Origin of the sequence: Haloarcula taiwanensis (assembly GCA_002844335.1) — an archaeon.
GTDB lineage: Archaea > Halobacteriota > Halobacteria > Halobacteriales > Haloarculaceae > Haloarcula > Haloarcula taiwanensis.
On the sequence record CP019154.1, the window covers coordinates 2,266,908 to 2,324,578 of the forward strand.

The window sequence follows — 57,671 nt, forward strand, 5'->3', positions numbered from 1 at the left end:
GGTGAGGCTGCGATGAGCGGTGTCACCGTGGACGGCGAACGGGTATCGAGCGCCGGCACAGACTTCGAGTCACGAGTCGCTGCGGTGACGCGTGATAGGCTCCACAGCCGCGGCCATCGAACGTCCGTCTGTGTCACCTGGACACCGTATCCCGGTGCGCCAGTCAGAGGCGAGTACCGCGTCGGCGACCGGCCGCCGGATACTGTCGACGTTCGGGCGGCGACAGTGACCGTCCCGAGCGGGATGGAGAGCGTCTCGGAGCCAGCCCGCGAAGCGGCGGATACAGGCGGCTACGATGGCGTGTCGACGGTCGTGGCTCGAAGCGTCGTCGACGGACTGTTCCCGCCGGCGCAGTCACGCTACGCCCTCCGTGGCGACTACCCGTCGGCCGTGCTGATGGCCGCGCGATACGAGCGGATGGCTGGTCTGACGGGGACGAGCGTTGCCGTTGAGCGACAGTCGACGGTCGAAATGAACCGCGACCTGACCCCGGCGCTTGCCACGCGGCTTCGAACCGATATGCGGTCGCGGTACGACTCACCGGCAGACGCCGCCCGCGCCGTTCGGGTGAGCCGTGTCCGCGTAACTGTCAGGACGTGGTCGCCGTGAGAGACGACAGCCGCGGCCGAGTGCCGTTCGCGTTGCTCGGCGTTCTCCTGCTGGTGAGCAGCCTCACGCTGGCCCCGACGTTCGTCACCGAGCCAGCCCCGAGCGAGACGGGGGTCGAACGGGCGCTGAATCAGGCCATAGCGGAGACCCAGGTCGCCGTGCGGGACGGCGTTTCGACGGCTGGCCAACAGGCGGCCGCGAGCCCGGTTGTCACACCCGCTGACACACCTGCTGGTCGGGTTCTGAACGATTCGACTGCGTTCCGGGACTCGCTCAGAATCCGTGCCTATCTCCGGGTTGCGGACCGACTAGAGCGTGTCTCCGGCCGAAGCGGTGACGTGACCGTGACTGCCAGTCTGCCGGCGGTTGCTAACGCGAGCGGTCTCCGAGCGGCGAAACACCGCATCTCGGTCGAACGCGCCGGGCCGAACAAGACCGCGATGCGGGCGACGGTTGAGAATATCGTTCTGACAGTTCGGCGCAACGGAGCGGTGGTCTCGACGCGGCGCGTTTCGCCGACCGTCGTCGTCCCGACGCAGGCGCTCATGCTCCACGATCAGGTGTCGACCTACCAGACGCGTCTGAACAACGGTCTAGGCAGGCCGGGGCTGAGCCAGCGAATGACAGCCCGGCTGTACCCGATAGCATGGGCAAGAGGGTATGCCCAGTACGGCGGCGCTGGCATCGAAAACGTCGTGGCAAACCGGCACGTCTCGCTGGCGACGAACGGCGCACTGCTCGGCGTCCAGCGGTCGACCTTCGGCCGGAGCGACCCTGCCGGTCGCCGTGCCATAGCAGAGGCGACAGCGATGACGGGAATCGAAGACATCGTTCGGGGTAGCAAGGGAACGGCCCACTCAAGTGCGGTGCTCGACCAAGCCCAGTACAAGCCGGTCAGCGAGACACCACTGCATCCGAAGTCCACGACAGGACCGAGCCCGACCGAATCGATGACTGTCGGCGTCAACGAGACAGCAGACACCACGTTCCGGGCTGTCACTGACCCGTCGACGCTCAACGAGACGCTTGAGGACGCATACACCGTCGAGGTGGCGCTGGAAACCGACAAGCATCGACTGGGCGGAGGCCCGCCGGAGATGCCGCCGTCGCCGGGCACCGGGTGGACACTGGTCGCCGACCGGACGACCACCGCTACGGAGGCAGTCGGGAAGGCTAGCGGTCGCGTCGCAACGCCGGACAGCTGGCATACCTTGGAGACGTTCAGTCGAACTGTCGAGCGCCAGTACACCCGGACAGCTGTCTGGCAGAACGGGTCAGTACGTCGGCGCACAACAAGGTCAAGCACCGTGCGCTATCGCGTGACTGCCGCCGTCGTCGGCCGCCATCACGGCCGTTCACGGGCACCGAACCGCTCGATTCGGACCGCACACGACGCCAGCGCAAGTCCGTTGAACGGGTCGAACTTCGCCGACGTGGAGCCGAAGGCGATAGGCTCGCTCGTCAACCACGCCGGGGGCCGGGACGGAGTGGCCGAACGAGTCGTCGACGATAGCCTGAGCCGGACGGAGGCGACAGTGGCGGCCGACCGACCGCCAGAACTGCACGACTGGGTGTATCGGGACCTGATGGAGCTCCGGGCGTCAGTCCGCAACACGACCGTTACCGTCGAGCGCGGACGCGTCGGGACCTTCGAGACGAGTCCCCCGGAGGAACTCCGGGAGCGGGTCGAGAAACGTCGTGCCACTCTGGCGGCCGTGCCGGAAACCTACGACAGCGCGGCACAGAAGGCACGCGTCGCGGCCCGGCTGACATATCTGAATGCGGTGTCGGCAGAGTTGGACAGGCAGGCCTCGGCGCGGAACGGTCACCGGAAGCGAGTAAATACACAGCTATCGAAACGCACCGAAGGATCGCTGCGTGCCCTCCGAAAAGGATTAACTGCGAGTGAGACGCCCGTTCCGCGGTCACGGCCAGTGCCGGTCGGGCCGGCCGGTCCCGTCAGAACACGGGTCGATACGCAGACACCGTATCTGACGCTGACCGAACTAGACGAGAGTCGGTATCGCGCGCTGGATGGGGGCGAACATCCGCTGGTGGCGCGGAACGCAAACGTGTTCACAGTCCCATACGGTGACGCCGCCGATGCCGTCGTTGGTGGTGCGTTCGAGGGCGGTGACAGGGTACGCCTCGCAATGGCGGCGAACACACTCGCGGCCGCGAACGAGACCCTCAAATCGGAGTCGAACGCGACGCTCGCTTCAGAGCGTGACGCACTCCAGCGGGAGGTCGGGGCGGCCAACACGGAAATGACGACGGCACTCTGGCTGGCGGTCTCCCAACACACTGAGGCTGAACAGGACGAGAGCAAGGCCATCGTCGCTGACGCGATGGAGCAGTGGGACACATCGGCGGTCCGAGCGCTGGCTCTGACCAACGGCTCCGCACAGGAACGGGTCGCCCGTGTCGCCAGTGCGCGACTGACCCTCACACGGGTCGAACGCGACCGCCTCCGCCTGCAGCTGCTCTCGGTCGATGCACCGGCAACTAAACCGACGCTGGGGTCGACAAACGGGACGGCCTCGGCGGTGCGCTCCGTTGCGAAAACCGAACTGAGTAGCGCTCTGGCGAACGCTGGCGAGCGGAAGGTCCAGCAGTTCGCACAGAAGCGGCTCGGGACGGACAGGCTTCCGGCGGGTCTCCCGCTGGCACCGCCAGTTGTCCCTTGGTACGCGACAGCGAACATCTGGTGGGTAACTGTCGAGGGCGAGTACGCACGGTTCGCCGTCTCCGCGAGCCACGGCCGGCCAAGCGCGCCCGGCGCGCGAACGACCTACGCACGCGACGGGCACAACGTCACGCTCGACGTGGACGACGACGGAACAGGCGAGCGATTGGGTACCGCCGACCGTGTCTCGTTCCGAGCCGAGACGGGCGTTGTCGTCGTCGTGCCACCCAAACCGCGCGGAGTCGGTGACAAGGACGGCAACGCCGTGGAGGAATCCAGCGGGTGGCCGGACGCAGGCTCCTAACCACAGGCCGCATAACCGAAGTAAAATACCCCGGGGCCATACCGATTCCCATGCTTCGAGGCGAGTTTCCGGAGGCGGGCGAGCAGTCCCCCGAGGAGTTACTGGCGGCCTACGGCACCGTGCTGGCCGAGACAGTCGAGACAGTCGGGGTCGAGGAGATTGTCGCCGAGACCAGTCTCGATCAGGCGACGGTGACAGCGTTCGCCGACGGCGATATCGCCGACCGGACGCTCGGTGAGGCGGTCACCGTACTGGCGACCGGGCCGGACCGGCCGGACGCCGACGCGCTGCAAGCCGAGGCCCAGGATATCCTCCTGATGGGGATGACGACAGCCGTAATGGACGTGGAATCGCTGGCCTCCGGCATCGACGACGAACTGGAGCCAAAGGAAATCCAGCAGAAAATCGAAGGCCGCTACCCGGTGACACTGGCGGAGTACGCACTCCTGCACAGTCACATCGAGGGGGAACAGCGGTGACGAAGCGCGTTGCCGTTCTGGGCTGTGGCTACGTCGGCCTCGAACTCGGTCGACAACTGCGCGACGACTACGAGGTCGTGGGCGTTCGCCGGTCCGATAGCGGCATCTCGGCTATCGAAGACGCCGGTTTCGAGGCGGTCCGGGCCGACGTAACTGACGCCGAGTCGCTGTCTGCGGTGCCGGACGCCGACTGGCTTGTCTTCGCCGCAAGCTCCGGCGGGCGGGGAGCCGAGGCGGCCCGCGAGGTATACGTCGAGGGGCTCCGGACAGCTATCGACCACTTCTGGTCGCGGGCCGACCCGCCCGAGCGACTGGTGTACACCTCCAGTACCGGTGTCTACGGCGACCACGACGGCGCGTGGGTCGACGAGGACACACCACTGGACCCACAGACCGAGAAGACCGAAGTACTGGCCGAGGCGGAGCGGGTCGCTCGTGAGCGCCCAGTAGAACACGATGGCCACGGAACCGTCGCCCGCTTCGCCGGCCTGTACGGTCCAGACCGCTACCGACTGGAGCGGTATCTGGAGGGACCAGTGACGGCGGGCTACCTGAACATGATCCACCGGGCCGACGCGGCCGGTGCAGTGCGCCACCTGCTGACAGAGGGGCACCGCGAGGAAGTTGTACTGGTCGTCGACGACGAACCCGTCAAGAAGTGGGCTTTTGCCGACTGGCTGGCCGAGCAGTGCGACGTCCCGTTCCCGCCGAAACAGACGACCGAGGAACGACTGGCTGACGAGAGCCTCTCGGAGACCGCAAAGCGTCGTATTCAGACGAGCAAGCGGTGCTCGAACGAACGGCTACGGGAACTGGGCTACGACCTAAAGTACCCGACGTTCCGGGAGGGATACCGCGACGCTATCCGAGGATACCGGCAATATTAGCTGTATCAGGGGCGAACTTTATTACTGATAGGCTGGCGAAAGTCGTGGTATGACACGCGTTGCCGCCGGCGGACTCCAGATTGACGCCGCCGCGGCGTTCGCTAGCGAGAACCCTTTGTTGATCGCTGGTGTCGCTGTGGTCCTTCTCGCCCTCCTCGGTACCGGTATCTGGGTACACCGGTATCTCAACCGAACGCCCGGCGAACGACTGCGTCGAACGTTGACCCACTACGACCGGATTACGGTGTTGATGCACCCGAATCCCGATCCAGACGCGATGGCCTCTGCTCTGGCTGTCAACCAACTCATCGCCGGCACCGAGACATCGGCGTCGCTACAGTACCCGGGGGAGATACGCCGTCCGGAGAACCGGGCCTTCCAGACGGTGTTGGATCTGGACTTCGACCACATCGAGACTGTCAACGACATCAACGGGGAGGCAGTCGTCCTCGTCGACCACAACACGGCACGCGGCTTCCCCGGGGCCGAGGAGGTCGAGCCGGTTGCCGTCATCGACCATCATCCCGGCAACGGGAGTGGCAACGAGTTCACCGACATCCGGTCCGACTACGGGGCCTGTGCGACCATTTTCGCGAGCTACTTCAATCAGTTAGAGTTCGAGTTCAGCGACACGGGGGAGAGTATCGATATCGACGCGGCACCGGCAGAAACCATCCCCTGTGCGCTGGCAACGGGGCTGATGTACGGCATCCAGTCAGATACCCGGTCGCTGACAAACGGGTGTGAGTCCGAGGACTTCGCGGCCGCTGCGTTCCTCTACGATGGGATGGACAGCGATTTGCTCAACCGTATCGCAAACCCCCAAGTCGACGCGGAAGTGCTCGACGTGAAATCCCGGGCCATCGGGAAACGAGAGGTGCGCGCGCCGTACGCGTTCAGCGACGTTGGCGAGGTGTCGAACACGGATGCGATTCCACAGGCAGCCGACGAGCTGGAGACGTTAGAGGGTGTCTCTGCAGTCGTCGTCGTCGGCGAGAAGGAAGGGACCATGCGCATCGCCGGGCGCTCGCGGGACGACCGCGTCCACATCGGCCGGGCGATAGAGGCCGTCGTCGACAATATCCCGATGGCCGAGGGGGGCGGCCACGCGCGGATGGGCGGCGGGAAAGTCCCGATCAAGCACATGGCCGGTCTCGGACCCAGCGATGGAGTCTCCCGTGAAGACTTCCGCGAACGAGTGTTCGACGCTATGAGTGGCGACCTGTAACGGGCGACAGAAACATACCCGCCGGTTCCAGTGAATCTCTGTCCTTTTGTCACTGCCCGACCAACGACTGGTATGGCTACACGGGAGGCGACCTGGGCGTACCGGGACGACCACGACGAGTTCGCGCGTACTTTTTATCGGCGGTTCGGCGACGGCGTCGTCTCCAGCATCGGCATCGGCACGTATCTGGGCGACGCGACCGACGAGCGGGATGCGAGCTACCACGACGCTATCGTCACGGCGCTCGAATCCGGCATCAATGTCGTCGACACGGCGATAAACTACCGCCACCAGCGCTCCGAGCGTGTCGTCGGCGACGCCGTCGCGGACGCCGACGTGGACCGTGAGGCCGTCGCCGTCGCAACCAAGGGCGGCTTCGTCCCCTTCGACGGGGCTCGGCCGGACGACCCCGGCGCGTTCGTCCGGTCGGAGTACCTCGACACCGGCATCGTCGACCGCGACGACCTCGTTGCCGGCCAGCACTGCATTGCGCCTGACTACATCGACGACCAGGTCGACCGGTCGCTGGCGAATCTTGGACTGGATACAATCGATCTCTACTACGTTCACAATCCGGAGACACAACTAAAAGCGACATCCCGAAAGGCAGTGTACGACCAGCTAGAAGCAACCTTCGAGCAACTGGAGGAACGAGCGGCGGCCGGCGATATCAGACACTACGGCGTCGCGACGTGGGGGGGGTTCCGCGTACCCACCGACCACGACAGCTATCTCTCGCTCCCTGAGGTCGTCGAGCGTGCACGCGCGGCGGCAGAGACAATCGGCAACGCGGCGACGCACCTCCGCGCGATTCAGTTGCCCTTTAACGTCGCGATGGCCGACGCGTTCACCGTTGAGTCCCACAACGGCGCGGAAGGGCTGCAGTCGGCGCTGTGGTTCGCTCACGAGGCCGGGCTGGACGTGTTCACCAGCGCATCCATCATGCAGGGCAAGCTGGCCGCGGAGCTCCCGGACGACGTCGCGGCGAAACTCGCAGGCGAAACAAGCGCACAGCGCGCTGTCAACTTCGCACGCAGCGCGCCGGGCGTGACCTGCTCGCTGGTCGGCACGGGATCGGTCGAACACGCCCGGGAGAACGTCGATGCCGGTCGGTACGAGCCGCTCGGTGCTGACGCGTTCGACGCGGTCTTCGAGTAGCTAACTGAGCTCTTTCCACTTGCTATCACACTCGGGACAGACCCGCACCTTCCCGACTTCGTCCGGGTCGTTCTCTGTCGCAAGCGGCTCGTCACAACTGGTACAGGAGAGTCGCCCGTAGTTGTCCTTCTCGACATCGCCGGCCCGGAGGGCCTTCCTCACTGAGTCCATACCTGCCAGTGTGCTACCCGCGTGTAAAAACCCCGTGGCGGCGTTCCGGAACGTTGTTCAGGTGTTCCGGTCTATCACCGGTCGTGTCCCGTCGCCGCATCTTCGGCTCGCTGCTGGGGATGGTGTTCTGCATCAACCTCGCGAGAGTCGTCTTCGCACCACTCATCGAACCGATTCGAGCGACGACGGGCGCTTCTGATGCGACACTGGGACTGCTCGCAACGATGGTCTGGGCCGGGAGTGCCCTCCCACGGCTCCCCACCGGCGTCCTGCTGACTCGGATATCGCGGGCGAAGGTCATCTTCGGTTCCGGTGTCGTGTTGACCATCGGAACGACGTTCACCGCCCTCGCGTTTGACCCGACGCTGTTGCTCGTCGGGGCGTTCACCATGGGGATTGCGAGCGGCGTCTACCTGACCGCGGCAAACACGCTGGTCAGTGAGCTGTTTCCGGAGCGGCCCGGCCGCGCGCTCGGGCAACACGGCGTCGCCGCCCAGCTCGCCGCTGTCGGAGCGCCGGCGCTGATATCGTTTGTTCTCATCGTCGGGACGTGGCGGACCGCGCTACAAGGGATTGCCGTCGCCGCGGGGCTGGTGACCGTCGCTTTCACTATCATCGCAAGACGCTCCCGACTCCCTGACGCTGGGAGCGAAGACCGCGACCTCCTTGGCGCGGCGCGTGCTCAGTGGCATATCATCGTCACCAGCGTCGCGACCATCGGCGTCGCGGGGCTGGTCTGGAACGGGCTGTTCAACTTCTACGTCACCTACGCCACGAGCGTCGGTCTCACGCCCGGTCGGGGACGGACGCTCCTGTTGCTCGCGTTCGGAGCGGGGGTGCCGGCCTTCTACGTCAGCGGTCGGCTGGCCGACCGGCTCCCGTCGATTCCGTACCTCCTGACGATGCTTGCGGCCTTTACCGGCTGTGTGCTGGTGCTCCCATCGCTGACCGGGTTCTGGTCGCTGGCCGCGTTCAGCGTCGTCGTCGGCTACGTCATCCACAGCATCTTCCCGGCGGTGGACGCGTACCTGCTCGGCTCGCTCCCGGACCGCCACCGCGCGAGCGCCTACGCCACCTACGGCGCGGGGATGATGCTGCTACAGGCGCCCGGAAGCGCGCTCGTCGGCCGACTGCTTGATGCCGGCGTCACGTTTCCGACGCTGCTTCGGGGCATGGGCATCGCGTTGCTCGTCGTCCTCGTGGCAATGGTGTCGCTGCACCGCAACGGCCGACTGCCGAGCGCCGCCCGAGCCTAAAGGCTGAAGCCGCTCGGTACCGCGTCACCTGTATGGACCTGCAACCGGACGAGCTGGCTGGCGTCGTCGACCTCTTTGGCTCGCTCACAAGAGCGGAGCTCGTCGACGCCTGCGGCGAACTCGCGTTCAAGCAGGGCGTCGACGCCGACCCGGACGCAGTAGCGGCAGCCATCGACGACGCCGTCGATTCGTACCACCTCGTCGCCGTCGACGACCACGCCGCCGGCACCGACGAGACGGTGCTGGTCGTCGGCCCGGTCGCGTTCCCAACCCTGCCCGACGGTGCGGCTGACCTCCCGCACATCATGGATGTGCCGGCCCGCGACCTCGCGCGTGACGCTGTTATCGAGGCTGTCAAGTCCCGCTTCCGAGAGGACGCGGTGATGGCCGTCAAGAACGACGACGGGGACCGCGTCGAGACGCTGCTGGACGTGAGCTACGACATCGAAGCCTGGGAGAACGTCGAGATGGACGGCCTCCGCGACCGCCTCGACGACGTGTGAAGCCAGCGCTCCGAAATCCCAAACGATTAAATCAGATGTTTCGAGCGAGTGAGCCACCCGAATTAAGACGGTCGGTCACCTACCGTATGCTATGCAGTTCGACCGGGTTGCGGCCCACGAGCCAGTCGTCGTGGACGATGAGCCACAGGAGGCCGCCGTCATCGCTCCGGTCGTCACGCGACCTGCGGGCGAGGCGATACTGTTCACGAAGCGCGCCGACCACCTGTCGGACCACCCCGGGCAGATGTCGTTCCCCGGCGGCGGCCGCGAACCCGAAGACGATGACCTGCTGCGGACTGCGCTTCGAGAGGCAAACGAGGAGATCGGGCTCGACCCGCTGGCGGTCAACGTCGTCGGTCGGCTGGACGACATCAGGACCATCACGCGCTACTCCGTGCGCCCGTTCGTCGGACGAATCCCAGACCGTGACTACCTGCCCTCGGACGAAGAAGTCGCGGAGATCGTCACGCTTCCGGTGTCGGAACTGACTGACTTAGACAACTACGAGTCAGAGCACCGCGACCACCCCCACTACGGGGAGATTCGCCTCCATTTCTTTTACGTCGACGGCTACACTGTCTGGGGCGCGACGGCGCGGATGCTCGTCCAGTTGCTCGAACTCGCGACCGACTGGCGGATGCCGCCCGAACCTGACCGATACATGGAGCCCGACGACGAGCTGCCGCCGAGCGTGCGCGACGAAGCTGAGTGAAGCAGGGCCGACTGTGCCGGGGCCGAGAGCGACAGGATTTTCCAGCCCCGTGACGTTGACCGCGTACTGGATGACCACGCTTACCGGTGCGACACTGGCGGCCGCCGGCATCGACGCGGTGGCGCTCAAGCCGACGGAAGTGGACGTGTCGCAGGCAACGGCCCTCGATGTTGAGACGCTTGCAATCGATTACGAGGGTGCGGCCCACGTCCCAGACGCCGAGGCCATCGAGCGACTGGCGTCGGCCGCTGACGTGCGCGTCACTACGCCAGTCCGGGCCGACGGCTTCGACCCACTGGGCGACGATAGCGGGTTCGACGCGCTGCCGGCGGATGCGGGCCGTGTTCTGGTCGCCGGCCACAGCGCGTATCTCTCCGAAGACGAGGGTGAACGAGCCGTCGCACCGCGGCTTCGGGCGGCCGTCGACGACGCCAGCGATCCATGGGTCGGCACGGAGGGCATTGAGCGCCTCGCGCTGGCAGTCGGCGGGACACAGTACGAACTCCTCTCGCGGACGACGGCCCGCGACGTTCGGACGCTCCGCACGGCGGGCTTCGACGGTTCGATTGCCGTTTACGCCCCCTTGGTGCTCTCGAACAGCGAGGACGCGATGCTGGACGCCGTCGGCGACTACGCGGCCCGGCGCGGCCCGGTCCGGAACGCACTGCCCGATGGCGCACCGACGGACAGCCGAGCGACGGGGCGGGCCAGAGATGTACTCAAACAGGCCATCCGCGATTACGCGCTCGTCGGCTCCGTCGAGACAGTCGCCGAGCGAACCGAGCGGCTCCGCGACATCGGTGTCGACACGATTGTCGGCTATCCGGCGCGTGGACTCGACCCCTTCCTCTCGTAGATGACCGTCGCCGTTGTCGGCGGCGGGGCCGTCGGTCTCTCGACCGCGCTGGCACTGTGTCGCCGCGGCGAATCGGTCACGGTGTTCGAACGCGACGCCCTCGGGAGCGGTGCGACCGGCCGCGCGGCGGGCCTGTGTTACGACGCCTTCGCCGACGGCGTGGACGCGGGCGTCGCTGCGGACGCGCTCGGTCGCTACCGCGATCTTGACCTGTTCGAGCCACAGCCCTACGTCTGGGTTGCACGCAACGAAGGCGACGCCACAGCTGTCCGCGAGCAGATAGCGGGGATGCAGCGCAACGGTGTCGCCGTCAAGGCGCTCACGCCGACGGCACTCGGCGACCGCTACCCCGCACTCGATACCAGCGGCATCGAGGTGGCCGGTCTCGCCCGCGACGCCGGCGTACTCGACCCGGACGAGGTGGTGGCGACGCTCGCTGAGCGGGCCGAGGAAAACGGCGCGACCATCGAGACGCACACGCCAGTCTCGCTCGGCTCGCCGACCAGCGTCGAAACAGCGGACCAAACCCGGGCGTTCGACGCGGTGGTCATCGCGGCTGGCCCGCGAACGAAATCGCTCGTCGCCACTGTCGGCGTCTCGCTCGCACTGAAAACCTATCGAGCACAGGCCCTCGTGACCGAGCCGGTCGATGCCACGCTACCGTCGTTTTACGACGCGACGCGGGAGTTCTACTGGCGGCCGAAAGCCGACGCACTACTAGTCGGTGACGGCGCACACGAGACCGACCCGACGGACTGGAACCCGGACGCGGACGCCGAGTTCGTCACTCGGACTCTCGACCGCGTCGAGCAAGCGTCGGCGCTCACGCCGGCCTGTGACAGAGCCTGGGCTGGCCTGTGTACGGCGACGCCCGACGGCGCGCCGTTGGCCGGACAGGTCGCCGACGGGCTCTGGGTGGCGACTGGCTGGCAGGGCCACGGGCTCATGCGGGCTCCGGCGCTTGGGAACTATCTCGCCGCAGACGTTCTCAATCGCCCGAACCCGCTTTCGGAACACCTGCCTGATCGCGTCGACCCGACACGGTTCGACGGCTCCGAAGAGTTCGCTGCGCTGGACGACCCGACGCGTGACTGGGGCGGCTGAATTCGCTGTGAGAATCTGTATGCAGATCGATCAGGCGTCGTCTTCGCTTTCGTCGGCCGAGTCGGTCACGTCTTCGACATCGGCGTCTGCATCTGCGTCGGCCCCTTCGTGGCTCTCGCTGTCGTCGGTTGCAACGCCGACATCCGTTGCCTCGTCCTCATCGTGGTCCGCCTCGGCCTTCGGAACACGGACGTGGAGCGTTCCGTTGCTCTTGAGCGTGGCTTGGGCCGCCTCCGGGTCGACAGCGGCGTCGCTCGGCAGGGTGACGCTTCCGTCGAGTGCGAGCCCGCGGCCGGGGTAGCGCATCTCGAAGCCCTCGTAGAAATCACGGAACCGGTCGATACGGACCTCCACGCGGTCATCGACGTACCGGACCTGAATGTCCGACGCGGTCGTTCCGGGCGCGTCGAAGACGACGAGATAGGCGTCTTCCGACTCCAGCAGGTCCGAGGCCAGCGGCTTGTTCTCCTGAACTCGACCGGCGGCCCGACCGATGTTCTCGAATATCGCGTCGCTGATAGAGGAGCCGATGTCCCGCATCATAGTTCCACTTCGTCAAGACAGTCCGTCCCGCCACAGTACGGGCAGGAGAACGCCGCGAGTTCGACATCGTCCGGCATATCGTACGTGTAGTGCATCTCGAACATGTCGAGTTCGCAGCTGTCGTCCGTGCAGACGACCTCCATAGTGGCTGGCATACTATTCCGTTGGTCCGTCGGGGACAAACCCCTTACGGACGGGGCCGGGGTTACCCCGTCCTGCCAGTCCCAACATTGATGCCGTCACCGGCGTACTCGGGCGTATGAGTGAACGCGTCCTCGGGGCGGATTTCAGCGGCGCAGCAGCCGCTGGCGACGCGCTCTGGGTCACCGAGGCGATATCGACGGACGACGGGCTCGAAATTCAACGGTGCTACCGCGGAACCGATGAGTGGGGTCGTGACCGTGAAGCGGCCCATGCAGGCCTCGTCGACCGCATTACCGACGACGATGTGAGCACGGTCGGGCTGGATTTCCCGTTCAGCCTGCCACAGGCGCTACTTGATGCGCAGTGTGGCGGGACCTGGACCGGTTTCGTGGACTGGCTCGCGAGCGGGAGCGGCCCGACCGACCCGGGGTCGCTCTCCGAGGCCTGCCGCCACACCGCCGAGATGGCGACCGGAAGCCGTGACCTGCGCCGGGAGACTGACTTCCGACGCGGTGCACTGTGTCCGTACACGAATCGGACCCGTAGCATGACCTTCTACGGCGTCCGGGACGTACTCGGGAAACTGCGAGCCGACGACGACACGGCCGTCGTGCCGATGCAGGGCTGGGACGCCGACACGCTCGTCGCCGAGGTGTACCCCGCTGCAACCTTTGGCTGGTTGGGCTGTTACCGTGAGGGATACAAGAACGTCGATGACCCCCGACAGCGCCGGGAAGCAAACGTTGCGGCGGTCGAAGCCTGTAGCGTCACCGTCGGCGACCACCGCGATACCTACCTCGGGAACCACGACGCGCTGGACTCGCTGGCCGCTGTCGTCTCCGCAAGCCGACTGGCTGACGGTGCCAGACCGCCCGCAGCAGGCCCACAGAGTGAAGGCTGTATCTACGTCTGACGACGCAGTGGCGTCGGTGTCCCAGATCGAAGCCCGGCATATATCAGTTTCCGGACCAACTAGCGTCTATGCCTGACGACCAGGGCGGCTTCGAGGGCGTCCGCGAGAACGTCGACGGCCACCCGATGGTCAACCTCGTCGGCTACGCCACGTCCTACTGGCTCCGGCTGTTCGTCGGTATTCTGGCGGCGTTCTGTACCCGGTTCGCCCGCCTCGTGCCGCCGATAATCGTAGCTGCAGCCATCGACCGCGTCGTCCTCACCAGCGGCGAACCGGGGCTGCTGACCGACGCTGGGCTGTTGCCGCCCGGCGAAATCACGGGCGAAGCCGCCCGGATCGCCTTCCTCCAGCGGCTCGTCGTCATCGCAGCCATCGCGTATCTCATCCGGTCAGCGGCGCGTTTCGGCTCCAGATACCTGCTCCAGTCCAGCGCCCAGAAGATACAGCGGGACCTCCGGAACGACACGTACGACCACCTCCAGCACCTCTCGCTGTCGTTCTTTGCGAACCACCAGACCGGCGGGATGATGTCGATACTCAACAGCGATATCAACCGCCTGGAGTCGTTTCTCAACACGGAGTTCCGCCAGCTAATCCGGGTGGTGGCGACCGTCGGCGGCATCGCCGTTATCCTCTACACATACTCCCCGAAGCTGGCGCTCATCGCGCTCGCGCCGGTCCCGATTATCGGCGTCGCCAGCGGCTTTTTTCTCACGTGGATCGAGCCGCGGTACCGCTCGATTCGCCAGACGGTCTCGCGACTCAACACCCGGCTAGAGAACAACCTTAGCGGCGCGCCGGTCATCAAAGCGTTCGACCGCTACGACTTCGAGCGCAAGCGGGTGACCGACCAGAGCCAGACGTACCACGACGAGAAAGTCGCAGCCCTTCGAATCCGCCGGGCCTTCTTCGCCGGCCTGCGACTGCTGACCGGCATCGTGTTCGTCCTGATTCTGTACGTCGCCGGGATGGACTTCATCACGAACCCACAGGGTGAGGCGGCGCTGTCAGCGGGGGCCTTTACCGCCTTCTTCCTCTACATCCGCCGGCTGTACTCGCCGATGCGCCGCGTGGGCAAGTCGGCAAACAAGTACCAACTCGCGAAGTCCAGCGCAGAGCGCGTGTTCGGCCTACTGGGGCAGGAACCCGAAGTCACCGACCCCGCGGACCCGTACGAACCCGATAGCATCGACGGGTCGGTCGAGTTCGACGACGTGACCTTCGGCTACGGCGACGAGCCGCCGGTCGTTCGTGACGTGTCGCTGGACGTGCCCGCCGGCGCGACCATCGGGCTGGCTGGTGCGACCGGAGCCGGCAAATCAACCTTGCTGAAACTGGTGCCGCGGTTCCACGACGTGGATGCTGGTGCGGTCCGGGTTGACGGCGTCGACGTGCGCGAGTACGGCCTCCAGAGCCTCAGGAGCGAAATCGCCGTCGTCGAACAGCAGCCGTACCTGTTCTCGGGGACGGTCGCCGAGAACATCGCTTACGGCGACCGCGAGGTGCTTGATGCCGAGCAGGCGGACAGCGAGGCGCGAGAGACTGGCTGGGAGACAGCCCGCGACCGCGTCCGCGACGCGGCGGAAGCCGCACAGGCCCACGAGTTCATCGAGGACCTGCCGGATGGGTACGACACGCAGATCGGCGAGCGCGGCATCAAGCTCTCCGGCGGCCAGCGCCAGCGCGTCGCCATCGCCCGTGCCCTGCTGAACGACCCCGAAATTATCATCTTCGACGAGGCGACCAGCGACGTAGACACGGAGACGGAGGACCGCATTCAGGAGAGTATCGAACAGCTGGTCGCGGACCGCACCGCCTTCGTCATCGCTCACCGCCTCTCGACGATTCAGGACGCGGACCGCATCGTTGTGATGGACGACGGCGAAATCGTCGAACGCGGTAGCCACACCGACCTGCTCGCGGCCGACGGCGATTACGCTGATCTCTGGCACGCCCAGGCCGACGACCGAACGGTCAGCGCCGACGACTGAGACTGCTGCTGTCCGACCACCGCCAAGTCCTCGATTGGGTCTACTCGAACTTACCGCGCCGCCGAAGACGTGATTCCACCGTTCAAGTCCACAGCACCCAGCGTGGCTCGCCAAGAGGACGCCAGTCGAGTGCATCTTAGTCGCGACTTCGCGTCTGCTACACTGGCGCGTGCCAACAACACCCCTGAAAGAGATACTTTCTCATATGCACTACAGAGATATTATCGCTCTTTTTAATACATATCAGTTATTAGGTCGGCGTAAGCGTGACATCACTCACTCTCGAACCGCTGACGTACGAGGACATCCCGTCGGAGCGCCGGCCGGGGGTCCTTCAGGCGCTAGTCCCTGTACTCGGTGTCGTCCTGTTCCTCGGCATCGGATCGGGATATCTGAAGCTGGCCCCACACGGGCCGCTGCTCTGGAGCATTGTACTGACTGGTGCAGTCGGCAAATACTGGCTTGGCTACTCGTGGGACGACCTCTACGAAGGGCTCGCGGACAGTCTGCTGATGGGACTGCAGGCGATTCTCATCCTGTTCATCATCTACGGCCTCATCGCGACGTGGGTGAGCGCGGGGACCATCCCCGGGCTGATGTACTACGGCCTCTCGATACTGACACCGGACGTGTTCCTGCCGGCGACAGCGCTGCTTGCGATGGTCGTCGCGTTTTCCATCGGGTCGTCGTGGACGACGGCCGGTACCCTCGGCGTGGCCTTCATCGGCATCGGCTCCGGTCTGGGTGTGCCGACCCCGATGACCGCTGGTGCCATCCTCTCGGGTGCCTACGCGGGCGACAAACAGTCTCCCCTCTCGGACACGACGAACCTCGCGGCCGCCGTGACGAACACCGACCTCTATGACCACATCCGGGCGATGCGCAACGGGACTGTGCTGGCGTTTGGCCTCTCAGTCCTGCTCTACGCTGTTCTGGGACTGCGTGCCGTCGGTGAAATCCCGACCGGGCGTGTCGCCGAGATACAGGGCGCACTCGCTGGGAGCTACGACCTCTCAGTGCTGGTACTCATCCCGCTCGTTGTCACCTTCGGGCTGGCGCTGTACGGAATCCCGGCACTCCCGACGCTCGTCGCCGGGGTCTTTGCCGGGGCTTTCACGACCATCTTCGTGCAGGGCCGGTCGTTCACTGCCGCCTGGACTGTCTTTCTCGATGGGACGGCCCCTGAGACGGGGACGGCACTCGTGAACGATCTGCTGGCCAGCGGTGGTATCTCGGGGTCGGCCTGGACGATTGCCGTCGTCGTCGCGGCCCTCAGTCTTGGCGGACTCCTCGAACGGACCGGTGTCCTCGCTGTGCTCGCACACCACCTCGCAACCGCTGTCCGCGGCCAGCGCAGCCTAGTCGTCGGGACCGGCATTTCGGCCATCTTTGTCAACGCCTTCTCGGCCCAGCAGTACATGAGCATCGTCGTGCCCGGGCTCACGCTCCGGAACCTCTACGACGAGTACGGCCTGACAAGCGACGATCTCTCGCAGGCTATCGAATCCGCCGGGACCCCGACCGGCGCACTCTTCCCGTGGCACGCCGGTGCCGTCTACATGTCTGCGGTCTTCGGGGTTGGAACGCTTGCCTACGCCCCGTACTACTTCTTCGCGTTCCTCTCGCCGTTGCTCCTGTTTGCGACAACGCTGTTCGGCGGACGGTACGACGGGTTCGAGCAGGCTGATTCGGTCGCGTCGTCCGCTGTCGCCGACGACTGAGTTCGTCTACCTCTGGGTGATTCTGTCACTGCATCATCCCCTCCGGCAATGCTGCTGGCCTACATCCGTTCGACAGTGAGGTCACGATCCTCACAGAACGTTTCGAGCCGCCGCCTGATCTTTCGAGCCTCCTCGGATTCACGGCCACCCGCATCGGCCGTCAATCCGTATCCGCCGCCGCCAGCGATGATCGTCACCTCGCAAGTCGTCTCATCTATTAGCTCCAGCACGGTCGTCGCCTGTACCTCAGTGAGTTCCATGCGATAGTGGTTCTCCGTAACCGCCACAACGAACCCGTTGCCGTCATACAGTTCGCGGTTCTCCTCATCAATGTCATGGAACGCCCTGGGCAGCGTGCTCGCGTCCGTGCCACGGACAGTAAATTCGACCCGTTCCATATGAGGCCATGGCGCGGGCTGGGAGAAAGTGATTTGCAACCGGGGGTAGCGATAGTACTGACTACGTTTTCTTGAGCCCGCACCTGGCCGTGTATGTCGCCACGGCTGACCAGACACGGTTTTGAGTGTCGAGCGTCAAGCGGCGGGTATGACTGACCCCGAGACGCTCGACGTGACCATCGTCGACGGCTACGTCGACGAGCCCGCACACTTCGGGGTGCCGCCGTACATCTCGACGTACCCGCGGTACGCCGCCGGCGCGCTGGTCGACGCCGGCGTCCCCCGCGAGCAGATAACGTATCACACTATCGACGAACTCCGGGAGGATAACGCAGTCTGGCGAGACGTGGAGGCCGCCGACCTCATGGTGTACGTCGGCGGCATGACCGTCCCCGGCAAGTACGTCGGCGGGACGCCGGCGGAACCCGACGAAGTGCGCGAACTCGCCTGGACGGCCGACGGCACCTCGCTGATGGGCGGCCCGGTCCGCTTCGGCGTCGGCGAGGCCAACGAGGGCGCGAGCGAGACGGCCCGCGACGACCTCGATTTCGACTTCCTGGCGATGGCCGACGTGGAGGCCGCGGTGTACGACCTCGTCGACTCCGGGCTGGAGGGGTTCAACGACCGCTACCGCTCGGTCGAGGAGGAGACCCGCTGGGCCCGGGCCGGCGCGTTCGTCGTCGAACAGCACCCGAACCACCCCGACTACCTCATCTGCGAGATGGAGACGTCCCGGGGCTGTCCGTACCGCTGTTCCTTCTGCACGGAGCCGATGTACGGCGACCCGGACTTCCGGCCGCCCGAGAGCGTCGTCGACGAGGTCGACGCCCTCTCGGACCGCGGCGTGAAGCACTTCCGACTCGGGCGGCAGGCCGACATCCTCGCCTACGGCGGCGACGGCGAGGCACCCAATCCCGACGCCCTGCGGCGGCTCTACGGCGGCATCCGCGAGGTCGCGCCGGACCTGGAGACGCTGCACCTCGACAACATGAACCCCATCACGGTCGTCAAGTGGCCGGAGAAAGCCCGCGAGGGCATCCGCATCATCGCCGAGCACAACACGCCCGGCGACACCGCCGCGTTCGGCCTAGAGTCGGCCGACCCGAACGTGATGAGCGACAACAACCTCAACGTCACCGCCGACCAGTGCTTCGAGGCGGTGAAAATCGTCAACGAGGTAGCCGGCTGGCGGCCGGGAGGGGACAGAGACACTGCTCCCAACTTCGGCGACGACGCCGCACGCCGGCTCCCGAAGCTCCTGCCGGGCATCAACCTCGTCCACGGGCTGAAAGGCGAGACGCGGGAGACCTTCGAGCACAACAAACGGTTCCTCCAGCGCGTCTACGACGAGGGGCTGATGCTCCGGCGGGTGAACATCCGCCAGGTGATGGCCTTCGAGGGGACCGACATGGCCGACACCGGCGCGGACATCGCGAAGGACCACAAGCAACTGTTCAAACAGTACAAGCGCGAGGTCCGAGAGACCATCGATAACCCGATGCTCCAGCGGGTCGCGCCGCCGGGGACCGTCCTGCCCGACGTACACCTAGAGTACCACCAGGACGGCAAGACCTTCGGCCGGCAACTGGGGACCTACCCGCTTCTCGTGGGCATCCCGGGCGAGCGCGAACTCGGCAGCGTCGTCGACATCGCGGTCACGGACCACGGCTACCGATCGGTCACCGGGGTCCCCTACCCGCTGGACCTCAACAGCGCGTCGATGGACGAACTCACCGCGATTCCCGGCATCGGCCGCAGCACCGCCGGCGACGTGGTGGTAAACAGACCCTACGAGTCGGTCGGAGACATCGACGTCGCGTCCATCGAGCGGTTCGCGACTACCCAGTCTGGGGAAGGCGCTGACTAACTGCCGTTCCCGTCCCGGGAGCGTAACGAACGGAAAGTACTTTTCATTCCGGGGATGACCAAGAGCGTATGACTGCGGTCGAGGTGAGCGTCGTTCTCCCCGCCTACAACGAGGAAGACACCATCGAGAGCACAGTCTCGACGACGGTCGGGACGCTCGCCTCGTTTCTCCCCGAAGACGCGTTCGAGGTCATCGTCGCGGAGGACGGGTGCTCGGACCGCACGCCGGAGATAGCGGCGCGGCTCGCAGACGAGGACAGCCGGGTCCGACACGTCCACAGCGACGAGCGGCTCGGCCGCGGGGGCGCGTTGGAGTACGCCTTCGAGCGGGCCGACGGCGACACGCTGGTGTATTTCGACACCGACCTGGCGACGGACATGGGGCACCTCCAAGAACTCGTCGACGCCGTCCGCGTCGACGGCTACGACGTGGCGACGGGGTCGCGCTGGATGCCCGAGAACCGCGCCGACAGACCTGCCAAGCGGGGGGTTCCGAGCTTCGGCTACAACACGCTCGTCCGGACGCTCCTCCGGTCGGACATCAGGGACCACCAGTGTGGCTTCAAGGCCTTCGACCGGGGGGCGCTGGAGACGCTGTTGCCCCTCGTCCAAGACGAACACTGGTTCTGGGACACGGAACTGCTCGTGAAGGCCCAGCGCAACGGCTACCAGGTGAAGGAGTTCCCCGTCGACTGGACGCCCAAGGGCGACTCGAAGGTCGACATCGTCCGGGACGTGTTCGGCATGGGCAGCCAGATTCTCCGGACGTTCTGGGAGCTGTCGGTCAGCCCCCGGATTACCCGTGAGGTGTCGCTGGGCGCGGGGACGCTGCTCGTCGTCGTCGCCCTCCTGTTGATGACGCAGTACCTCGACCCCGACCGCGTCCTCGCGGAGATGGCCGGGGCAGCGCCCGAAATCGTCGCGCTGAGCGCCGTCGTCTACGCCGTCTCGTGGCCGCTCCGGGGCATCCGCTACCGGGACATCCTCGTCTCGATGGGGTATCGGGAGCGGTGGCGCTTCCTGACGGGGGCGGTATTCATCAGCCAGACCGGGAACCTTGTGTTCCCGGCGCGAGCCGGTGACGCGGTCCGAGCGTATGTTATCAAAGCGCGTCGTTCGATTCCGTACCCGTCCGGGTTCGCGTCGCTGGCCGTCGAGCGGGTGTTTGATCTGCTGACGATAACGTTACTTGCTGGTGTCGTCATGATCGGGCTGGCTGTAACGGGGTCGGCCGAACAGTTGCTGACGGCGCTGACGGGCGATACAGTCGGCGGCGACGCAGCCAGCAGCGGACGGACTGCCGTGGCCGTAGCTGGTGGTGTTGGCCTTGTAGCAATCGGAGCCGTGGTGGCTATTGTCGCCAGTGCGCGGAGCGACCGCAACCTCGTTCGGGCCGTCATCGAGCGACTGAGCGGTGACTCCTATGCTGATTACGTTGCCGGCATTATCGAGGGGTTCGTCGGTGACGTACAGACGGTGGCCGCTGATGGGTCAGCGTTCACTCGTGTCGGCATCGGAAGTCTCCTGATCTGGACGTTCGACGTGATAACGGCTCTAATCGTTTTTGCGGCCTTCGGCTACAGCCTGACGCCGTCACTGGTTGCCGTTGGCTTCTTCGCGGTCAGCGTTGGGAACCTCGCCAAGGTTCTGCCGCTGACGCCCGGCGGGGTCGGTCTTTACGAGGGTGCGTTCACCGTCATCGTCGCGTCGCTAACACCGGTCGGCGTCGCCGCGGCCATCGGTGTCGCTATCGTCGACCACGCGGTCAAGAACATCGTCACCATCATCGGCGGCGTCGTGTCTATGGCCTGGCTCAACGTCTCGTTGACCACAGCCGTCGAGGAGTCCCAGTCGACGGACGCTATCGAACCGGAAACGAACGACTGATCGCAGTGCCGCCGCGTCCTGCAACAGCACCCCACTCGACTGGGATTGCGCTGGCAACACTCGGGCCGATACAACAACGCCCCACTGAGACTTCGCGTCCAGCTAGCAGTCCTCAGGCGGTTCCCTTCTTTATTAATATTACAAATAAGGGAACCTTTACTAACAATGTTAATCATAATAGTTAATGTTATATAAAGTGGAAAGCTACGCGATTTTGCTATGCTTCAACGTAGCATACAATCGAGCGAACTGGACGGGCAAACGCGACGCAGTTTCCTCAGAGCCTCGACTGGTGCCGTGGCATCGATGGCAGCACTCGGTACGAGTGGCTCTGTGCGAGGGGGCAAGCTCGGCGGTGATGACGGAGAGTACACGGCTCCAGCGGAGTTCCCGCTCGTTTCGACACGTGAGCAGTTCACTGACGACGGTAAACTGAAGGCCAAATATACAGAGACAGAGTACGAAACAGTCGGGGACTGGCAGTCTAACCGGACTAACGACGATACGGAACTCGTCATCTTCGTCCATGGCTGGAGCCTCGGGGAGACGGATGCCAGAGACGCCGCCTACACCTGTCAGATCGGGCTTGAAGCGAACGAGTACGACCAGTTCACCGTGGGGTTCACCTGGGATGCCGATATGGGCGACGGCATTGGCTGGAGCGAAGGGGTCGCCATCGCCGAACAGAACGGTCCGAAGCTCGCGCAGTGGGTTGTCGACCACAACGACAGCGGTGGGCTACCAGTCCGGATACTCGGCCATTCACTCGGTGCGAAAGTGGCTGTGGAAACGATGGCGTCGCTCCACGAGCGTGAACGCGAAGATGCAGTCGAGTCGGTAGCTCTACTGGGGGGCGCTATCGGTGACTCCGTCGTTGAGGTCGATGAGACATACGGCGAGTCCATCAAGTACGCCACCGCGTCTTTCGACAACTTCCACAAGGACGACGACGTGGTGCTGGGGACTGCATTCAGTGCTGCGGAGTGGACGGAAGCAGTCGGTGAAAAGGGTGTCCAGAGTCCCGAAGACGCTCCCGGGAATTACACCGATTACGATGTCACGGCGGCCGTTGCCGACCACAATTCCTATTACGAGCCCGGGGAGGGGTGTCTGCCCGCTGTCGTCGAAACATTTCAGTAGGCAGTGACAACGAAGGGGTGGCGCTACTTATTGTACGCAATTATAACCGGGTTGTGGGAACTGACCCCGAAAATACCCGACAGCTATTATATGAATGGTCATGCGACTGATGCACAAACGTGGGTTTCGTGACGTGTATCGGTGGTCTCGATGACAATACCGGAATGTTTTAATGACTTTCGTTCGAATACAGTGTTACCGACTGCCTCCGGGTTCTGTGATGTCTCCCACCCGGTGAGCACCCGCCTTCGCAACCAATGAGTGAACACACACGGACACGACAGCAACGTGAAGAACAGACGACGGAGTCGACGGAATCAGAGAGCACGGCGTGCCCGGAGTGCAGTGGCTCGCTCGTTATCGACGACGAACACGGCGAAACAGTCTGTGAGGATTGTGGCCTTGTCGTCGAGTCTGACGAGATCGACCGCGGCCCCGAGTGGCGCGCGTTCGACTCCAGCGAGAAAGACGAGAAGTCCCGCGTCGGCGCACCGACGACGAACATGATGCACGACAAGGGCCTCTCGACCAATATCGACTGGCGCGACAAGGACGCTTACGGTAACTCTCTGTCGGGTAAACAGCGCCAGAAGATGCAGCGCCTGCGCAAGTGGAACGAGCGCTTTAGAACGCGGGACTCCAAGGAACGCAACCTCAAGCAGGCCCTCGGTGAGATTGACCGGATGGCTTCGGCACTCGGACTCCCGGAAAACGTCCGCGAGACGGCCAGCGTCATCTACCGCCGCGCGCTGGACGAGGACCTCCTGCCCGGCCGCTCCATCGAAGGTGTCTCGACGGCGTCCGTCTACGCCGCCGCGCGCCAGGCCGGTGTCCCGCGCTCGCTCGACGAGATCACGGAGGTCTCCCGGGTCGAGAAAAGCGAAATCGCGCGGACCTACCGCTACGTCGTCCGCGAACTCTCGCTCGAAGTCCGTCCTGCCGACCCCGAGAGCTACGTCCCGCGCTTTGCCTCCTCGCTGGAACTGTCCGACGAGGCCGAACACCGCGCCCGTCAGCTCCTCCAGAACGCCAAGGAACAGGGCGTCCACTCCGGGAAGTCGCCGGTCGGCCTCGCCGCCGCCGCCGTCTACGCCGCCGCACTGCTGACCAACGAGAAGACGACGCAAGCCGCCGTCTCCGAGGTCGCCGACATCTCCGAGGTCACCATCCGCAACCGCTACCACGAGCTGCTGGAAGCCGAGCAGGACCTGCCCGTCGCGTAACCCGTTCAGGTGTCACAGGGGAGCGTCGGAGAGCGTTTTTTAGTATCGACCGCTCAGCGAGCAGACTCACCGACCGATAACCGCAAGACTAGAGTCGGCCCGCCCGCTGGGACCGGTATGGAGACGACACACCGGGTTCGAACCGGTGACGCCCGCACGCTCAACTGCCCCGACGACAGCGTCGAACTGGTGGTCACGTCCCCGCCCTATCCGATGATAGAGATGTGGGACGACATCTTCACAGAGTTAGACCCCGACATCGGGGCGGCGCTGGACCGCGGGGACGGCGACCGGGCGTTTATCCTGATGCACGACGTGCTCGATGCGGTGTGGGCTGAGATAGAGCGCGTGCTGGTCCCCGGCGGCATCGCCTGCATCAACGTCGGGGACGCGACGCGATCAATGGCGGACGGCTTTCGCTCCTATCCCAACCACGCGGAGATAACCGACCGACTGACCGACCACGGCCTGCGGGCGCTGCCCGATATTCTGTGGCGGAAACCAACCAACAGCGGCGCGAAGTTCATGGGTTCGGGGATGGTGCCGCCCAACGCCTATCCGACGCTCGAACACGAACACATCCTTGTGTTCCGCAACGGGGAGCGCCGCCGCCTCGAACCGGGCGCAGACCGCCGCTACGAGAGCGCCTACTTCTGGGAGGAGCGCAACGAGTGGTTCTCCGACCTCTGGGAACTGCCCGGCGAGACGCAGGACCTCGACGACGGGCTCCGGGACCGCTCGGGAGCCTTCCCGCTGACGGTGCCCTATCGGCTCATCTCGATGTTCTCGGTGTACGGCGACACCGTGCTCGACCCGTTTCTCGGCACCGGGACGACGACGCTGGCGGCGATGGTCGCCGGCCGCAATTCGGTGGGCGTGGACCGCGACCCGGACCTGCTGTCGACGCTGGAAGATCGGGTTGCCACCGCTCCGGAGCGCTCCCGAACCATCGCTCAGGAGCGCCTCGCCGACCACCGCTCGTGGGTAGAGCAACGGCGCGCCGACGGCAAGGAACCGGGCTACGAGGCCGAGCAGTACGACTTCGTCGTCAACACGAAACAGGAAAAACGGATCCAGTTCTACGCGGTTGACTCAGTCACAGCGACCGATGACGGCTTTCGGGCTGTCCACGAGCGGGTCGAGTAAGCACGCCTTTTTGTGTGACTCCGTCCAAGCCGACCCATGGACTTCGAGTCGTTCACCCTGCTCGCTGCCACCGACGACCTCGGGGTGGAGCCGGCCGCTCGCGCCGACGCCGACGGGCTGGAGTTACGGATGGATTTCGCCGACGAGCCGCTGGCACAGTTGGACGCCTACGACGGCGATCTCCCGATACTCGTCACGAACCGACCGACGTGGGAGGGTGGCGAGGCCGCTGATACCGCAGGCCGCCTCGATACACTCGAAGCTGCGCTCGAACACGACGCTGTGAGGGCCGTCGACCTCGAACTCGCAGCGCTGGAGGGAGCCGGCGACCACAACGCTGGCCGCGTCGCCGACGCTGCCCGCGACCGCGATGCGTCCGTGGTCGTCTCGACGCACAACTTCGAGTCCACACCTGCCCGTGAGGCGATTGTAAGTCGGCTCGAACGGGCCTGCGCTCAGGGCGACGTGGGGAAGATGGCCAGCACAGCCCAGTCGCCCGACGACGTGTTGGCGATGCTCGGGGCGACCCGAGCGCTGACCACCGCGGGCAAACAGGTCGCCACGATGTGCATGGGGTCGGCCGGTCGCCACTCCCGGGCCGTTGCCCCGCTGTACGGCTCCCGCATCGGCTATGCACCGGTTGATCCCGCTGACGCGACCGCGCCGGGTCAGTACGACCTCGCAACGCTCCGGACGCTGGTCAGACAGCTACAGAGCGACGGCTGATGGGGGAGCCGCCTGTACGGGGCTTTCGTCCGGACAGGGATCCTTCGGAAGATATAGGGGTATGCGAGATAGACTCGCTGAGTATGACTGGCAAAGGACGCAAGCGGCCGTTGCTGGCCGTGGTGCTTGCGTTCATCTTCCCCGGGTTGGGACATTTCTACCTCCGTAAGTGGGTGCGGGGACTGCTGTGGCTCGGGTTACTGTTCATGCTGTCGGTGGTGTTCGTCGTCACTGGCGCTATCGACCCTGTCACCCAGCTAAGCGTAGAGGCTATCTCGTCGTCGTATCAGTCCAGACCCACCGAAGTGACAATCGGCTCGGTTGTGATTACGACGCTCAACGTCGTCGACGCCTACTGGGTCGCGGTCAACGAAAATCAGGCCACGGAAGTCGAAGCCGGCACAACGTGCCCGAACTGCGGCAAGGAACTCGACGAAGACATCGACTTCTGTCACTGGTGTACGACGCAACTGGACCCGCTCGAGGCGGACCAGCAGTAGCCCGACGGCTGCGGTCAGCCCCGAATGGGGTCGGCTTACTTTTCGATGATGCTCTCTTCGATCCGTTCGCCGAAGTGCGTCGCCGTATCCTCGTGGTGAATGAGAATTTCGTCGCCGGGTTCGAGGTCCGTGACGGCGGTTCGGCCGTTCTGGGTGTGGACCTTTATTGTCTCGGCGTTCTGGAGCAGCGTCTCGATACGGTCACCGTCCTTGGTTTCGGCCTGCACGCGGAACATCGGGCGCTTCTCGATTTTCGCGCGGCCGACGATAGCCTCGCGGGTCCGACCGTTCGCGTCGACTATCTGGACCTCATCGCCGGACTGGAGTTCCGAGAGATATTTCGTCCCGCCGTCAGGCGTCCGGACGTAGGCGTGGACCGCGCCGGCGTTGACCCGGAACGGCCGGGAAGCGACGTACGGTGATTCTGCCGTCTCTGCGTGAACGAAGAAGAGTCCGCGAGCCATCGACCCGACGAGCATCCCCTCGTCGTGTTCCATCAGGCTGCCCGTGTCGATACAGACGCGGTCAGCGGAGCCGGTCTGCTCGATGGCGGTGACCTCGGCGTACTCTAGGTCGAGCGATTCCCGTCCCATCTCGTCGCGGACCTCCACCGTCTTGCGGATTTCGTCGACGTCGTCGGTATCTAGCAGGACGCCGTCGGCACCCAGTTCCAGCGTCTCGTAGGCCGTTCGGGCGTCTTCGGCGGTCCGGACGCCGGCGATGAGGTCCGTCTCCTCGCCGACGCGGGCGATGAGGTTTTCGAGTGGAATAATCTGCCAGTTCTCGCCGATGACAATGGTGAAGTCGGCTTCGGCGGCGACCGCCTCGGCGAAGGCCTCGTAGTCCTCGTCGAAGATGCGGACGTAGCCGCCGTCGGGAGCGGCTCCGTTCTGCCGGAGCGTCGAGAGGTCCGCGGACCCGGAGAAGTCGGACGGGAGGTCGACCGTGCCGTCGCCCTCTCCGTCTTTCCCGACGATGGTGGCGTCGGCCTTTGAGTCCGCTGCCTCGGCCTCCATTACGTGGACATCGCCGTTGGTGAACGCAGCGATGTTTATTTCGCCGAGTTCCGAGACGCGTTCGACATCGTCCTCGTCGACCAGTACCCAGTCGACGCCGGCCTCGATACCAGCGGTTATCCGGCGTTTCCGTGTCTCCCAGTCGCCGACCTCGCTGTCGGCTTTGAGCCAGACGCTTCGAGTCATACGCCCACGTCCGCAACGGCGAGGCTTGAACGTGGCGGAACCCGGGTGGGTCTGTCGAGTGGTGAACAGAGAAGAGAAATGGGTACGACAGGCGATTCGGGTGGGTTCCTGGAATTAGAACCAGAAGAAATACGACACTTGTTATTTATCTACATCCGATTATCGTAATTAATTGTTAGCCAGTAAACTTATCAATAAGCTTTACTAATAAAGTAACTACAAAATACGGTCCAGCTACAGATGGTTACTAACCACGTCTACACGATTGCCGGGGCGAAAGGGGGGGTCGGAAAGACGACGTCCAGCATCAACCTCGGTACACTGCTGGCGAGGGCCGGCTACTCGACCGTTGTCGTGGAGATGGACCTGGCGATGGCGAACCTCGTCGATTTTCTCGATGTCGGCATCGACACTGACAAGCACGCGACGTTTCACGACGTGCTCGCCGGCGACGCGTCGGTCACGGACGCGATGTACGAAACCGACGTGAACCTGTCAATCGTGCCGAGCGGGACCACACTTGAAGGGTACGCGGACACCGACCTCGACCGGCTGCCCGGTATCGTCGAAACCCTCAGGTGGCACCACGACATCGTCCTGTTGGACACCCCGGCGGGACTGAGCGAAGAGACGATTCAGCCGCTCAAACTCGCCGACGACGTGTTGCTCGTGTCGACACCGCGAGTGGCATCAATACGGAACGTCTCGAACACCAAAGAACTCGCAGAGCGGGTCGATGCGCCGGTTCGAGGCCTGATCCTCACGAAGTCTGGGACAGGCGCGTCGCCGGGTGCCGATGAAATCGCGACGTTTCTCAACGTCGAACTGCTCGGCCACGTGCCGGAAGACGACGCCGTCCCACATTCACAGGACAGTGGCACGCCCGTCGTCAGGAACGCGCCCAACAGCGGTGCCGCGATTGCCTACGAGCGGATATCCGAACAGCTCGTCGACACCGAGAAGGCGTCGACCGACACCACAAACGCAGGCGCTCTGAAGGAGTCCACTGACTCGGACGACCTAGAACCGAAGGCCCGGCCAACGGAGCAGCCACCACAGAGCCACAGCCTCGGGACAACCGACGGCGGCAAGACAGTCCCCCCATCGGACGCAATCAGGGACGACAGCTGTCTGATCGGTCCAGCGCCAGCCGAGCAGTACAGAGAGGACGAGCCAGCGGCAGACGACGGGGCCGAGCTGAGCGACCTCGATAACCCAGCCGCTTCGGAGACGGACACCGAAGACGGAGCCGAAACGACCCCGGTAATCGACGGGACTGAGCTGGTGGAGAGCGAACCAGCACCGATGGACGGGCCAGAACAGGATGCTGACGAGGTAGAGCGAGACGGCGGTGTGTCACGAGGTGCCGACACACCGGAAGAAGAACCCAGTGACTCGCCGTCGGACACGCCAAGCGAGCGCGACGCGGATGCCAGCGACGGAGACGGTCTCGGTTCGCGAATGCGGTCGCTGTTTGGCTTTTAGGCCTCGACGGCCAGTCCGGCCTCGCGGAGCGCCTCTTCGGTGGTGGCGTCGTCGTGAACGACAGCGGAGACGGCGCGAGCGATTTTCTCCGGTTCGTCGTGCTGGAAAATAGAGCGGCCCATCGAGACGCCGGCGGCCCCGGCATCCATCGTTCCCCGGACCATCCGGACGGTCTCCTCGTCGGTGCCCTTCGAGCCGCCGGCGATGACCACCGGCAGTGACGTGGACTCGACGACGTGCTGGAACGTCTCGGCAGAGCCGGTGTAGCCGGTCTTGACGATGTCCGCGCCCAGTTCCTCGGCCAGTCGGACGGCGTGGCCAACGGACTGGTTGTAGTCCTCGTTCTCGGCGTCGATGTCAGGGCCACGGGCGTAGGCCATCGCCAGTACCGGCAGGCCGTACTGGCTGGCTTCGGTCGTTAGTTCGGAGAGTTCCTCGATCTGTTCGGGTTCGTACTGGCTGCCGACGTTGATGTGGAACGAGACGGCGTCGGCCCCGGCGCGGATGGCGTCTTCCACCGTTCCCGTGGTCCGCTTGTCCTGCTCGTCCGGGCCGATAGTAGTAGAGCCGTTGAGATGGGTGATATAGCCCGCGTCGTTCTTGTTGGGGTGGACCCGTCCGGCGATGCCACGCTGGGTAAGGACGGCGTCTGCGCCGCCGCTGGTAACCGCGTCAATCGTCGATTCGATGTCTTTGAGGCCCTTTACCGCCCCCATCGTGATGCCGTGGTCCATCGGGATGATGACGTATGTGTCGTCTGTCCCGATGCGTTCGAGTCGTGCGCGTTTTCCTGCAGTCATGATATGAGACAGTGTGGCAAGTACGATTATGTGCGTTCCGGTTGCGGTTGTTCTGGTCCGCCCCGGAGCGCACCTTCTTTGAGTTCGCGAGCCTTCGCCTCGAGCCGGTCGGCTACCGCACCGACAGCATCGCCGTTTTCGTGGCCCTCGGCGACAATATCCACCAGCGCGGAGCCGACGATGACGCCGTCAGCGCCGGCAGACACGATTCGCTCGGCGTGGTCGCCGGTCTTGATGCCGAACCCGACGGCCTTTGGCACGTTCCAGTCTGAGAGGCGAGCCAGCGACTCCTCGGTGGCATCGTCCACGTTCTCTCGTGCGCCAGTGACGCCCAGACGTGCCTGGACGTAGACGTAGCCCGACACCTGTTCGAGCATCCGTTCGAGCCGGTCGCCTCTCGTCGTCGGCGCGACGATGAACACCAGATCGAGCCCGAACTCGTCGCAGGCCGTCCGGAGCGGGCCGGCTTCCTCCCCAGGGAGGTCCGGGACGACGAGCCCCTCAATGCCCACCGCGGCGGCCTTCTCGACGAAGGGGCGCGGCCCCTCGCTCTCGCCATACTGATAGATGAGGTTATAGTAGGTCATACAGACGAGCGGTACGTCCACATCGAGGTCTTCGACGAACTCGAAGAAGCGGTCGGGCGTCATCCCGGCTTCCAGCGCGCGGACGATAGCGTTCTGGATGGTCTTGCCCTCCGCGATGGGCTCGGAGAACGGCAGGCCGAGTTCGATGACGTCTGCACCGCCGCGAGCCAGCGCCTCGACGTACTCTAGCGACGCCTCGTAACTCGGGTCGCCGGCCGCGAGGTAGGGAACGAAGGCGGGCTCGTCGGCGAAGGCGCGTTCAAGACCCATCAGAGGCCACCTCCGCCGACGCGCTCGAAGATAGACATGTCCGGCGCGATATCGAGGTCGCGCTTCGCGGTCTCTTCGATGGCTATTTCGAGGTCCTTGTCGCCACGGCCGGAGACGTTGATGATGACAGAGTCACCGACTTCGTCGTGGTGCTCTTCAAGATAGCCGAAGGCGTGGGCCGTCTCCAGAGCCGGGATGATACCCTCGTCCTGGGAGAGGCGGTGGAACGCCTCTAGCGCGATGTCGTCGTCGACGTTGACCGGCGTGACGCGGTCTTCGTCGACGAGGTGGGCCAGTTCCGGGCCGACACCGGCGTAGTCGAGCCCCGACGAAACGGAGTGAGACTCCATGATCTGGCCATCAGAGTCCTGTAGGAGCTTCGTGCGCGCGCCGTGGAGGACGCCCTCGTCGCCGGTCGAGAGAGTGGCGGAGTTGGGCGCAACGCCCTCCTCCTCGTCGACCTGGAGCGAGGAGCCGCCAGCTTCGACGGCGTAGAGGTCGACGTCGGTATTATCAACAAAGTGGGCGAAGGTGCCCATGGTGTTCGAGCCGCCGCCAGCGCAGGCGAGGACCGAATCGGGCAGCCCGCCGGTCTTCTCGATAACCTGCTCGCGGGCCTCCTCAGAGATGACCGCCTGAAAGTCCCGGACCATCTTCGGGAACGGGTGCGGGCCGACGATACTCCCGATGACGTAGTGGGTGTTCTCGACGGTGGTCGCCCAGTCGCGCATCGTCTCGGAGATGGCCTCTTTCAGCGTGCCGCGGCCGACCGTGACAGGGTTGACCTCGGAGCCGTTGATGCGCATGCGGAAGACGTTGGGACGCTGGCGCGCGATGTCAGTCTCGCCCATGTAGATTTCGCAGGGCATGTCGAGGTGGGCCGCCGCCATCGCCGTCGCCGTGCCGTGCTGGCCCGCGCCGGTCTCGGCAATGATGCGCTCCTTGCCCATGTACTTCGCCAGCAGGACCTGCCCGAGCGCGTTGTTGAGCTTGTGTGCGCCGCCGTGGAGCAGGTCCTCGCGCTTGAGATACACGTCGGTATCGTACCGGGCAGAAAGCTGGTCCGCGTACTGGAGCGGCGTCGGTCGGCCGCCGAAGTCGGCCAGCCGCTCCCGGAACTCGTCCATGAAGCCGTCCTCGTTTTCCAGCACGTACCGCTGGTAGGCGTCGGTCAGCTCTTCGATAGCTGGCATCAGTGCCTCGGGCACGTACTGTCCACCGTACTCACCGAACTTGGGGTCGTATGCGTCGTCAGTGCTCATGTGTCTGTAGGTGTCGTCTCAACTGCATCAGTGTCCGCGCGTGTCAGTCGCCGCGTGTTCGCTTCCACGTCCGTCGCCGCGTCGTGGTCCATGATCGCCGAGCCGATTAGCAGGGCGTCCGCACCGGCATCGCACATCCGTGTGACGTCGTCTGCTGTCTGTATGCCACTTTCAGCAATGAGTGTGACGCCCTCCGGGACGTCTGGCGCGACGGACTCGAACGTTCCGAGGTCCACGTCGAGTTCGGCGAGGTCGCGGTTGTTGACGCCGATGATGTCCGCGCCCGCTTCCAGCGCCGTCTCGACCTCCGCCGGGGTGTGGGCCTCCACGAGGACCTGGAAGCCCCGCTCGCGTGCGGCCGTGAGGAGGTCCGCGAGGTCGTCCGTCCCGTCGGCTTCGAGAAAGCGGACGATGAGCAGGACGACATCCGCCTCGACGACGTCCAGCTGGTCCTCGTGGAGAATGAAATCCTTTCGCAGAACGGGCACGTCGACGGCATCGCGAACCCGTTCGAGCGCCGCCGCCGACCCGCCGAAGTGGTCTGGTTCCGTCAGCACCGAGAGCGCCGCCGCGCCGCCCTCAACCATCTGGCGGGCGAGGTCGACCGGGTCGTCAGTCCGCTCGCCGTCCGCGGTCGGACTCGTGGGCTTGATTTCGGCGATGACCGGCGTCCGTCCGTCGGCCGCCACCGCGTCGAAGGCGTCCGACAGCGACCGGGGCGACACCGACACCCTGTCGCCGCCGCCACCGCGCTCCCGCGCCGCGTCGAGAATCGACTGAACCGCTGGGTCTATCTCCTCACTGTCGTCCATTACTGAACACTAACGTACAGAAGTGTACATAAGAGTTGCCCTATTATCTCAGGCGAAGCGGACCACGGCGGATACCGGACGGTGTCAGCCAGACCACAGTTCTATGAGGGTTCACGCTGGATGTTCACATATGTCGTTCCAGACAGCCATCCGACCGGCCGAATCGGTGGATATCGCAGATATCCGTCGGGTCGCACGGGCCGCGTGGCACGCGGTGTACGACGATATCCTCGGGGCGGAGACGGTAAACGACCACCTCAGGGAGGGGTACGCGCCGCCGGTACTAGAACGGATGATAGAACTCGACGAGGTCGGACTGTTCGTCTCGACGGCCGACGACGACGTAGTGGCGTACATGAGCTGTGGGATGACAGACGCGACCGGGTTCGGCGACCTCGACCTGTACGTCCACCCGGACTACTGGGGCGAGGGTATCGGGACCGAACTACTTCGCCGGGGCGAGGGCCACTTGCGGGACCTCTCCGTGCGGAAGATACGCGACGAGGTGCTGGCCGAGAACGAAGTCGGCAACGGGTTCTACCGGACCCACTTCGAGAAGATCGGCGAGCGGACGGCCGAGTTCGGCGGCCAGGAACACCCCGTGAACGTGTACGAGCGGACAGTGTAATTTCCCACCCGTTGCGTGTGACTCACACGCTCTCGTCGCTCGTGTAACAGCGTTTAAGCCGCTGAAACCGCTTCGTCGGTGCAATGAGCTACAAGATCGGACTCGTCGGCAAGCCCTCCGTCGGCAAGTCCACGTTCTTCAATGCGGCGACGATGAACGACGTGCCCGAGGGCGCGTACCCGTTCACGACAATCGACCCGTCGATGGGCGAAGCCTACGTCCGCGTCAACTGTGCGGCCCCGGAGTTCGACCACACCTGCACGCCCAACCACGGCTACTGCACCGACGGCGTCCGGTTCGTCCCGACGAAGCTTGTCGACGTGGCCGGCCTCGTTCCCGGCGCACACGAAGGGAAGGGGCTGGGGAATCAGTTCCTCACAGACCTCAACGAGGCCGACGTGCTCGTCCACGTCGTCGATTTCACCGGCGAGACGGACCTGGAGGGTGAACCCACTGAGGACCACGACCCGCGCGAGGACATTGACTTCCTCGAAGACGAGCTGGACATGTGGTATCTCGATATTCTTGAGAAAGGCATCGAGCGCTACCGCTCGGGCTACCACGGCGAGGACAAGGCCATCGAGGACGACCTCGCCGAGCAGATGTCAGCGTTCAAGATCAACGCCGACGAGATCAAGCAGGTCGTGCTCGCCTTGGACCTGGAACTGGACCCCGACACCTGGGACGACGCGGACAAGGAGGCTCTGGCCCGCGAGATTCGCATCCGGACCAAGCCGATGCTCATCGCGGCGAACAAGATGGACACCCCGGAAGCCCAGGCGAACTGGGAAACCGTCACCGAGGACCCCGAGTACGAGCACCTGACGTTCGTCCCGGTCTCGGCCCACGCGGAGAAGGCCCTGAAAAACGGCAACGAGCAGGGCGTACTCGACTACCGGCCGGGCGACGAAGAGTTTACCGTGACGGCGGACCTACCAGAGGAGAAGGCCGCGGGGCTGGAACAGATTCGGGAGTTCGTGACCGAGTTCGGCGGGACGGGCGTCCAACAGGCCCTCGAAACCGCGCTGTTCGAGGAACTGGGAGCTATCGCGGTGTTCCCCGGCGCTCGCAAGCCCCAGGAGGACGGGACCTTCCTGCAGGACTGTTTCGTCCTCCCAGACGGGTCGACTGCAGAGGACTTCGCGTACTTCCTGCACACCGACATCGGCGACGGATTCCTCCATGCGCACGACGTGCGAACCGAACGCCAGATCGGCGCTGACACCGAACTCGACCACCGCGACGTGGTCGAAATCACGACAACGAACTAACACTGGGAGATTCACCGCTGATACTCTGAGGGTGCGGCTTTTTATACGTCGGAGAGAACGGAACACATGCACCCGAAAAGGCCTATTTTTGTCGTTTGCTCGTCATCTGTTTTGAGGTGGTTTCGATGACGACGGATGATTCGACGGGCGCACTTGGCCGGCTCATGCTTGCGGTCGGCACTGTGCCCATGACAATCGAACCGCACCTGCCGACGCCACTCCGGCGGACGTTCAGCGCCCGTGTCTTCCTGCTGGCAGCGATGTCGATTGTGGGCGCACCGGCACTAGCTATCGTGCTGTTTTCCTCTGTGACAGCCGCCGCAGTGTTCATCGGGTTCGTCGTCGCTGTGACCGGATTTCTGGGCTACTGTGAGATGTACCGCGCGATAATCGAAATTAATCGAAAGGCGACGGCAGTCGACAACGGCCAGTACGACATCGACTTCGGCGTCGACCGGATTGACGAGGTCGGAGACGCATACACGAAACTCGAACGGGCGGCGGCCTCACTCGGCCGGAACATTCAGGAAGCAAACGAAGCTCAGGAGCGTGCCGAGGAGGCCCGCGAAGCGGCCGAAGAAGCCCGTGAAACCGCAGAAGCCGAGCGAAGCGAGATGGAGGCGCTGAGCAGCCACCTCGAACTGAAAGCGACACAGTACCGGACGGCGCTCGACGACGCGGCCGCCGGCGACCTGACTGCCCGTGTTGACACCGACAGCATGAGCGACGCTATGGCCGCCGTCGGGACCGCGATCAATGAGACTCTGAGTGATCTGGAGACTGCTATCGGCAGCGGCCAGTCGACCTCGACACGTATCGCCACCGGAAGTGAAACTGTCCTGGCCGACGGGCAGCAGGTCCGTGCTGAGACACAGTCCGTGGCCGACACCGCATCCGACATCGCCGACGGGGCAGAAACCCAGCGCCAGCAACTAGACGACGCAGCGAGCGAACTCAGCGACCTCTCGGCGACCGTCGAGGAAATGGCGTCGTCCGTGGCCGAAATCGCCGACCAGAGCAACACTGCTGCGAATCTCGGCCGAGACGCACAGCGGTCCTCGTCGGAAGCCCAGAGTGCCGTCGACGAGATCCGCCATCACTCGACGAACGCCGCAAGCGAGGTCCAGCAACTAGACGACATCGCCGAGGACATGGCCGAGATCGTCGAAGTCATCGACGGCATCGCCGAGGAAACGAATATGCTCGCGCTGAACGCGTCCATCGAAGCCGCTCGTGCCGGCCAAGCGGGTTCGGGCTTTGCCGTCGTCGCGGACGAAATCAAACAGCTTGCGACCGAGACACAGAACGCCACCGGCGACGTGGAAGACCTCATCGGCTCGCTGCGGTCCCAAGTCGGCACGTCCGTCGACGCCATGGAGACGATGGAAGATGCTGTCGACCGCGGCAGCAACACCATCTCCGAGACTATTACCACGCTCGAAGATGTGGTCGACGCCACCGTCGATGTCAACGGCGGCATTCAGGAAATCGACCGAGCGACCGACCAGCAGGCGACCAGCGCACAGGAAGTCGTGCGGATAATTGACGATATCAACGACATCGCCGGGGAGACCGCAACCGACGCCCGTGAAATGGCCACGACGGTCAAGCAGCAGGGCCAGACCGTTGCCGGGATGGTCGACTCGGTGGAGCGGTTCGCCGACGACGCCACCACTCTTAACGACGAACTCTCACAGTTCGAGACCGCCGGGACCGACCGCGTGGACACGCCTGCTGACTCCGGACCCGCGATGAGTGACTGAGGCGAGTCAAGAACTGACTTACACACTGCAGGCCGGCAGGCGTCCGGCTACAGCAGAAGGTGAGCGAGCAAAGCAATGATGGCGACTTTTTTGACGAGGATGATGCCAATAATCAGTTGCGTCGTCGACAGTTCCCGGACGCGTTCGATGCCTCGCCGGACGAACGCGGGCGACTGCGCCAGCTCAGCCACCAGCAACCGACACTCCGCGCGGAACGTCTCGACCGCCGATCCTTCACCGTCTGTGTAGGCAGCCTCTGGCCGCGGCAGCCACTGGGAACCGGTGTATTCGAGTTCGACCAGCGACCCCTGTAGATGACTGACCTGCTCGAACTGCAGGCCGTTGGCTTCACAGAGTCGCTCGACCTTGGCGATGTCGCGGTCGCTGTTCAGGTCGTAGCGCCGCTGTATCGGGTCGGTCGCCCAGTCGAACTGGAACCGACAGACGAGTTCGCTCTCACCGACCCACACATCGACGACTTCGGCCAGTTCGACTGTCCCGACTGTCTCTTTCCGCTTCCGGTGGAGGTGCTCGTACTCGGCGGGGGACTCCGTCGAAACCGTCACCTGAGGCTCCGTCTCGGACATACCTTCTCGGTATGGGTGTTCGGCTGACGATACTATACGTTTTCTCTCGCTGACACGGATATCTCCTCGAGAGAGCCGGACGGATGACTGCACGGCGACACAGTCAGATGTCGACCGGACACCCGTTGATTTCGCCGCCGCGCATCCCCTCTGCGAGCCAGTAAATGGAGAGGGTCAACACCACGAGCGCAAGCAGCGCGAACTCCAGCCCGTCCAGCGGCAGAAACAGCAGCGAGGTCGAAACGCCGAGTAGCGACAGCAGTCCCAGCAAAACCGCCGACCCACAGGCCGCACAGCCAGCGCCGAGTGTGCCGAGAACAACGCCCGCGACACCCGCGCCACCCTGCTGGAGGTCGAGCCCGTGCTCGCGGAAGTGGTACGCCACCAGACCGATGTCGACGCCCGTGAGGACGGCGACGACGAGCAGCAGGGTACCCTGGGCAGGGTTGAACGACGTGCCGATAAACGGGTACAGTTCAGCGAGCACGCGCAGCCGGCTGGCAAGCGGGAGCGACCCACCGATAACGAGGTCAAGCACTAGCGGGACGTTCAGCGAGACGACGAATACCGTCAGCGAGACGACGGCAGCGACCACGGCGACCGCCGCATAGACCGGCAGCGTGAGTACGAGCCTGACCGTTCGGCCCATGAGCCGCCAGTCACCGCGTGTGGTTGGCAGGCGGAGGCCGCGTGCGATGCTCATCCGTCGCGCTCTCCCAGCGCCTCGGCGATGAGGTCGTAGCTGACGCTCCCGTTGACCTTCGTCACGAACTCTCCGTCCTCAAACAGCAGAATTATCGGCGTCGTTTCACCCAACCCGGCGTTCTCGGCCGCCTGGATATCAGCCTGTACAGCGTCGTCGTGCGCTCGCTCCCGCGCATCGCGTGCGACCGCCTCGCCGTCAACCGCTGTCTCCTCGGTGAGAAACGTCGCCGTCCGGTCCAGAACGTTGTCCGTATCGAACGACGACTGTTCGGCGAAGTAGTGCTCGAACAGCGCCCAGTACGCCTCGCTGTCGCGGGCAAACGTCGACTCCAGCGCCTGTGTCGCCGGCTCACTCCAGGGATAGATGACCGGGTACGTCCGGACGACGTATGCGCCCTTGCCCGTCCCCACGATGTTCTCCCGGATAGCCGGCACCGTGTTCTCGTGGAAGCGGCGGCAGGTCGGACAGGAGGGGTCTTCGAACGCCAGGACGACGTGGCCGCCCAGTTCGCCGCGGCGGGGCTGGGCTTCGAGGTCGGCGGCCGCCGGGTGGCTGTCAATGGTTTCGGCGTTGTCTGCTTCACCACTGCACCCCGCGATGGCGCCGACGACACCCGTCCCGAAAAGTGTGAGAAAGCGTCGTCTGTTCATATACGACTGGTTGACCCGCGTGGGTTTAGCGTTTGTTCCACTGTGTGGCCACGATGAGTAACCGTCTTGTCGCCGGCGGCGGTACCATCTGACGGCCGATGACGACAACTCACAGGGCCGAACCGGGGTGACTCCCCGCTGGTGACGAGCCCTATGAGTGCCGAGGCTCTTGCTCCAACTGGTAGCTGTAGCCGACGACCGTTTGCCACGGGTATCTCTGTGGTTCGGTTGCGACTGACATGATCTGGATCTGGGACGACAGCGACTGCGATGACTCTCCTGTAGAGAGTCCCCTCTGTGGAGATCCCCAACAGTTAGGGACTAAATTGTACACGATTTTATTGTTTTGCTATCAATGTTGATATTCTCGGCAACGGTTTTTTTGATTATCATTAGCGACGAGTTGAGCAATGGTAGATGAAAGAAAGGAACAATGGACCGGGAGCCGGCGACGGTTACTCGGGATGCTCGCAACTGGCGGAGCCGCCACGCTGGTCGGCTGTTCGACTGGCGGAGAGACAGAATCAAGTACAGCCGAGAGCGAAGCTGAAGCCGCCGGGTCCACCGACGGCTCGATGTCCGTCGTTGTCAGTTCGAAAGGCTACACAGAGCAACTAAATCTCGGGTACATCGCCTACGAATTGCTCGCGAACAATACGGGTGTGAGTCTTGTAGACGAAACTGGCTTCGGCGGGAACGCTGCACACGCCGAGGCGTATCAGGTCGGCGATATCCACGCGTACTACGATTACATGGGGTCACTGTGGGCTGCGCACCCGCCCAAGCACGACGAAGCCGACTTCGAGACACCAGATGAACAGTACGAAGCGTTGAAGTCCGAGATGGAGTCGGAACACCCGATTCGAATTCTCGACCGCGCAGACTGGCAGAACACGTGGGCCGTGTTCATCCGCGAGGACGCTATCGAAGGGACCGGGATCGAGACAATCAGTGACCTCGCCGGTTACGTCAACGACGGGAACTACGATATCCGGCCGGCGTTTGGCGACGGGTTCAAGACTCGTAGTGACGGTTTCGATGCTTTGCTTGATTACTACGGGTTTGAGGCCGAGCATGTGGAGCGCTGGGAAGCAGAACAGGAGTTTATCGAGGCGGCGTCGGCACAGGCGGCTGGTACGGCTGTCGACGAAGGCTACGCCGACCTCAGCTTCGGGTACAGCACCAGCGCGTGGCTCACAACCGTTGAAGACATCGTGTACCTCGATGACGACCGGAACTTCTGGCCGTTTTTCCACCCGGTCGGCGTCGTTCACGAGGACGTCGCGACGGACGCCGTGGTGTCGGCGCTGAACAAGATGCCGGACGCCATTCCGGACGCGAAAACGATGCAAGAGCTGAACAGTCACGCAACCGAGGTCGGCAGCCAGCAGGCGGTTGTTGACCACCTCACGGCCAACGGCTTCATCTGAATCAGTATGGAAGAATCTACAGCACATTCAGGCGACGGTGACGACGAATCAGCAGACGCGACAGCGTCAGCGGCCTCGGACACGACAGCGCTGGAGCGAGCGAAAGCCGTTGCGCTGCTGCCAGTCCGGTCGTACCTCGTCAAGTTCGCTGTTGCGTTGCTCGTGATCGTGGTACTCATCGCGGCCGGCGGGTTCTGGGTGCAGGGGAACGCAACTGCCACACTCGAAGACGACACGGCACAACAGCTCGTACAGGAGGTCAACGCCGAGTCCGGCCTGTTGAACGAGTGGATTGAGCGCAACGAGCGGCCGGTGCTCGTCGCGTCAAACAATCCGCTGCTCGGTTTCAACGCGACGCGCGAAGACCAGCAGGCCTACACGGAACGGCTCGCCGCGGATGAGCTCCAGTCCGACCGCGTCGCTGCCGTCCACCTTGCAGACCCCACTGTCGGCACAGCGGGGGAGGCAAGGATTGTGGCAAGTACTGACGAAACACTCCGCGGAACGCGTGTCACATCGGACGCACATCCGTGGGTCGACCGGACTCGGTCTATCGGCCGCGACACAGTGGTTTCATCGAACCCGTACACGAACGCGAACGGCAAGCGAGTGGTCAGTTCGATGAGTGTCGCCGCCGACTTCACACACGTACTCGTGGTCGAGTACGACGCCAGCGACCTGAGCAAGCAGTTCAGCACTGGTATCGACGGGACGTTCACACAGGTGGTCCGCCCGACATCGAGTTCGACTGAGGTGTTGTTCTCTGACGCTGGCACCGGTGCTGTTGGACAGCCGTACATCTCGAACAAGTCACAGGCTGACATCCCAGAGATCAGCACGGCTACCGAACAGGGCACCTTCACCGACGCGCCGACAAAAGACGCAGTGCTTGACACCGAGCACGTCGCCGCATACGCGACCATTCCCGGCACAAACTGGGTCGTTATCAAGCATGCGCCTGCGGCGAACGCGTTCGCGCTGAGCGAGCAGATTCGGACTGATATCTTGGCGTTCATTCTGGTCGCGCTCGGTGGTGTAATCGTCATTGGTGGAACGATTGGACGGAACACGGCGACATCCGTGCAACAGCTCTCTGCGGCCGCTACTGCCATCGAGCAGGGAGAGTACGATGTCGACGTTTCGAGCTCTCGCCGGGACGAGATCGGGCAGTTGTTCACGTCTATCGGGAGTATGCGCGACGCACTCGTCTCAAAAATCGACGAAGCCGAGGCCGCCCGCGAGCAGGCGACAGACGCCCGGGAGGAGGCGGAAGAAGAGCGTGCCCGCGCCGAGCAGGCAAAGGAAGAGGCCGAGGCACTCGCGGCGGAACTCGAACAGCAAGCAGAGGTATACAGCGACGTGATGGAAGCGTGCGCGGACGGCGACCTGACCCGGCGTCTCCCCGAAGACGAGACCGATAACGAGGCGATGGCGGCTATCGCGTCCTCGTTCAACGATATGCTCACACAGTGGGAACGCACTATCGTCGACATTCAGAAGTTCGCGGAGACCGTCACAGCCGCCAGCGAGGAGGCCGAAGTCGGGGCGGCTGACGCCGAGCGTGCGAGCGGCGAGGTCAGCGAATCAGTTCAGGAGATCGCGGCTGCCGCCGACGAGCAACGCGATATGCTGGACACAGTCTCGGGAGAGATGACTGACCTTTCGGCAGCTATCGAAGAGGTAGCTGCGTCCGCTGACTCGGTTGCGGAGCACTCGAATCAGACCGCTGACGTCGCCCGAAAAGGCGAGGAAACGGCCAGAGACGCCCTCGAAAGTTCGCACAGAGTACAGGAAGCAATCGACGCGACTGTCGAGAACGTCGAACGGTTAGACGAGCAGATGGCGGAGATCAGCACCATCGTCGAGCTGATCGCGGACATCGCCGAGCAGACGAACATGCTCGCGTTGAACGCGAACATCGAAGCTGCGCGTGCCGACAAAGACGGCGAAGGGTTCGCCGTCGTGGCCGACGAGGTCAAGGAACTCGCCGGGGAGACACAGGCATCGGCGACCGAAATAGAACAACTCATTACCGACATCCAGTCACAGACGGAGACAACTGTCGACGAAGCCAAAGTGGCTGAAGAATCGATGGAGGCAGGCATCGATGCAGTTGAAGAGGTCATGTCGGCGTTCACAGAGGTATCGGAGTACGCCGACAAAACGGACGCCGGCGTTCAGGAAATCAGTGACACGACTGACGACCAGGCCGCCAGCACTGAAGAAGCGGTATCGATGACCGAGGAGGTTGCTGACCTCAGTGAATCTACCGCCGACGAGGTACAGAGCGTGTCCGCCGCCGCAGAGGAGCAGGCGGCCTCGATGTCGGAAATCAACGACAGCATCAAATCGCTGAGCGGACAGGCCGAGCAGCTCAAGGCACTCCTGTCGGAGTTTGACGTCGCGGTCGATGGGAACGAGCAGTCCCGACACCGCTGACGGTAACAGCGGAAACACAGATTGACGCTCGGGGAAGCCCGGAACACCCGTTTTCCTGTGACGTTTCGCTACGTGTAGCCACCACAACGCGCAACGCGTCCCAGTAGATGTTCGTCGAACGACTCCGATACCGACGGTCAGTTTCGGCGCGTGAGAATCCCCAGTATGCCTTTATTTCGGTCGGCTGAATAATACACATGAGCGTCATCTGTGAATTCGAGTTGCAGTCCGCGGATATGCCGCTCTGTGCGGTCGCCGCTGAGCTGAACACCCGATTGATCGTCGACAACGTCGTTTCCGGGACGACCGACGAGCCGGCACTCGTGTTCTCTGCGACGGGCGTCGAACCGGACGCGCTCGAATCGGCATTGCTCGGCGACGAGTCGGTCGTGGAGTTTGTCGCCATGGACTCGGCTATCGTCGAGTCGCGGTATCGGGTCGTCCTCGATACGGATTACGTCGAGATGTACACCCAGCTCGTCGACCGGCAGACGTATCCGATGGGTGCGCTCGTGACCGAGCACGGGTGGAAGGTGAGCACACAGTTCGCCGACCGAGCGGACCTCGAAGCGTTTCGTGACGCCTGTCAGTCAAGCAGTGTCACGTTCCGCCCGCACCGGCTCTGTGAGACGGAACACGGCGGCGACGACTACGGACTCACCGCCCCGCAACGAGAAGCACTACTGGCAGCCAACCGACAGGGATACTTCGCCGTCCCCCGCGAGGCAGACCTGTCGGAACTCGCGAGGGAACTCGACGCGACCACGTCCGCCATCTCGGAGCGCCTCCGTCGTGGAACGGACCAGTTGATCGACCACACGATTGCCAGTTCCGAATAGTGACAGCAGCCCGGTCAGAGCGGAGCTGTTCCGGTGAGATACCCCCTCTTATAAATTGCTGTACATATGTTGGCAACCGTTAGGGCTGGGACTTGTGTAGGACTACATGACGGTGATTCAATATGACTGGCCACCAGCACCCACACGTCACTGACCGCGACGCACACTTCGTCGGCGGCGGTATCGCCTCTCTCGCCGGCGCGGCGTTCCTAGTACGGGACGGCAACATGCCCGGCGAAAACATCCATGTCTACGAAAAGCTGGACGTCGTCGGTGGCGCGATGGACGGTGCCGGCGACCCGGAGGAGGCGTACCTGATCCGGGGCGGCAGGATGTTCAACTATCCGACGTACGAATGTACGTGGGACCTCTTCGAGACGATTCCGTCACTCGAAGACGACTCGCGGTCGGTCAAAGACGTGATGGACGAGTTCAACGAAGCGCACCCCTCGTACGCGAAAACGCGGCTGATGCACGAGGGCGAGCGGATCGACGCGGGCGAGTACGGACTGACGAGCCAGCATCGACAGTCGATAGCTCGGTTGCTCCTCACGCCCGAACCGCGACTCGGTGACACGCGCATCGAGGAGTGGTTCGACGAGTCGTTCCTGGAGACGAACTTCTGGTACGTCTGGGCGACCATCTTCGCGTTCCAGCCGTGGCACAGCGTCGCCGAAGTTCGGCGGTACATGTACCGGTTCCTCCACGAGTTCCCGCGCTTGCACACCATGGAGGGCATCGACCGGACGAAGTACAACCAGTACGACTCGATGATTCTCCCACTCCGGCGCTGGCTCGAAGACAGGGGCGTCTCCTTCGAGTACGGCCACGAGGTGACCGATATGGACATCGTCCCGTCGCGGACGGGGCGCACTGTCGAGCGGCTCTACTGTGAGACCAACAGCGGCACCGAGTCGGTCCCCGTCGAGCCGTCCGACCTCGTGTTCGTGACGAACGGGTCGATGACCGACGGTTCGTCTATTGGCGGGATGGACGAGGCCCCAGAGCTGAACGAGACCGGGGCGTCGTGGGAGCTGTGGAAGTCCATCGCCGAGGACAATCCACAGTTCGGCAATCCGTCAGTGTTCGCCGATAACGTCACGGAGACGAAATGGGAGTCGTTCACCGTTACCCTGCACAACACCGACTTGTTCGACCACATCGTCGATTTCACCAGCGAGGAACCGGGCAACGGGCTCGTCACCTACCTCGGGTCGAACTGGCTGTTGTCGACGGTCGTCGCCGCACAGCCCCACTTCGCGAACCAGCCGGACGACGTGAAGGTCTTCTGGGGCTACGCGCTGTTCCCGGACCGCGAGGGGAACTACGTGGAGAAACCGATGTCCGAGTGTACCGGCCGGGAGATCCTCCAAGAGCTGTGTTACCACCTGCAGTGCGAGGACCGGCTCCCGGAGCTACTCGACGACGTGACCTGCATCCCGGCGATGATGCCGTTCATCACGGCGCACTTCCAGCCCCGGGAGCCCGGTGACCGGCCCGAGGTCGTCCCGGACGGGTCGAACAATCTGGCGTTCCTCGGACAGTACGCCGAACAGCCGCGGGACGTGGTGTTCACCGTCGAGTACTCGGTCCGGTCGGCGATGACCGCCGTCTACGAGATGCTCGATCTCGACCGGGAGGTGCCTCCGGTGACCAAACACTACCGGAAGCCGGGTGTCATCGCAGACACTGTCCGTGCCGCGTACCGCTGAGAAGCGAGCGCGGTACGGACGCGGATATTCCAGTATTTTAGTGCGGTGACGGAGATGGGTGTGTATGTACATATCGACGCGCCCCGTCTGGAGGGTTCGATGGTAAACCTCGCGCTTTCTGCGGCGCAACTCTTCGTAGCGCTGGTGCTCGTGGGACTGAACGGCTTTTTTGTCGCCGCTGAGTTCGCTTTTGTTCGCGTTCGCGGCACGTCGGTCGAACAGCTCGCCGACGAGGGGCGGGCCGGCGCAGGCTCGCTTCAGGCAGTGATGGCAGACCTGGACAACTACCTCGCAGTGACCCAGCTCGGCATTACGCTTGCTTCGCTGGGGCTGGGATGGGTCGGTGAGCCCGCCGTCGCGGCGCTGCTGGAACCTGTGCTGGCTCCGCTACTGCCGGAGAGCCTCCTCCACCTCGTGGCGTTCGCAGTCGGATTCAGTATCATCACGTTCCTCCACGTCGTCTTCGGGGAACTCGCGCCGAAGACGTTCGCAATTGCCCGGACTGAGCGGCTCTCGCTGCTGCTCGCACCGCCGATGAAGCTGTTTTACTACCTGTTCTACCCCGGTATCGTCGTGTTCAACGGCTCGGCCAACGCCTTTACGCAGTTGCTGGGTGTCCCGGCGGCCTCGGAAACGGACGAGACGCTCGGCGAGCGTGAGATACGACGGGTGCTGGCTCGGTCTGGCGAGGAAGGGAATATCGACGCGGCGGAGGTCGATATGATAGAGCGCGTGTTCGACCTCGACGATACTGTCGTCCGGGAAGTCATGGTCCCGCGGCCCGACGTTGTGAGCGTGCCGGCCGACGCCACACTGTCGGATATCCGGGCGGTCGTTCTCGACGAAGGACACACCCGCTATCCGGTGGTCGAAGCCGACGATAGCGATCAGATCGTCGGGTTCATCGACGTCAAGGACGTGCTGCGAGCCGGCGAGGAAGGCACCGAGAACGCGACTGCCGGCGACATCGCCCGCGAGATACCGGTCGTCCCGGAGACGACAGCTATCAACGACCTCCTGTTGCAGTTCAGGCAGGACCGCCGGCAGATGGCCGCGGTCATCGACGAATGGGGGTCGCTCGAAGGCATCGCGACCATCGAGGACGTGGTCGAGGCCGTCGTCGGCGACCTTCGCGACGAATTCGACGTCGACGGACGCGAGCACGCCATCCGCAAGCAAAGCGACGGGAGCTACGACGCCGACGGCGGCGTCCCGCTGTCAACAGTCAGCGAGGCTCTCGGTGTCGACCTCGACAGGGACGCGGTCGAAACCGTCGGCGGGTTGGTGCTCAGTCAACTCGACCGCGCCCCGGAGGTCGGCGACACCGCCGAAGCGGGCGGATACGTGTTCGAAGTAACGAGCGTCGACGGCACCCGCATCTCGACGGTTGCTATCAGTAACGGCGCTGACGACTCACCGTCGGCCGGGTAAGCGACCGCTCAGAAGAACTCGCCTAGGTAGACGGATTCGGACTCGAAGACGTCCGCGAGCGGATCGCGAGCGGACGCGTCCCGTATCTCCAGCCCGGCCAGGCGTTCAGCGGCAGCGACCCCGTGTGTTCCGACCGCCAGTTGGGAGAGCGTCCCGATGTCGACGGTCACGTCGGCTGGCGAGTCGGCAGGTGAGAGCGGGTCGACCGTCGCGGTCCCACCGCTCACAGACAGTCGGAACAGGCCGTCGTTGCGGTCCAGCAGCGGGTCGCTGACCGAGAGCGTACAGTCGAGGTCGCCCCCGGGCCAGTCGAGACGTTCGAGGTACCCAACGTCGGTAAGCCGAACCATCGGCCCGGCCTCGACCGTGCAGTCGACCGCGCCGGGGTCGTCGACGCGATGGAGAAGGTCGGCGTCGGGAGGCAACTGGAGCGTGACGCGCTCGACCTGCGCGCCGTGATTCCCGAGGAACGCAAGCAGTGCGCGGCGGGCCTCCTCGTCGACGGCCGCGAAGTTCGAAACCGAGAGCGTGTGGGCAGCATCGTCCGCGACGGTGTACACGAGATAGCCACGGAGGTCGCCGTCGCGTTCGTAGCCGTAGCAGTACGGGACGCCGTCGCCGTCCCAGTCGGCGAGCGTCCGCTCGCGCCACCACGCCTCCGAGCGGCGGAGCGAAAGCGCCGTCCCGGCGGCTGCAACAGACTCGACCCGACGGAGCCGCTCCCAGTCGTCGGCGTCGAGGCGGACCAGCTGCCCGGCAATGGAGTGGTCCGGGAGCGCCGACGGCGGCAGGTCGAAGCGGCGGTAGGTGTTCGCCGTCCCCCAGCCCAGACGGCGGTAGAACGGGGTCGAGAACGGCCAAAGGGTGACGAACCCGGCCTCGGCCTCGCGGTACTCACGCAATGCGTGCCGACAGAGGACGGCGGCGTATCCCTGCCCGCGGTGCTCGGGCGGCGTCGCGACCGCGCCGAGGCCACCGACCGTCGCCGCTTCGCCGCGAACGGTTGTGTCGAGATAGTACAGTTTGCAGACTGCTCGAAGCGTGTCGCCGTCGTAGAGGCCTCGCTGGTCGAACAGCGATGGCGGCCAGTCGCCGTCCGGGTCCGGCGTCACCGGACCTGTTTCGGGCGTGAACGCGTACTGGAGTATCCGCTGGCAGGCTTCGCGGTCGGTCGTCGAGACGGGGCGGAACTCGGACATACTGTCCCGGGTGTCCGCCAGCTACAGAAATCTAGTCATCTGCGGGTCGGTGTCGCAGTCCTTCGCGGGAGTGGGCCGTCACGGCACGTACCAGATACCTCGGCCCCGATCGAGGAGTGACCCGACAACGATGTGCGGAAGCGCGACGATACTGATGAACATACTCCAGAACGCTACCGCGCCGGGAAGCGCGTTGCCCGTCCCCAGCGGGTTCGGGAACGCCCAGTAGACGGCGACAAGGACGCCGAAAGTGGCAAGCGCCCCGACGACGAGGACGAGCCAGGCGCGCAGTGCGACGGTCGAGGCATCCGCGCCGCCGAGCAGGTCCCAGCGCTCGTCCCCGACCGGTTCTGTCTCGACGGACGCCGTCCGCGCCACCTGCCGGGCGGAGTACCAGAACGGGAAGTACAGGCCGACGGCGACGAGGACCGGCACGAACGCGAAGTACGCCGCCAGCAGGACCGACTCTCCGGCGTCGACGAGCCAGGCGCAGCCGCCGCCGCGCGCGTAGCCCAGCAGAATGTGCGTCGTCAGGGCGAGGCCGTAGCCCGACCCGATGACGAGCCGGGTTGTGTCGAATGATCCTGCGTACGACGAGAGGGCACCAGGTTCGACGAGGCCGACCATCAACGAACTGAACGCGTGGAACGTCTCCGGCCAGAACACGATCGGGACGAGCATCACTGCGCCACCCCGGACGGCCGCTGCCAGACCACGCTGGAACCGGGTCTGGAGATGGGCGGTACCGCTCGTGGCCTCCAGCACCTGCAGGCCGCCGAGGCCACCCTTCGCCATGGCGACGGTCAGCGCCAGCGCGAGGCCGGCGACTGGCGCGGCGAGGAACAGGCCGACGAACCCGCCGATAGCCGCCAGATACACCGCGACGTAGCGCCATCGAAACGATGGGCGACGGCGGCGGAGGTTCTCGAAGTGCTCGTAGCCGCCGTGGGGGAGATTGAGCGCGACCATCCCGACGAGGTACACCACCATCTGGGCCCGGAGCGGAACTCTGACCTCGGCAGCGCCGAGGAGCCCGAACGTGACAGCGAGTACCAGCAGGCTCGCCCGAGAGAGCAGGAGCGACGGATGGCGGTCGGTATCCCGATGCCGCTGCCAGAGGGACTCCAGGCCGGTCGTTGCCATATCGCGAGCTAGGGAAATATTCACAATAAACGAAACAAGCGATTCCAGAGAACTGGGAACGGCCCAGTGGATTAATGATGACAGTGTCTGTTGTGAGGTCCTGAGAATCCAGACAACCCTTTTTCAGCAATAGTCGCTAGCGCTTGTTATGCGTGATGCCCTCTCACAGGACCGGACGGTGACCGTCGTCGGCGGCGGCTTCGGCGGCCTCTCGGCGGCGTGCTACCTCGCCGACGCCGGGGCCGACGTGCGACTGCTCGAACGCCACGACCGTCTCGGCGGCCACGCGGGCGTCCTCGAACGCGACGGCTTCCGGTTCGACACCGGCCCGTCGTGGTACCTGATGCCCGACGTGTTCGAGCGCTTCTTCGGCCACTTCGACCGCGAGCCGAGCGACTACTACGAACTGGAGCGGCTGGACCCCCAGTACCGGGTGTTCTGGAAGGACGGGGACCGCGTGACGATTCGGCCCAACAGAGAGAACGCCCGTGAGGTGTTCGAGTCTTACGAGGACGGGGCCGGCGACGCGCTGGCCGAGTATCTCGAACGGGCCGAACAGAACTACGACCTCGCGATGGACCGGGTCGTCTACGAGGGCCGCGAGCGACTGCGGGACTACGTCGACACCGACCTCCTCCCGCTCGCGCCGCGGGCGCGGCTGTTCGGCTCGATGGACGACTACGTCAGCCGCTACATCGACCACCCAAAGCTCCGGCAGTTGCTCGAATACACGCTGGTGTTTCTCGGCGGGGCCCCGTACAACACGCCGGCGCTGTACAGCATCATGAGCCACGTCGACCTGAACATGAACGTGTTCTACCCGGAGGGCGGTATCGCCGGCGTCGTCGACAGCCTCGGGTCGCTCGCCCGCGAACTCGGTGTCGATATTCAGACTGGGACCGAGGTCCAGCACATCGCCGGCGAGGCGGGGGCGTTCGAACTGACTACCGAGAACGGCGTCGTCACCGCCGACCTCGTGGTCAGCAACGCCAACCCGGCCTACACCGAGCAGAATCTGCTCGACGCCGCCGCACGCGACCACGACCCCGAATACTGGGACGACCAGACCTACGCGCCGTCGGCGTTCATGCTGTATCTCGGCGTCGAGGGGAGCGTGGAGCCGCTGGCCCACCACTCACTGGTCCTGCCGACGGACTGGGACGACCACTTCGAGCAGATATTCGACCGGCCAGCGTGGCCCGACGAGCCCGCGTACTATCTCTCTGTCGCGTCGCAGACCGATGAGACGGTCGCTCCCGATGGCCACCACGCCGTCGTCGTCCTCGTCCCCATCGCGCCGGGGCTGGACGACGGTCCCGAGGTCCGCGAAGAATACCGGGAGTTCATTCTTGACGACCTCGCCGAACAGACCGGCGTGGACCTCCGCGACCGCATCGTCGTTGAACAGACGGCGTGTGTCAGCGAATTCGCAGACCGCTTTGGCGACCCGCAGGGGACGGCGCTCGGGCTGGCCCACACCCTGTTCCAGACCGGACCGCTCCGCCCCGGCCACCGCGCCGGCCTGGACGGGCTCTACTACACCGGGGCCTACACGACCCCCGGCATCGGGATGCCGATGTGCCTCATCAGCGGCGAACACACCGCCCGGGACGTCATCGAGGACAGCCCCTTCGAGACGGCAGGGGACCGCTCGGCCTCGACGGCCGACTGACGCCGCGACCGAGTGGCAGTTCGTGGGCCGGCTCACAGTGCGCTATCGCGGCACACACCACGCCGGAGCCTCGAACGGTTTATTGTCCCCCTTCGGGAAACGGAGGCATGGAGAAGCTTCGCGAGTCGCTGCACGAGGCCCCGATAATCGACAAGGACGGGTACTCCTACCTGGTCCACCCGCTCAGCAACGGCGTGCCGATGCTGGAACCGGAACTCCTCCGCGAGGTCGTCGTCGGCGTGACGCGGGCAGCCGACCTCGACGTGGACAAAATCGTCGCGCCGGAGGCGATGGGCATCCACATCGCGACCGCGCTCTCGCTACAGACCGATATCCCGCTGGTGGTCATCCGCAAGCGCTCCTACGGCCTCGACGACGAGGTCCCGCTGCACAAGACCACCGGCTACTCCGAGTCGGAGATGTTCATCAACGACATTGAGGCGGGCGACGACCTGCTCATCGTCGACGACCTGCTCTCGACCGGCGGGACGATGGCCGCCATCTGCGAGGCGCTGGACGGCATCGGCGCGAACATCTCCGATATCGTCGTCGTCTTCCGGAAACAGGGCGAGTCCGCGCTGGACGACACCGACTACGAGGTGACCAGCCTGGTCGACATCTCGGTCGACCAAGACGGCGTCACAATCCACGACTGAGACGCCGGGCGGCTACCTACCCCTGTTCGACGGCGGCCATGTGCTCCCGAGCCTCCTCGGGGGTCATCCCGCGGACCCCGCACGCACAGGAGAGCAGTTCGGGGTCGGTCAGGTCGTCGACCTCCTCGGCGCTGGCCCGGTCGAGCGCGTCCTCGTCGGCGTCGTAGTCGAACGTCACCCGATATGTGACCTGTGCCACGCCCTCAATCCGATGAGACTCGTCGGGGTCCGGGTTCGCGATGGCCTCGGCGTGTTCTTCCTGCATCGCCGATTTCCACTGTTCGAGGTTCGCCTCGGGGTCCGAATCGTCGGGCATACGCTGGCTGTCGGCGGCAGGAGTGAAAAAGCGAGCGCTGGCGCTCCGACCAAGCGGGAGCCGAGAAAGGCTCTCGGAACGCTTTTTTCGGCGGCCGCCGCCGGCTTTGCTGTGGCCGACCCGCGCTCCGCCTTCGACCGACCTCGGCTCCTGCTGGCCGCGGCGACAGCCGTCGCTGCCGTCGCGACGGCCGGCAGCCTCTATCTCTCGCTGGGACTGGGACTGACGCCCTGCCGGCTCTGCTGGTACCAGCGGATCCTGATGTACCCGCTGGTGGTCGTCCTCGGCGTCGCCGCCGTCGAGAACCGCCCCGGCGTCGTCCGGACGGCGCTGCCGCTCGCGGTGCCGGGGGCCGCCGTCGCGGCCTTCCACTCCTGGCTGCAGGTGAGCCAGACGACCTGCGGCCTCGGGGTGGTTAGCTGCGCCCAGATACAGTACCGGGTACTCGGCCTGACCGTGCCGAACCTCGCGCTGACGGCGTTTCTGCTGGTGACCGGCCTGGTCGTCGCGGCGTCCGTGCGGTCGTAGGGGTACCGGACGGCCCTCGCCGGGACCGCGCCCCTTTTTCGGGTCGCCCGACGTGGCCCCGATATGGAGTACACCAGACTCGGTTCGACCGGGACGACGGTTTCACAGCTGTGTTTCGGCACCTGGCGCTTCGGGCGGGAGACCGGCGGCGTGGTCGAGACCGACCGCGAGCAGGCCCACGACCTGCTGGACGCGGCCTGGGAGCGGGGCATCAACTTCATCGACACCGCCAACGTCTACGGCAACCCCAACGGGACCAGCGAGGAGTACATCGGGGAGTGGCTCGAGGACTACGACCGGGAGGACTTCGTCATCGCGTCGAAGGTGTACTTCCCCTTCGACGGCCGCGGCGAGCCCGGCCCCAACGACTCCGGCCTCGGTCGCAAGCACATCCGCGCCCAGATACAGGGCACGCTTGACCGCCTCGACACGGACTATCTGGACCTCTATTACATCCACCGCTGGGACGAGCACAGCGACATCGAGGAGACGCTGTCGACCCTCGACGACCTCGTTCGCTCGGGCAAGGTCCACCACCTCGGCGCGTCGACGATGGCCGCCTGGCAGCTGACCAAGGCCCTCTGGAAGAGCGACGTCGAGGACTACGAGCGCTTCGAGGTGACACAGCCGCTCTTTCACGCCGGCTACCGCGACGACGTGAAAGACTACCTCGACGTGTGCGCCGACCAGGACATCGCGGTCTGCCCGTACTCGCCACTGGCCGGTGGCTTCCTCACCGGCAAGTACGAGCGCACTGACGACGACGACCCGACGGCCTTCGAGGGGCCGGAGGGCGCTCGCGGCTCGCTGTCCGACCGCTTCGAGGACTTTTACCTCTCGGAGCGTGGCTGGCACGTCCTCGATGAACTCCGTGCGGTCGCGGACGAACTCGACGCCACGCCCGCCCAGGTCGCGCTCCGCTGGCTCATCGAACAGCCGGACATCACCTGCGTCCCCATCGTCGGCGCTCGCACCGCCGACCAGCTCGACGAGAACGTCGGCGCGACCGACATCTCGCTGTCCGACGAGCAGTTCAACCGCATCGTGAGCGCCCGCTACGCCGAGGACGGCGAGCGCTGGGGCCACCGCGAGTAACTGCTAGGGAGTGTATTCTCAGTCCGGTTCTCTTAGATCGTCCCTTCTAACGGCCAGAAAGCCCCCGCGCTATCGGCGAACCCCGACGAAGCAAGCACTGGAACGAGCGTAGCGAGTGAAGCGCGCAGCGAGTCGCGGAAGCCCGATAGCGCGGCCCCTTTCAGTCCCACCCGTAGCCGGGTGGCTAAATCACTCTACTTCAGCGGGGTCGACGACCTCGCCGGAAGCCGGATACACGCCGACCTGGTCGCAGTGGCCCGCCAGCGGGCAGGCGTCGGGGTCGTCCAGACAGGCGGGCTTGCGGGCGCTACAGTACTCCCGGCCGAACTGAATCATCGCGGTGTGGCCAAAGCCGCACTTCTCGGCGGGCACGTCCCGCTCCAGGTACTCGCGGACGGTCTCGTGGTCGGCGTCGGCCGGGGCCAGCCCCATCCGGCGGGCGATGCGGTGGACGTGCGTGTCGACGGGAAACACGCCGCCGCGGCCGCCGGCGAACAGCAGAACGCAGTCGGCGGTCTTCGGGCCGACGCCGTTCATGTCCAGCAGCGCCGACCGTACCGTCTCGGGGTCGCCCTCCCTGACGAACTCGTCGAAGCCGTCCTCGCCGCCGTACTCCTCGCAGATACGCTGGGCGAGGGCGACGATGCGCTCGGACTTCTGGTTGTAGAGTCCGGCCGAGGAGATGGTTTCGGCGAGTTCGGGCTGGTCGGCGTCGGCCAGCGTGCGGGCGAGGTCCCCGTCGTCCGACTCGTCCCTGTACCGCGCCATCAGCTCGTCGTGAGCGGGCTGACTTGCCTTGTCGGAGGTGTTCTGGCTGAGTATCGTTCGGACGAGACATTCGAAGGCGTCCTGGCCGCCGTAGGTCTTCTGCCAGTACAGGTCGCCGAGGCGGTCCACGACGGCTTCGGCCCGCGTGCCCGCCGTCTCCGGGTCGAACGTGGCCGACCGACCGCCGCCAGCGGCCCCACCGCTGATGTTCTCCGCTGGTTCCTCGTCGCTCATAGTCGATGTCAGGGCTGGCGAACCCAAAACGCCTGTCCCGAAATTCCGGGACCAGTTCAGATTCGTCGGACACCGGTCGCTAGGAAGAATCGGTGTTCCAGCGTGGTCCACAGTAAAGGACCTGAAATGGGGCGTCCTTGGGGCGAGACGCCCACGGGACAGACACGAAAAGCTCGTGGCGCGCGGCGACGGGCTATGCCCACGGTGGTCGTCGCCGCGAAAGATGGTCGAGACTGACAGGTCAGTCTGCGGGCACGGCCTGGGCTCTCACCTCCCGTCGGGCGGCGTTTGCGCGGACGACAGGGACGGCAGTACCCGACTCGCTACGGCGACAGATATCCCGCCTCGATGTGGCCTGTTCGTCCGGCATACAATTATTTAGGCTACCCTAAAACACAAAAAGCCATCGGTTTCTAGGCGGACCAAAAAAAGTGTCAGTTATTCCTCGACGACGACGGTGCCAACCATCCCCGCGGCCTCGTGTGGTACACAGAAGTAGCCGTGCTCGCCGGCCGTTTCGAACGTGTGAACGTAGCTCTGGCCGGACTGAACAGCCCCCTTACCGTTCTCCCAGCCCTCGCGTGCGGCCGACTCGGTTTCGAACCCGCCGGAGGCCCAGTAGGTCGCATCCTCCGGGAGTTCCTCTTCGTATGCGACGACGTTGTGTGCCTCGCCACCGGCGTGTTTCCAGGCGACCTTGTCGCCGACGCTGACGGTGAGTTCCTCTGGATTGAACGCCACGGCCTGCATGTCAACGACGTGGTCGGCATCCTCTGGAACGCCTTCAACGACGTTCGGGCCGCCGGACAGTGACGATTCGGTTTCCTCGGACGCCTCGCCGCCGTGGCCGCTGGAACCGCTCGGGGCGCTGTCGACAGCGCCGACGACGGCGAAGGCCGCAGTTCGGGCGGCGTCTGCGAACGCGGTCGCGCCGTCGGTCGACCCGCTCTCCAGGCCGGCGACATAGTCGTTCAGCGCGGCCTCGTAGCCTTCGTACGCCGCCGCGTCCGCGTTCTCGAGTTTGTCGTGTACCGCGGCGTTCTCGAAGGTCGCGAACACGTCGCTGACGATGCTCGCGGCCGCGGCACCGGTCTCGCCGCTGCTCGACCCGACGACGGCCGTCACCGATTCGATGGCCGCGCCGTAGAACGTCTTCGCAGCCGCGTACACGTCGCCGCCATCGTTCGCAGCGGAGATGACGCCCCCGAGCGCTTCGTCCTCAAAGCGGTGATACAGGTCCTCATTCGCTTCTTCCAGCGCCTCGTGGTAGCCGGCGGCCCCAGATTCGAAGAACGCAAGCGCCTCCTGAGCAGTCGACGCCGCGCGGTCGGCGTTCCCGAGCGTGCTTGTCGCCGCCGCGTCGAATGTCAGGCCGGCCATGTATGTCGCGCCGGACCCGCTGGCAACGGCGGCGCTGTGAGCCGACTCGAACTCCAGCAGCGCCGCGAGGACACCGTCGTGGTGGGTGCCGACCGCGTCGTCCTCGCCGTTCTCGTAGGCCGACTGGAGCCCCGCCAGGTGCTCTTCCTCGAAGCGGTGATAGAGGTCCTCGCTGGTCTCCTCCAGCGTCTCGTGGAAGTCCAGCTGGTTCTTCTCGAACCGGCCGAAGAGGTCCGAAACGAGCGTCGCCGCCCGGCTCGCCTTGCCCTGGCGGTACAGTTCGCGTGCGTCGGCGAAGCGGGCTCTGAAGAAGCCCGACTGGAGGACCGGCGCGTTGCCCCCGGCCAGCGCCTCGATGCCGGCGACGAGGTTGGTGTCGACGGTCTCGACAGCCGACGCGACGCCCTCGGTGTTCTCATTCTCGATGGCCGACGAGAGGTCCGACAGACCGGACTCGAACGCTTCGTAGGCCTCGCCGTCCGCCTCTTCGAGGGCGTCGTGGGCGGCCGCACTTTCGAAGTGAGCGAACACGTCCTCGACCATCGTCGCCGCGGTGTCCAGCTCCCCGGCACGGGCCAGCCACCCAGCGTCGTGGACACGAGCCCGGTACGTGTTCAGCGTCGTCGCGTGGGCGTAGTCAGCCCCGGCACCACCGCCTGCGGCGAGCGCGGCCGCGTCCCAGCCGCGGGCCTGCATCGTTGCGAGGTGGCCCGCGCCGGCGACTGACTCCTCCTGAGCCAGCGCATACGCGCCCGAAACGGTCGCATCGAGCGCGGCACGGGCCTGTTCGGTGACACCGCTCGCGTCTTCACTACCCGCAGCGGAACTGATGCCAGCCAGTGCGCTCTCGAAGGCTTCGTACGACTCCGCGTCCGCCTCCTCAATCTGACTGTAGACCAGTGCGTCCTCGAACGCGGTCATCGTCTCCTCCGCGATAGTGGCGGCCCCCTCGAAAGCGCCCAGGGTCCCGGCCATGGCGGCATTGCTCGCCCGGCTGCCCAGCAAGAGCAGGTCCAGCACTCTGGTAGCCCGCTGTCCGGCAGCGGCCTGCTGGGCCGTCTGGAGGTGGCCTGACGCCTCGTTGGCGGCCGACGCGGCTCCGGACACGTCGCTCTCAGACAGCGACGACTGGACCGCGCCGAGTGCCTCTTCGAACCCCTCGTATGCTGCCTTGGACGTAGATTCAAGCTGTTCGTGGGCACCGTACTCACCGGACGCGCCCTCGAAGCGGGCGAAGATGTTCTGTGCGATGGTCGCCCCGGCACCGGGCGCACCGGCCCGGCCCAGCGCGACAGCATCGTACAGCCGCGCCCGATAGACATTCCACTCAGTCGCGACAGCGGTCATCGGCCCGACCGAAACGCCGCTTTCGCCGCTACTGTCTGTGCCTGCGGTCGCTTCCTGTGCTGTCGTTTCGGTGTTCGCCGCCGTGTTCGATTCTGACGACCCCTGGCTGGGACACCCGGCAAGCAGTCCCGTCGCAGCGATCCCCACTGTCTTCAGCAAGTCACGTCTCTGTGGCATACAGATGATTAGGGTGGCCTAAAAGACTTAACACCACCGATATTTTGGCGTCCCTAAACCACGAGAAGTAATGCGCTCTTACAGCGAGAGGTCCACACTATCCCCGGTACTGACACCGAACGCTTCGTCGCCGCGACCGCGGTTGACGGCAAGTTCGACGTTCCCGTGGCTGCCGACGGTGACGAGTCGCTGCCCACGGTCGACGGCGGCGTAGGCTCGGCGGACAGGAGCCTCACCGCCGTCGACTGCGGCCGTCCCGCCGAACCGCTTTGCGAGGAGCTCGCCGGGAATGTTCGTCACGGCGTTCCCGAAGTCATCGACGACGAGCACCTCGCCGGTCGCCCCGTCGCTCTCGACAGCGGCCTCCGGAAACCGGAGGTCGACGTAGTCGTCAGTCGGGGCAGTTTCTGGCCGCGCTTCGAGGTTGTCGACGCCGGTGTCGTGGACGGACGCCGCGGCAGGCGCGAACACGTCCCGCCCATGGAATGTCGTACTCGCCGGGTCGTCGTAGTCCCAGGTGAACACCTCCAAGTCGTCCGTCCCGTCGGTCTTGTCGTCGGCCAGTTCACGGGCGACCGGCAGGAGAACGCCGTTATCCGGACCGACAAGCGCGTGCTCGCCTGCGCGAACGACGAGGGCGTCCCGGTCGGTCCCGACACCCGGGTCAACGACGACACAGTGGACTGCCGGCGGGAAGTACGGGAGCGTCTGCGTGAGCCAGAAGGCCGTCGCCCTGACATCCTGCCGTGGAAAATCGTGGGCAATGTCCTCGATACGGGCGTCGGTGGCCCGGCAAATGACTCCTCTCATCGCTGCGGGGTACGGCGAGCCGAAGTCGGAACTCAGCGTAATCATCAGTCGTCGAGGTCCTCGATGGACTTCTCGACCGACTCGTCGGCGGCGGCGTACCGTTCGAGCGAGTCGGTGTCGGAGACGTGCTGGAGGCGCTTGATGCCGTGAATCTCCTCGATGACCTCGACGACCGACGGCGGGACGCGGTCGCGCCATGACTCGTCGTCTATCATGCGCTGGCGGATTTCGCTGCCCTCCAGCCGGTCGCGGTCGAACATCGGTGACTGGCGGACCTCGATGCCGGCCTCCTCGAACAGGCGGACGACAAGCGGGTTGTTC

The 57,671-nt window shown here is 64.7% G+C and carries 51 protein-coding genes (2 of these 51 cut by a window edge); 34 read left to right on the forward strand and 17 right to left on the reverse strand.

Going from position 1 to position 57,671, the window contains the following annotated elements; translation table 11 throughout:
- From BVU17_11540 to BVU17_11590, 11 genes are all read left to right on the forward strand, one after another.
- Positions 1-609, forward strand: partial view of a hypothetical protein gene (locus BVU17_11540; GenBank protein AUG48124.1) — the 3' portion only. It extends 252 nt beyond the left edge of the window; the window shows 609 of its 861 coding nt (coding positions 253-861); its start codon lies off the left edge, out of view; its stop codon occupies positions 607-609.
- Positions 597-3,599, forward strand: coding sequence for a hypothetical protein (locus BVU17_11545; protein ID AUG48125.1), 3,003 nt, complete (start codon positions 597-599; stop codon positions 3,597-3,599). Before BVU17_11540 ends, BVU17_11545 begins: the two co-directional genes overlap by 13 nt.
- 50 nt (positions 3,600-3,649) lie before the next feature.
- Positions 3,650-4,078 carry a hypothetical protein gene (locus BVU17_11550; protein AUG48126.1) on the forward strand — a complete coding sequence of 143 codons (429 nt, stop codon included), beginning with the start codon at positions 3,650-3,652 and terminating at the stop codon, positions 4,076-4,078.
- A complete protein-coding gene (locus tag BVU17_11555) occupies positions 4,075-4,965 on the forward strand; it encodes an NAD(P)-dependent oxidoreductase (GenBank protein AUG48127.1) in 891 nt (296 codons plus the stop codon). Before BVU17_11550 ends, BVU17_11555 begins: the two co-directional genes overlap by 4 nt.
- A 49-nt stretch (positions 4,966-5,014) precedes the next feature.
- A complete protein-coding gene (locus tag BVU17_11560; GenBank protein ID AUG48128.1) occupies positions 5,015-6,193 on the forward strand; it encodes an RNA-binding protein in 1,179 nt (392 codons plus the stop codon).
- A 72-nt stretch (positions 6,194-6,265) separates the two neighbouring features.
- Positions 6,266-7,351 carry an oxidoreductase gene (locus tag BVU17_11565; protein ID AUG48129.1) on the forward strand — a complete coding sequence of 362 codons (1,086 nt, stop codon included), beginning with the start codon at positions 6,266-6,268 and terminating at the stop codon, positions 7,349-7,351.
- Positions 7,352-7,641: 290 nt separating this feature from the next.
- Entirely contained in the window at positions 7,642-8,778 is a 1,137-nt protein-coding gene (locus tag BVU17_11570) for an MFS transporter (GenBank protein ID AUG48899.1), read from the forward strand.
- Positions 8,779-8,810: 32 nt separating this feature from the next.
- Complete coding sequence (locus BVU17_11575) at positions 8,811-9,281, forward strand: hypothetical protein (protein AUG48130.1); 471 nt, start codon at positions 8,811-8,813, stop codon at positions 9,279-9,281.
- A 91-nt stretch (positions 9,282-9,372) separates the two neighbouring features.
- Positions 9,373-9,993, forward strand: coding sequence for a coenzyme A pyrophosphatase (locus BVU17_11580; protein ID AUG48131.1), 621 nt, complete (start codon positions 9,373-9,375; stop codon positions 9,991-9,993).
- A gap of 70 nt (positions 9,994-10,063) precedes the next feature.
- Positions 10,064-10,849 (forward strand): luciferase, encoded by a 786-nt coding sequence (locus tag BVU17_11585; protein ID AUG48132.1) that lies wholly within the window; start codon positions 10,064-10,066, stop codon positions 10,847-10,849.
- Positions 10,850-11,953, forward strand: a complete 1,104-nt coding sequence (locus BVU17_11590; protein ID AUG48133.1) for a sarcosine oxidase — start codon at positions 10,850-10,852, stop codon at positions 11,951-11,953.
- Positions 11,954-11,983: 30 nt separating this feature from the next.
- Here the strand turns inward: BVU17_11590 and BVU17_11595 are convergent, their stop codons facing one another.
- Entirely contained in the window at positions 11,984-12,493 is a 510-nt protein-coding gene (locus tag BVU17_11595) for a molecular chaperone Hsp20 (GenBank protein ID AUG48134.1), read from the reverse strand.
- A 262-nt stretch (positions 12,494-12,755) separates the two neighbouring features.
- On the opposite strand from BVU17_11595, the gene BVU17_11600 reads away from it, so the two are divergent.
- The 3 genes from BVU17_11600 to BVU17_11610 all read left to right on the forward strand — a co-directional run bounded on the left by BVU17_11600 (position 12,756) and on the right by BVU17_11610 (position 17,265).
- Positions 12,756-13,553: a hypothetical protein gene (locus BVU17_11600; protein AUG48135.1), complete on the forward strand. Its 798-nt coding sequence runs from the start codon at positions 12,756-12,758 to the stop codon at positions 13,551-13,553.
- A 68-nt stretch (positions 13,554-13,621) separates the two neighbouring features.
- Positions 13,622-15,544, forward strand: coding sequence for an ABC transporter ATP-binding protein (locus BVU17_11605; GenBank protein ID AUG48136.1), 1,923 nt, complete (start codon positions 13,622-13,624; stop codon positions 15,542-15,544).
- Positions 15,545-15,810: 266 nt separating this feature from the next.
- On the forward strand, positions 15,811-17,265 hold the full coding sequence (locus BVU17_11610; protein ID AUG48137.1) for a Na+/H+ antiporter NhaC: 1,455 nt from the start codon (positions 15,811-15,813) through the stop codon (positions 17,263-17,265).
- A gap of 59 nt (positions 17,266-17,324) precedes the next feature.
- On the opposite strand, the gene BVU17_11615 is transcribed toward BVU17_11610, so the two are convergent.
- Complete coding sequence (locus BVU17_11615) at positions 17,325-17,663, reverse strand: hypothetical protein (GenBank protein AUG48138.1); 339 nt, start codon at positions 17,661-17,663, stop codon at positions 17,325-17,327.
- 148 nt (positions 17,664-17,811) lie between these two features.
- Here BVU17_11615 and BVU17_11620 point away from each other — a divergent pair, with 148 nt between their 5' ends.
- The 7 genes from BVU17_11620 to BVU17_11650 all read left to right on the forward strand — a co-directional run bounded on the left by BVU17_11620 (position 17,812) and on the right by BVU17_11650 (position 26,151).
- The gene (locus tag BVU17_11620; protein ID AUG48139.1) at positions 17,812-19,530 is read left to right on the forward strand and encodes a radical SAM protein; all 1,719 of its coding nucleotides are present in this window, start codon (positions 17,812-17,814) and stop codon (positions 19,528-19,530) included.
- 68 nt (positions 19,531-19,598) lie between these two features.
- On the forward strand, positions 19,599-21,416 hold the full coding sequence (locus tag BVU17_11625) for a glycosyl transferase (GenBank protein AUG48140.1): 1,818 nt from the start codon (positions 19,599-19,601) through the stop codon (positions 21,414-21,416).
- Positions 21,417-21,713: 297 nt separating this feature from the next.
- Positions 21,714-22,556 (forward strand): hypothetical protein, encoded by an 843-nt coding sequence (locus BVU17_11630; GenBank protein AUG48900.1) that lies wholly within the window; start codon positions 21,714-21,716, stop codon positions 22,554-22,556.
- A 257-nt stretch (positions 22,557-22,813) separates the two neighbouring features.
- Positions 22,814-23,779: a transcription initiation factor IIB 2 gene (locus BVU17_11635; protein ID AUG48141.1), complete on the forward strand. Its 966-nt coding sequence runs from the start codon at positions 22,814-22,816 to the stop codon at positions 23,777-23,779.
- A 117-nt stretch (positions 23,780-23,896) separates the two neighbouring features.
- Entirely contained in the window at positions 23,897-24,925 is a 1,029-nt protein-coding gene (locus BVU17_11640) for a modification methylase (GenBank protein ID AUG48142.1), read from the forward strand.
- Between the two features lie 36 nt (positions 24,926-24,961).
- A complete protein-coding gene (locus BVU17_11645; GenBank protein ID AUG48143.1) occupies positions 24,962-25,651 on the forward strand; it encodes a 3-dehydroquinate dehydratase in 690 nt (229 codons plus the stop codon).
- 83 nt (positions 25,652-25,734) lie between these two features.
- Positions 25,735-26,151 (forward strand): zinc ribbon domain-containing protein, encoded by a 417-nt coding sequence (locus tag BVU17_11650; protein AUG48144.1) that lies wholly within the window; start codon positions 25,735-25,737, stop codon positions 26,149-26,151.
- A gap of 35 nt (positions 26,152-26,186) precedes the next feature.
- Here BVU17_11650 and BVU17_11655 read toward each other — a convergent pair whose 3' ends face one another.
- On the reverse strand, positions 26,187-27,353 hold the full coding sequence (locus BVU17_11655) for a 3-dehydroquinate synthase (GenBank protein ID AUG48145.1): 1,167 nt from the start codon (positions 27,351-27,353) through the stop codon (positions 26,187-26,189).
- Between the two features lie 240 nt (positions 27,354-27,593).
- Between BVU17_11655 and BVU17_11660 the strand changes: the two genes are divergently transcribed.
- Complete coding sequence (locus BVU17_11660) at positions 27,594-28,838, forward strand: septum site-determining protein MinD (protein AUG48146.1); 1,245 nt, start codon at positions 27,594-27,596, stop codon at positions 28,836-28,838.
- On the opposite strand, the gene BVU17_11665 is transcribed toward BVU17_11660, so the two are convergent.
- Genes BVU17_11665 through BVU17_11680 form a run of 4 tightly spaced genes read right to left on the reverse strand, consistent with a single transcriptional unit; the run spans position 28,835 to position 32,569 of the window.
- Entirely contained in the window at positions 28,835-29,638 is an 804-nt protein-coding gene (locus tag BVU17_11665) for a fructose-bisphosphate aldolase (GenBank protein ID AUG48147.1), read from the reverse strand. The genes BVU17_11660 and BVU17_11665 overlap by 4 nt on opposite strands.
- 26 nt (positions 29,639-29,664) lie before the next feature.
- On the reverse strand, positions 29,665-30,495 hold the full coding sequence (locus BVU17_11670; protein AUG48148.1) for a tryptophan synthase subunit alpha: 831 nt from the start codon (positions 30,493-30,495) through the stop codon (positions 29,665-29,667).
- Positions 30,495-31,757 (reverse strand): tryptophan synthase subunit beta, encoded by a 1,263-nt coding sequence (locus BVU17_11675; GenBank protein ID AUG48149.1) that lies wholly within the window; start codon positions 31,755-31,757, stop codon positions 30,495-30,497. Before BVU17_11675 ends, BVU17_11670 begins: the two co-directional genes overlap by 1 nt.
- Positions 31,754-32,569: an indole-3-glycerol phosphate synthase gene (locus BVU17_11680; GenBank protein ID AUG48150.1), complete on the reverse strand. Its 816-nt coding sequence runs from the start codon at positions 32,567-32,569 to the stop codon at positions 31,754-31,756. Before BVU17_11680 ends, BVU17_11675 begins: the two co-directional genes overlap by 4 nt.
- A 130-nt stretch (positions 32,570-32,699) precedes the next feature.
- On the opposite strand from BVU17_11680, the gene BVU17_11685 reads away from it, so the two are divergent.
- The 3 genes from BVU17_11685 (at position 32,700) to BVU17_11695 (ending at position 36,231) form a co-directional block, all read left to right on the forward strand.
- Positions 32,700-33,197: a GNAT family N-acetyltransferase gene (locus BVU17_11685; protein ID AUG48151.1), complete on the forward strand. Its 498-nt coding sequence runs from the start codon at positions 32,700-32,702 to the stop codon at positions 33,195-33,197.
- An 83-nt stretch (positions 33,198-33,280) separates the two neighbouring features.
- Positions 33,281-34,468, forward strand: coding sequence for a GTPase (locus tag BVU17_11690; GenBank protein AUG48152.1), 1,188 nt, complete (start codon positions 33,281-33,283; stop codon positions 34,466-34,468).
- Between the two features lie 125 nt (positions 34,469-34,593).
- A complete protein-coding gene (locus BVU17_11695; protein AUG48901.1) occupies positions 34,594-36,231 on the forward strand; it encodes an MCP domain-containing signal transducer in 1,638 nt (545 codons plus the stop codon).
- A gap of 47 nt (positions 36,232-36,278) precedes the next feature.
- On the opposite strand, the gene BVU17_11700 is transcribed toward BVU17_11695, so the two are convergent.
- The 3 genes from BVU17_11700 to BVU17_11710 all read right to left on the reverse strand — a co-directional run bounded on the left by BVU17_11700 (position 36,279) and on the right by BVU17_11710 (position 38,174).
- Complete coding sequence (locus tag BVU17_11700) at positions 36,279-36,818, reverse strand: hypothetical protein (protein AUG48153.1); 540 nt, start codon at positions 36,816-36,818, stop codon at positions 36,279-36,281.
- Between the two features lie 103 nt (positions 36,819-36,921).
- Positions 36,922-37,521 (reverse strand): hypothetical protein, encoded by a 600-nt coding sequence (locus tag BVU17_11705; GenBank protein ID AUG48154.1) that lies wholly within the window; start codon positions 37,519-37,521, stop codon positions 36,922-36,924.
- Complete coding sequence (locus BVU17_11710) at positions 37,518-38,174, reverse strand: disulfide bond formation protein DsbA (protein ID AUG48155.1); 657 nt, start codon at positions 38,172-38,174, stop codon at positions 37,518-37,520. The genes BVU17_11705 and BVU17_11710 overlap by 4 nt, the downstream gene beginning before the upstream one ends.
- Positions 38,175-38,638: 464 nt before the next feature.
- Between BVU17_11710 and BVU17_11715 the strand changes: the two genes are divergently transcribed.
- The 5 genes from BVU17_11715 (at position 38,639) to BVU17_11735 (ending at position 46,025) form a co-directional block, all read left to right on the forward strand.
- Entirely contained in the window at positions 38,639-39,604 is a 966-nt protein-coding gene (locus BVU17_11715; protein ID AUG48902.1) for an ABC transporter, read from the forward strand.
- Positions 39,605-39,610: 6 nt separating this feature from the next.
- On the forward strand, positions 39,611-42,043 hold the full coding sequence (locus BVU17_11720) for a methyl-accepting chemotaxis protein (protein AUG48156.1): 2,433 nt from the start codon (positions 39,611-39,613) through the stop codon (positions 42,041-42,043).
- A gap of 197 nt (positions 42,044-42,240) precedes the next feature.
- Positions 42,241-42,882, forward strand: coding sequence for a DNA-binding protein (locus BVU17_11725; GenBank protein ID AUG48157.1), 642 nt, complete (start codon positions 42,241-42,243; stop codon positions 42,880-42,882).
- A 122-nt stretch (positions 42,883-43,004) separates the two neighbouring features.
- Entirely contained in the window at positions 43,005-44,594 is a 1,590-nt protein-coding gene (locus tag BVU17_11730; GenBank protein ID AUG48158.1) for an oleate hydratase, read from the forward strand.
- A gap of 54 nt (positions 44,595-44,648) precedes the next feature.
- The gene (locus BVU17_11735; protein AUG48159.1) at positions 44,649-46,025 is read left to right on the forward strand and encodes a cobalt transporter; all 1,377 of its coding nucleotides are present in this window, start codon (positions 44,649-44,651) and stop codon (positions 46,023-46,025) included.
- Between the two features lie 8 nt (positions 46,026-46,033).
- On the opposite strand, the gene BVU17_11740 is transcribed toward BVU17_11735, so the two are convergent.
- A complete protein-coding gene (locus BVU17_11740; GenBank protein ID AUG48160.1) occupies positions 46,034-47,224 on the reverse strand; it encodes a GNAT family N-acetyltransferase in 1,191 nt (396 codons plus the stop codon).
- Between the two features lie 78 nt (positions 47,225-47,302).
- Positions 47,303-48,367: a beta-carotene 15,15'-dioxygenase gene (locus BVU17_11745; protein ID AUG48161.1), complete on the reverse strand. Its 1,065-nt coding sequence runs from the start codon at positions 48,365-48,367 to the stop codon at positions 47,303-47,305.
- 148 nt (positions 48,368-48,515) lie between these two features.
- Between BVU17_11745 and BVU17_11750 the strand changes: the two genes are divergently transcribed.
- Positions 48,516-50,039, forward strand: a complete 1,524-nt coding sequence (locus BVU17_11750; GenBank protein AUG48162.1) for a phytoene dehydrogenase — start codon at positions 48,516-48,518, stop codon at positions 50,037-50,039.
- A 107-nt stretch (positions 50,040-50,146) separates the two neighbouring features.
- The gene (locus tag BVU17_11755; GenBank protein ID AUG48163.1) at positions 50,147-50,695 is read left to right on the forward strand and encodes an adenine phosphoribosyltransferase; all 549 of its coding nucleotides are present in this window, start codon (positions 50,147-50,149) and stop codon (positions 50,693-50,695) included.
- A 16-nt stretch (positions 50,696-50,711) separates the two neighbouring features.
- On the opposite strand, the gene BVU17_11760 is transcribed toward BVU17_11755, so the two are convergent.
- Positions 50,712-51,011: a hypothetical protein gene (locus BVU17_11760; protein ID AUG48164.1), complete on the reverse strand. Its 300-nt coding sequence runs from the start codon at positions 51,009-51,011 to the stop codon at positions 50,712-50,714.
- Between the two features lie 111 nt (positions 51,012-51,122).
- On the opposite strand from BVU17_11760, the gene BVU17_11765 reads away from it, so the two are divergent.
- Together BVU17_11765 and BVU17_11770 are read left to right on the forward strand one after the other, a co-directional pair.
- Positions 51,123-51,539 carry a disulfide bond formation protein B gene (locus BVU17_11765; protein AUG48165.1) on the forward strand — a complete coding sequence of 139 codons (417 nt, stop codon included), beginning with the start codon at positions 51,123-51,125 and terminating at the stop codon, positions 51,537-51,539.
- Positions 51,540-51,602: 63 nt separating this feature from the next.
- A complete protein-coding gene (locus tag BVU17_11770; protein ID AUG48166.1) occupies positions 51,603-52,634 on the forward strand; it encodes an aryl-alcohol dehydrogenase in 1,032 nt (343 codons plus the stop codon).
- Positions 52,635-52,823: 189 nt separating this feature from the next.
- Here BVU17_11770 and BVU17_11775 read toward each other — a convergent pair whose 3' ends face one another.
- The 4 genes from BVU17_11775 to BVU17_11790 all read right to left on the reverse strand — a co-directional run.
- Positions 52,824-53,636 carry an endonuclease III gene (locus tag BVU17_11775; GenBank protein AUG48167.1) on the reverse strand — a complete coding sequence of 271 codons (813 nt, stop codon included), beginning with the start codon at positions 53,634-53,636 and terminating at the stop codon, positions 52,824-52,826.
- A gap of 438 nt (positions 53,637-54,074) precedes the next feature.
- The gene (locus BVU17_11780; GenBank protein ID AUG48168.1) at positions 54,075-56,540 is read right to left on the reverse strand and encodes a cytochrome Fbr; all 2,466 of its coding nucleotides are present in this window, start codon (positions 56,538-56,540) and stop codon (positions 54,075-54,077) included.
- A 78-nt stretch (positions 56,541-56,618) separates the two neighbouring features.
- On the reverse strand, positions 56,619-57,395 hold the full coding sequence (locus BVU17_11785) for an S-adenosyl-l-methionine hydroxide adenosyltransferase (protein ID AUG48169.1): 777 nt from the start codon (positions 57,393-57,395) through the stop codon (positions 56,619-56,621).
- A protein-coding gene (locus BVU17_11790; GenBank protein ID AUG48170.1) for a nicotinamide-nucleotide adenylyltransferase crosses the window boundary here: on the reverse strand, positions 57,395-57,671 show its 3' portion. 290 nt of this gene lie beyond the right edge of the window; the window shows 277 of its 567 coding nt (coding positions 291-567); its start codon lies off the right edge, out of view — the gene reads right to left on this strand; it ends in the stop codon at positions 57,395-57,397. Before BVU17_11790 ends, BVU17_11785 begins: the two co-directional genes overlap by 1 nt.

Coding starts and splice junctions, on each gene's coding strand:
- BVU17_11550 (AUG48126.1), top strand. CDS start 3,650: ATGCTTCGAGGCGAGTTTCCGGAGGCGGGCGAGCAGTCCCCCGAGGAG.
- BVU17_11560 (AUG48128.1), top strand. CDS start 5,015: ATGACACGCGTTGCCGCCGGCGGACTCCAGATTGACGCCGCCGCGGCG.
- BVU17_11565 (AUG48129.1), top strand. CDS start 6,266: ATGGCTACACGGGAGGCGACCTGGGCGTACCGGGACGACCACGACGAG.
- BVU17_11570 (AUG48899.1), top strand. CDS start 7,642: ATGGTGTTCTGCATCAACCTCGCGAGAGTCGTCTTCGCACCACTCATC.
- BVU17_11575 (AUG48130.1), top strand. CDS start 8,811: ATGGACCTGCAACCGGACGAGCTGGCTGGCGTCGTCGACCTCTTTGGC.
- BVU17_11580 (AUG48131.1), top strand. CDS start 9,373: ATGCAGTTCGACCGGGTTGCGGCCCACGAGCCAGTCGTCGTGGACGAT.
- BVU17_11585 (AUG48132.1), top strand. CDS start 10,064: ATGACCACGCTTACCGGTGCGACACTGGCGGCCGCCGGCATCGACGCG.
- BVU17_11590 (AUG48133.1), top strand. CDS start 10,850: ATGACCGTCGCCGTTGTCGGCGGCGGGGCCGTCGGTCTCTCGACCGCG.
- BVU17_11595 (AUG48134.1), bottom strand. CDS start 12,493: ATGCGGGACATCGGCTCCTCTATCAGCGACGCGATATTCGAGAACATC.
- BVU17_11600 (AUG48135.1), top strand. CDS start 12,756: ATGAGTGAACGCGTCCTCGGGGCGGATTTCAGCGGCGCAGCAGCCGCT.
- BVU17_11605 (AUG48136.1), top strand. CDS start 13,622: ATGCCTGACGACCAGGGCGGCTTCGAGGGCGTCCGCGAGAACGTCGAC.
- BVU17_11615 (AUG48138.1), bottom strand. CDS start 17,663: ATGGAACGGGTCGAATTTACTGTCCGTGGCACGGACGCGAGCACGCTG.
- BVU17_11620 (AUG48139.1), top strand. CDS start 17,812: ATGACTGACCCCGAGACGCTCGACGTGACCATCGTCGACGGCTACGTC.
- BVU17_11625 (AUG48140.1), top strand. CDS start 19,599: ATGACTGCGGTCGAGGTGAGCGTCGTTCTCCCCGCCTACAACGAGGAA.
- BVU17_11635 (AUG48141.1), top strand. CDS start 22,814: ATGAGTGAACACACACGGACACGACAGCAACGTGAAGAACAGACGACG.
- BVU17_11640 (AUG48142.1), top strand. CDS start 23,897: ATGGAGACGACACACCGGGTTCGAACCGGTGACGCCCGCACGCTCAAC.
- BVU17_11645 (AUG48143.1), top strand. CDS start 24,962: ATGGACTTCGAGTCGTTCACCCTGCTCGCTGCCACCGACGACCTCGGG.
- BVU17_11650 (AUG48144.1), top strand. CDS start 25,735: ATGACTGGCAAAGGACGCAAGCGGCCGTTGCTGGCCGTGGTGCTTGCG.
- BVU17_11655 (AUG48145.1), bottom strand. CDS start 27,353: ATGACTCGAAGCGTCTGGCTCAAAGCCGACAGCGAGGTCGGCGACTGG.
- BVU17_11660 (AUG48146.1), top strand. CDS start 27,594: ATGGTTACTAACCACGTCTACACGATTGCCGGGGCGAAAGGGGGGGTC.
- BVU17_11665 (AUG48147.1), bottom strand. CDS start 29,638: ATGACTGCAGGAAAACGCGCACGACTCGAACGCATCGGGACAGACGAC.
- BVU17_11670 (AUG48148.1), bottom strand. CDS start 30,495: ATGGGTCTTGAACGCGCCTTCGCCGACGAGCCCGCCTTCGTTCCCTAC.
- BVU17_11675 (AUG48149.1), bottom strand. CDS start 31,757: ATGAGCACTGACGACGCATACGACCCCAAGTTCGGTGAGTACGGTGGA.
- BVU17_11680 (AUG48150.1), bottom strand. CDS start 32,569: ATGGACGACAGTGAGGAGATAGACCCAGCGGTTCAGTCGATTCTCGAC.
- BVU17_11685 (AUG48151.1), top strand. CDS start 32,700: ATGTCGTTCCAGACAGCCATCCGACCGGCCGAATCGGTGGATATCGCA.
- BVU17_11690 (AUG48152.1), top strand. CDS start 33,281: ATGAGCTACAAGATCGGACTCGTCGGCAAGCCCTCCGTCGGCAAGTCC.
- BVU17_11695 (AUG48901.1), top strand. CDS start 34,594: ATGACGACGGATGATTCGACGGGCGCACTTGGCCGGCTCATGCTTGCG.
- BVU17_11700 (AUG48153.1), bottom strand. CDS start 36,818: ATGTCCGAGACGGAGCCTCAGGTGACGGTTTCGACGGAGTCCCCCGCC.
- BVU17_11705 (AUG48154.1), bottom strand. CDS start 37,521: ATGAGCATCGCACGCGGCCTCCGCCTGCCAACCACACGCGGTGACTGG.
- BVU17_11710 (AUG48155.1), bottom strand. CDS start 38,174: ATGAACAGACGACGCTTTCTCACACTTTTCGGGACGGGTGTCGTCGGC.
- BVU17_11715 (AUG48902.1), top strand. CDS start 38,639: ATGCTCGCAACTGGCGGAGCCGCCACGCTGGTCGGCTGTTCGACTGGC.
- BVU17_11720 (AUG48156.1), top strand. CDS start 39,611: ATGGAAGAATCTACAGCACATTCAGGCGACGGTGACGACGAATCAGCA.
- BVU17_11725 (AUG48157.1), top strand. CDS start 42,241: ATGAGCGTCATCTGTGAATTCGAGTTGCAGTCCGCGGATATGCCGCTC.
- BVU17_11730 (AUG48158.1), top strand. CDS start 43,005: ATGACTGGCCACCAGCACCCACACGTCACTGACCGCGACGCACACTTC.
- BVU17_11735 (AUG48159.1), top strand. CDS start 44,649: ATGGGTGTGTATGTACATATCGACGCGCCCCGTCTGGAGGGTTCGATG.
- BVU17_11740 (AUG48160.1), bottom strand. CDS start 47,224: ATGTCCGAGTTCCGCCCCGTCTCGACGACCGACCGCGAAGCCTGCCAG.
- BVU17_11745 (AUG48161.1), bottom strand. CDS start 48,367: ATGGCAACGACCGGCCTGGAGTCCCTCTGGCAGCGGCATCGGGATACC.
- BVU17_11750 (AUG48162.1), top strand. CDS start 48,516: ATGCGTGATGCCCTCTCACAGGACCGGACGGTGACCGTCGTCGGCGGC.
- BVU17_11755 (AUG48163.1), top strand. CDS start 50,147: ATGGAGAAGCTTCGCGAGTCGCTGCACGAGGCCCCGATAATCGACAAG.
- BVU17_11760 (AUG48164.1), bottom strand. CDS start 51,011: ATGCCCGACGATTCGGACCCCGAGGCGAACCTCGAACAGTGGAAATCG.
- BVU17_11770 (AUG48166.1), top strand. CDS start 51,603: ATGGAGTACACCAGACTCGGTTCGACCGGGACGACGGTTTCACAGCTG.
- BVU17_11775 (AUG48167.1), bottom strand. CDS start 53,636: ATGAGCGACGAGGAACCAGCGGAGAACATCAGCGGTGGGGCCGCTGGC.
- BVU17_11780 (AUG48168.1), bottom strand. CDS start 56,540: ATGCCACAGAGACGTGACTTGCTGAAGACAGTGGGGATCGCTGCGACG.
- BVU17_11785 (AUG48169.1), bottom strand. CDS start 57,395: ATGATTACGCTGAGTTCCGACTTCGGCTCGCCGTACCCCGCAGCGATG.